Raw genomic sequence first — 57671 nt, 5'->3', positions numbered from 1 at the left:
GGTTAAGTTTTGCGGAATCTCTAAACCGCTCTATCTTTTTATTTTAAGCAATTCCGGACGCAAAACCGCTCCGCATTTTCCTGGAATTGCTTTAGATGGCGGAGCGCCTTGCCTGCGGTTCCGCCGTCGCGCGAAACAAATCACAATCTTCAGTTGCGCCTGTAGCCCCTCACCCCAACCCTCTCCCCGCTTGCGGGGAGAGGGAGTTCGCCAACGCGACACAACAAAAAAGCCCCGCCGCGAACGGCAGGGCTTAATTTCAGTCCGCAAGAAAATCGATTATTCGGCGCTGTCTTCAGCAGCCTTCTTCTTCGGAGCGGCCTTCTTCTTCGGAGCAGCAGCTTCTTCGCCTTCGGCGGCAGCTTCGGTTGCTTCAGCCTTGGCAGCAGCCTTCTTCTTCGGAGCAGCCTTCTTGGCAGTCGGCTTACCTTCTTCTTCCTCGTCGTCAGCCAGCAGCGCTTCCTTGGAAACGGTCTTGTCCGTGACGTCGACTTCGGTCAGCAGGTGATCGATGACCTTTTCTTCGAAGATCGGGGCACGCAGGTTAGCGGAAGCGCCCGGCGTCTTGCGGAAGAACTCCAGGATTTCCTTTTCCTGGCCAGGGAACTGCTGGAGCTGTGCGTAGAGCGCGCGCTGCAGTTCGTCTTCGCTGACTTCGACGCCGGCCTTTTCGCCGATTTCGGAGAGGACGAGGCCGAGGCGAACGCGACGCTCGGCAAGCTTGCGGTATTCTTCGCGAGCCTTCTCTTCGGTGGTGTCTTCGTCTTCGAAGGTCTTGCCCGATTCGCTGAGGTCGGCTTCGATCTGACGCCAGATGCTGGCGAATTCAGCTTCGACAAGCTTCTGCGGGGTGTCGAACTGGTACATTTCGTCGAGCTGGTCCAGGATCTGGCGCTTGACCTTCTGACGGGTAACCGAGCCGTACTGGCTTTCGATCTGGCCGCGAACGATTTCCTTCAGGCGATCGGCCGACTCGAGGCCGAGCTTGGAAGCGAGTTCGTCGTTGATTTCGATTTCGCCGGGAGCTGCAACTTCCTTGACGTTGATGTCGAAGGTGGCTTCCTTGCCGGCGAGGTTCTTGGCCGGATAGTCAGCCGGGAAGGTTACGGTGATGACCTTCTCGTCGCCAGCCTTAACGCCGACGAGCTGTTCTTCGAAGCCCGGGATGAAGCGGTTGGAGCCGAGAACGAGCTGCGAGTCTTCGTCCTTGCCGCCGTCGAAGGCAACGCCGTCGACCTTGCCGAGATAATCGATGGTGACGCGGTCGCCGTCGGCAGCCTTGCCCTTCTTGGTCTCGTAGCTACGAGCGCTTTCAGCGATCTTGAGGATCTGCTCGGTGACTTCTTCTTCGGCGATTTCGGCGACTTCGCGCGTGACCTTGATGCCCTTGACGGACTTCAGTTCGATCGCCGGGATCACTTCGTAGGACAGCGTGAATTCGAAATCGGCTTCCGCGGCAAGGATCTTCTCTGCCTCTGCCTGATCTTCGGTCATGGCGATTTCCGGCTGGGTTGCCGACTTTTCGCCGCGCTCGGTCAGGATCGCCGGCGGCTGGTCGCGCACGATCTCATTGACGAGATCGGCCATGATCGACTTGCCGTAGACCTTCTTCAGGTGCGAGACCGGAACCTTGCCAGGACGGAAGCCGTTGATGCGGACCTTGTCCTTGACCTCGGCCAGGCGCTCGTTCATGCGCACTTCCATGTCCTTGGCCGGGATGACCACCTTGATTTCGCGCTTCAGCCCTTCAGCGAGCGTTTCGATAACCTGCATTGTCCTACCTTCATTCATGGCGGCCGTGCCCAGCCTGCCGTTCGTTTCGATGAGCACGACGCCGGAAAATCCCGAGCGTGGCTTGGATGCAATTCTCTTACACCTTGCAAGAGCGCCGCGCCTTCGAATGAACGCGCAAAAGGCAGCTCTATCCCGTCACGAGCCAAAACATCTTATCCCCTTCCTCAGCGAAAGCGGGATGCTTTGGGCAAGATGGCGCGCCCTGCGGCATATGGAAGACAGGCTAGAGCCTCCCCCCGTCCACAAGACAGTGTTGGTGCGGGTAGAGAGACTTGAACTCCCACGCCTTGCGGCACCAGAACCTAAATCTGGCGTGTCTACCAATTTCACCATACCCGCGTTCCCAAAACCGCATGGCGATGCCTGCCCATGGGGCCTTCCGGAGCGCGGCGTCTCTATATCACCCGTTTCAAACCACGCAAAGGAAAAATGACGGTTCCGCGACGATGCCTGGAGCATATCGGGCGTCTCCGGGCAGATATCGTCAGTAGAGCGGCTCCTCGTAGACGGATTTGCCGTCGAGAAGCAGACTTTTGATATGGGCGGCGCCATCCGGGGAGACGCGAGCGGCGATCGAGACGCGCTTATCGTTGCGTGCGCTCTCGATATCGCGCCCCTGCCCTTCAGGCACATAGAAACGCTCTATACCGTAGTTTACGAACATGGTCGCCGCAGCGTCGGCTTGGTCGCCATAGAAAACATAGTCGAACGGGAGGCTTTTTAAAATGACCGTATCAGGCTGGGGATCGAGCGTTCCGAGGGACGATTCGGCGATGCCCCAATAGCCATCGTCCTGCTTCTTCAAACGCACCGACAGAATCTTGTTGCTGAGACTTTCCTTCGGCGGTCCGCCGACCAGCGTCGAGACCGGCACCCGGGAAATATCATAGTTCAAAGTGACGTAATCGCCGCGCAGGAGGTCACGCGGGTCGACAGGCGCCGTCTTCAGGATGACTTCCACGCCGCTTCGCAGCCCCCATGCCCGTTCGCCAACCATATAGCCGAGAACGGCGGTTTGCAGGACTGCGACGATGACGGCGGCGCTCCAAAGGCGACGGGCGCCGACAATCGATCTCCTCTCGGCTATATCGCTCATGCCTGCGTCTCCTGCCCGCTTTTGCTAGAAAATCGCCGTTCCAGCTGGATGACGAGCCACGCGGCAATGGCAACGAGCACGCCGGCGACGAGGAAGAAACCGGCCGTGCCGATGATCGAGCCGATCGTCTCGCTGGCGAGGTAAAGAATCTCGCAGGCAAAGACGAAATAAGCGAGATAGCGCACCGCGCCGTTGTCGCGACCGCTGAGGGCGATGCCGATCACCGAGCCGGCCAGCGTCGCCGCGGCCACGATGACAAGCGGCACCTTGTTTTCGACCCAGACATTGTTCTCAAAGGAGCCGTTGCTGATCTCGGCATGGACCAGAAAGAAACCGATCGATGCGATCAGAAACGCATAAAAAGCCGGCGCGGCACCGGCCGTTCGCGCAAGGGGCATGAGTGGCGAGGCGGGTATGCTGACGACCAGAAAAGCCACCATCCCGAGGGCTGCAAACAGGACCGCCGTGTACAGTCCCTCGTGTCGGCCAAAAAGCCAGGTCAGCCAGCCGACGAGCATGAGGTAAGCCAAATGCCTGGCGATGGGCGCATCGGCATAGCGAACAAGCACGATCAGAGCGACGGCCATCAGCGGCGGCATCCATGGCATGATTCCGTACCACTGATCGAAATGTCCCCAGAGATAGACGCCGCAGAATCCCCAGGCCAGAAAGCCGGCGAGGCCGACCTGGGCTGCGGAACGAAAGAGCGCCGCCACGATGCAGGCCGCCACGAACCAGACAAGCATCATCCTGAGTTCATCACCGGACAGATTGTACATCTGGCCGACCAGCGCCATGGCGCCGCCGAAACTCAAAGTGCCGAGGATCAACAGCCCGGACGCGAGGATGGAACGCCCCTGCGCCAGCAAATATGCGGATGCGAGATAGAAGGCCCATATCATCGCCACCAGTCCGGTGAGGCGAACAATCCGCGGAAGAGCCTCCCAGTTCGCAGAAATGAACAGCAATATGGCCAGACCGAGAAGCACCGCCGCTATGATGGTCAATACCCGGCCCGCGCTGAAACTCGTCTCGCGGCCGTCATATTCGCGCAGCATGGCCTTTGCCGTCGAAGCATCGACGAAACCTTTGTCGACCCAGATCTTCAGGTCCCGCTCCAGCCTGCCCCTATACATCCCGGCCCCCTTTGCTGCGACTCTCCGCGTAAAGAAGAGTTATCACAAATCGCCATTCAATCGACGCAGGCCTGCGCACATTCCCGATCGAGGCGCTGCAAGTGAGTACGCTCTTCGTTAATACGACATTAATCGATTGATTGGTATTATAGGCATCGGTATCGCGATACCGATAAAAGATATGCGCAGACGACATACCTCTCATGAATTTATTGCGCTGCACAAAATCAAAAAATCATACTATTGATAATGCAACAACATACGACGGTGGCGCGTCGGGCCGGCATAAGTCGAAAGAGCCTGAGGATTGATATCCTGACCATAGAATTCGGAGCCGCACACTCCTCCTCCCAGTGCGCTCCGATGGATTGACGATACTCCTCCTCCCAATCGTCAATCACCACAAATGACGCCCACCGCATCCTCCTCCCGCGGTGGGCGTTATTTTTTGCCCTTCAAACCGTTTTAAGCTCGTCACTGGCCGACATTAGGCACTGGAATTGACAGAGCGGAAATCGGCAAGATGACGGCAGCCATTGAGAGCCCGACCTACTTCAAAATAGCAAGGCTGACGAAAACATGGCTCAATGGAGGCAAGCGCAAGAATGCCCTTGAGACGCTGCGTTTTGGCCGAGATGGCGCTCGTCGTTCGGCCGCGATATGCACACAAAGCAGCCACCTTCTTAGGCAAAGCGCGCAGAAGACGTGCACTTGATGCATAGGTGACATGATGCTTTGGCGCTTTTAGTTCTTGCACCGCAGCATATATAAAGAGGCATCGGATCAACGACGGAACCAATCACGGGGCCGCGAGACTCCAAATCCTCGAAAGGGACTGAAAATGAACCTGACCCGCTCTTTCAACAACTGGCGCAAGTATCGTCAGACCGTAAACGAACTCGGCCGCATGAGCGCTCGTGAACTGCACGACCTCGGCATCGACCGCGCCGACATTCATCGCGTTGCCCGCGAAGCCACCGGCCGCTAATCGCCGGATAGGCTTCGCCCCATAGCGATAGCCTTCTCAACGCCCGTTGCGGACCTCCGCGACGGGCGTTCTTTTTTGTCCATTGTGCGCCGCAATGCGACACGATCCGCGCTCGAGCCATTCCTGAGCTGCAAGGCGTATAAATTCTAAGCATTGATGGCTTTTTGGGCGTCATATTGCACAAATGCATAGCAGACGCCTCCTATTTGCACTGCACAAAAGGCACGCCATCGCCTATATAGAATGCAAGCGCTGAGGCGGTAATCGTTCCGCCCGCAACCAAGCTACTGAGGACAAGATCATGAACCCGATTCGCATTGCAAAGAACTGGATCAGCTACCGCCGCACTCTGAATGAACTCGGCAACCTCTCCAGCCAGACCCTGTCGGACATCGGCGTCAGCCGTTACGAGATCCGCAACATCGCTGCCCGTTCCTTCCGTTAATCGTCGGGAATTGCAGACTGCCTCAAGACGGCGCCTTTTGGCGCCGTTTTTGATTCCGGCGACTAAGGTGCGTCGCGATCTTTCAGATTCGCTCTCTGCGCCTCAAGCTCCCGATCTTGCGCAGGTCGTTGCCGCAAAACCGCGGTACACTTTTGCGCGATACGCCCTGGCAAAGCGATTGGATCGCCGCCTCGGTCGTGATAATGACGCGCGCATGACACAGACCAGTTCTCATTCCCCCATCCACGTCATCGGCGGCGGCCTTGCCGGCTCTGAAGCCGCATGGCAGGTCGCCAATGCCGGCGTGCCCGTTATCCTGCATGAGATGCGCGGCGTGCGTGGCACGGAAGCGCATAAGACCGACGACCTCGCTGAGCTTGTATGTTCCAATTCGTTCCGTTCCGACGATGCGACCAGCAACGCGGTCGGCGTCATCCATGCCGAGATGCGCATGGCCGGCTCGCTGATCATGGCATGCGCAGACAAGCATCAGGTGCCTGCCGGCGGCGCTCTTGCGGTCGACCGCGATGGCTTTTCGGCCGCGGTGACGCAGGCGATCGCAAGCCATCCGCTTATTACGGTCGTCCGTGAGGAAATCCAGGGTCTGCCACCGACGGAATGGGATCAGGCGATCATCGCTACCGGCCCGCTGACCGCGCCGGGGCTTGCCAGCGCCATCCAGGCTGAAACCGGCGCCGATGCGCTTGCCTTCTTCGATGCCATCGCGCCGATCGTCTATCGCGACAGTATCGATATGGATATCTGCTGGTACCAGTCGCGCTACGACAAGGTCGGGCCGGGCGGCACTGGCAAAGACTACATCAACTGCCCGATGGACGAAGCTCAATATAACGCCTTCGTCGATGCACTGATCGCCGGCGATGCCGTTGGCTTCAAGGAATGGGAAGGCACACCCTATTTCGATGGCTGCCTGCCGATCGAGGTCATGGCCGAGCGCGGCCGCGAGACGTTGCGTCATGGACCGATGAAGCCGATGGGCCTGACCAATGCCCATAACCCCACAGTCAAGGCCTATGCCGTCGTGCAGCTGCGCCAGGACAATGCGCTCGGCACGCTTTACAACATGGTCGGCTTCCAGACGAAGCTGAAGTACGGAGCGCAGGCGGAGATCTTCCGGCTGATTCCGGGTCTCGAGAATGCGGAGTTTGCGCGCCTCGGCGGCTTGCACCGCAATACCTATATCAATTCACCCACCCTGCTCGACCGCTCCCTGGTACTGAAGTCGCGGCCGGGCCTGCGCTTTGCCGGCCAGATCACCGGCTGCGAAGGCTATGTCGAAAGCGCCAGCATCGGCCTGCTCGCCGGCCGCTTTGCCGCAGCGGAGCGCAAGGGCGAAGCACCGTTACTGCCGCCGGATACGACGGCGCTCGGTTCGCTGCTGAACCACATTACCGGCGGACACATCGTCTCCGATGAAGAGCCGGGCAAGCGTTCCTTCCAGCCGATGAATATCAATTTCGGGCTTTTCCCGGAGCTGGAACCGGGCTCCATCGTCAAGCCGGAGGGCGTCAAGCGCTTCCGCGGCAAGGACAAGACCATCATGAAGCGTCAGCTCATCGCCAAGCGCGCACTTGCCGATTGCGCCAAGTGGCTTGGCGTGCCGGCACCAACGCTTGCGGAAAGCGCCTGAAATCTGGGTTAAGCCTTTGCCGGCGGTGCGTGATGTTCGAGCCTCATGTCATCGCCGACGACATAATTGCCAAGCAGCCAGAGTGAGACCTCTGCGGCTTCGGCCGGTGTCTTGAACTCGAATGTGCCGTTGTGATGCGGCACATCCAGAAAATCGACCGTCAGGCCACGGCCGGTTGCCGAGATCTTGGCACGAGCCCGGCCGGGCTCGATCAGGTGGACGCTGAAATGATTGCGCACATTGCGCATGAAACCGGCCTTGTCGTCATGCAGTCGCACGAAGACCGCCTGCCCATCGGCCGTCGTCTGCAGCTGCCTGATCGCTTCCTTCGGAAAGGCCCGTCCGAATTCCAGAATGGCAAGGCCGGTATCGTGCAGGCCGTCTTCCTTGTTCTGCGATGCCATGCGCGTCGCGAAATAGGCAAAGAAGACGACGATCGCAAACAGTATGCACCAGACGATAATACCCATGGCAGCTCCCCCTGAAACGCATATCAAGTGCCATCCATCTCCATAAACGGCGAGACTTGTGCGAGCGTGTCGTATTTTAGATTTTCTTTGTGATTGACGCTATCGCCATGCGCATCTGCCGCCGCCATTGCGGCAATGCCGGCGACTGATCGAAAAGACCGGCGCCGAGCTTCTGTGCCTTCTTCAAAACGGGCTCTGCCAAGGTCGCGGGCAGAAAGGCTGGGAATACCGCCTGCGGAATGGCGCCTGCCGCCGTCGCCCTGGCCAGATGCTCGCGGCCAAGACCTGCAAATGCCTCGATCGCCACGGAAATGCGGGCCTTGTCCTTGCCGGCGAGGAAGGAATCGCGATCGAGACCCGTCGCGGTGAGGATTTCGAGCGGCAGATAAAGCTGACCGCGATGACGATGGAGCGGCATCAGCAGCAGCAGCCCGGCAATCGCCTGCGCGACGCCGGCATGCCCTGCCGCATCGGCAGAACGCTTGGCTTCATCCGCAGACAGCACCAGGCTGGCAAGCTGGATCAGGGCCGAAGCCGTCTCGCCCGCATAACCTTCCAAATTGCCGCGCGTCTCCATCGGATCGTCATAGAGATCGAAGATGCGCGCATCGATCATGTCGATCAGCGTCTGACGCGGCAAACGATATTGCTCGATGGCGGTCAAAAGCTCGGCTGCGATCGGGTTGGCTTCGCTCGAGCCATGAGCCTGCCCTTCGAGAAGGTCGCGCCAGTAATGCATGCGCACTTCACCGGGCAGTGGTTCATGCACCAGATCGCGGATGCGCGCCAATTCGGCGTTGAAGGTATAAAGCGCCACAAGCGCAGGGCGCTTCTCCTCCGGCGCCAGCAGGCAAGCGAGATAGCGATCGCGGTCGGTATCGCGAAGTGTGGCGAGGCAGATGTCCCGATTGCCCCGGGGCGCGGCTGTTGTCGTCATGCTCGAGGATCCGGCGTCAAACGGCTATCAATGCGGCGGCCACGGCACGCGATTCGGACAGCATGATATTGAAGGTGCGCACGGCCGCCCCCGTATTCATCGGGTCCGACGAAATCTGTCTGGCGCGCAAAGCCGCCTTCAGCTCTGCCGGCAGCGGACGCAGCTCCGCACCCGTGCCGACGAGCAGGACCTCGATCTGCGCGGCTTCATCGAGCACCTTCTGGAAGTGCTCCGTTGTCAGCGCATCGCCTTCCACCAAGTCCCAGCCGTAGATGCCCGAAGGCAGGCAGAGCAGAGAGCCGCGATGCGACATGTCGGCAAAACGGAAACCGCCATTGCCATAAGTATCGATCGGTGCGCGCCCGGGAAAATGCGCCTTACGGATTTCTATGCCTTTTGCCAATGTATCACACCGCTGGTTTGCCTGACTGGATGTCGCCGGCAGCGGGCCCGTTGCTTTCGCCGCCGGTCTGGAACTTGTCCGGACGCAGCTTGAACAGGATCAGCACGGGCGCCGCAATATAAATCGACGAGAAAGTGCCGACCGCGACGCCGAAAAGCAGCACGAAAGTGAACGAACGTATCACCTGGCCGCCGAAGATGTAGAGAGCGAGCAGCGCCACAAGCGTCGTCGCCGACGTCAGAATGGTACGCGATAGCGTCTGATTGATGGAAGCATCGATCAGGATCGGCAACGGCATCTTCGAATAGCGCCTGAGATTCTCGCGCATGCGATCGTAGACAACCACGGTATCGTTCAATGAATAGCCGACGATGGTCAGGATCGCGGCGATGCTGGTCATGTTGAATTCCATCCCGGTCAGGACGAAGAGGCCGAGCGTCAGGATGACGTCGTGCAGCGTCGCGATGATCGCACCGACTGCGAACTGCCACTCGAAACGCAGCCATATGTAGACGAGGATCGCAATCAGCGCCGCAAGAACGGCGAACGACGCCGTTCTAGTGATCTCGCCGGATACGGCAGGTCCGACCACCTCGACGCGGGAAAAGTCGTAGTCCTTGCCCAGCTCTTCGCGAACGAGGGTGACCGCAGACTGCTCCGCATTTTCCCCGCCTTCCTGTGCGTGCACGCGGATGACGGCACCCAGACGATCGGGGAGCCGATCGACCTGTACGTTGCCTGGAATGATATCCTGAAGCCGCGATTGGATATTTGCCGGATCGGCTACGCCCTGCCTGGCGCGAACCTCGATGATGGAGCCGCCGGCAAAATCGATACCGAGATGCATACCGATCGTCGCGACGGCAACAAGCGTCGCGACCGACAGGGCCGCAGATACGGTGAAGGTGTAGCGGCGGATGCCCATGAAGCGAATATTGGCATTGTCGAAAATGCCGCTGCGAACGCCAACCAGCAACGTGCGCGGCTTGCGGTGCGATATCCACATATCCACGAGCGAACGCGTGACGAAGCAGGAGGTGAAGAAGGTGGTGAAGACGCCGACGATCAGGGTCGCAGCGAAGCCACGCACCGAGCCGCTGCTCGCATAGAAGAGAATGGCAGCGACGATAAGGACCGTCAGATTGGCATCGGCCACGGTCGCCGCAGCCCTGTTGAAGCCGTGGCGCAGCGCATCGACGAGGAGATGCGTCTTTTTTTCCTCCTCACGCACGCGCTCGTAGATCAGCACCAGGGCATCCAGCCCGATACCGATGATCAGAACAATGGCGGCGACCCCGGGTAACGTCAGCGCTATGCCGAGTACCCCCATGATCGCCATCACCATGATGATGTTGATGATCAGCGATATGGTCGCGGCAACACCAAGCAGGCGATAGAATCCGATCATCAACGCGGTCACGAAACCTGCGGCTGCGATGCAGGCTATGATGCCGTAGCGCGCGGCATCGCTGCCAAGACCAGGTTGGATAGTTCGCTCCTCAGCCGTGGTCAAGGTTGCAGGCAGCGGCCCGCTCTTCAGCATGACGGCCAGATCCTGGGCGCCTTTGGCCGTGAAGTCTCCTGGAATATCGACCTCGCCCGTTGCGATCACCGTTTTCAGCGCAGCACTCGAGATCACTTGATCGTCGAGCACCACGACGATGATTCTGCCGAGATTGCTGGCCGTCGACTGGGCGAAACGGTGGCCCGCTTCCTGCGTCAGCTTGACGGAAACCGTACCGCCGCTGTTCTGGCCATTCACCACGGCAACAGCGTCGGCAAAATCCACGTTCGAGAGGATCGGCTGCCTTTGTACGAGATAGCCAACCGGCGGGTCATCCTCGGAAAACATGATATCGGCGCCGGCCGGCGGATGGCCATCCATAGCAGCCTGAACCGACATCGATTGATCGACGAAGCGGAAACTGAGCTTGGCGGGCTGGCCAAGAAGGTTCTTCAGCCGCTGCGGATCGGCAAGGTCGGGCACCTGCACGATAATGCGATCGCTTCCCTGGCGGCGGATCAGGGGCTCGCCTACGCCCAGCTGCGCGATGCGGTCATGAATGACCTTGATCGAGCGAGCGATTGCCGAGGACACATGGCTGTCGATATCGACGTCGGTAATATCGAGCGTCATCGCACCATTCTCGCCCTGAGAAAGCTTGACAGCCGGCTTATCGGACCCGGCAGTGAGCGGCTGCAATGCCGTCATGGCAGCTTGAACCTGTGCGGGGTCGTTGACGCGAAGCTGAATCTTGCGGCCGGTTCCGGTCAGACCGGAATAGGCGATGTTGACGGTGCGTAACCGCGTCGCGATATCGCCGACGATAGATTCGAGGCGATCCTTCTCGACGTCGTCGCGTTCGATCTTCAACAGGAGATGCGAACCGCCGCGTAGATCGAGCCCGAGCTCGATCTTTCTATGCGCCCACCAGGAAGGAAGAGAGGAAAGGGTGCGTTCGCCAAGCAGATTGGGAACGGCAAGGAGCACGCTCAGGAGAACGGCGAACCAGATCAGGGTGGTCTTCCACCAGGAGACGTGCAGCATCGCTCTCTCGAATTTGTGCTTCTCTACTGCGCCCTTCCTTCACTCAGGATTGCGAAGGGCGCAGTAACACCTTGAATTTGTGCACAGTCTCTCAAGAAAGTCGATTCCGATTTTCGAGGACATGCACTGTCAGGCGAGCTGCCTGCGCGTGAGAAGCTTACGCGGCGTCGGCCTTGACGGGTTCACCCTTGACGCGAACTTCCGAAATGGCGCTGCGGACGACGCGGATGCGGACGCCTTCGGCGATTTCGACTTCGAGTTCCTTTTCGTCGACGACCTTAGTGACCTTGCCGACGATACCGCTGGTGACGATCTGATCGCCACGGCGAATATTCTTCAGGATCTCGTCACGCTTCTTCGCCTGCGCGCGCTGCGGACGGATGAGAAGGAAATACCAAACGACCATCAGCGGCACAAACAGGATGATCATTTCAAAGCCGGACCCGCCAAAAACGCTCGCGGCCGAATCTGTCGCGCTCTGCGCATATGCGTTGGTGATAAACATCGAGAACTCCCTTGAACTCCTAGCGGGAACGGGCCCCGCGTCAGGTGGCCGGAATATAGTTACGCGCATGGCGATTGCAACAAAAACAGCCGCCAACCGTACCGTTTTCCCGGTCTCTTAGCCTTTCAGCTCCGGAAGGAGCATGATACCCGGCAAGACAGCGCGCATTTTACGACTTTCTTGTTCAACATTCAGGAGGAAAACGGTGACTGAAGACCAAAACGCCCTGATCCTTGCCGAAGTCCGCCGTCTCGCCGATGCGCTCGAACGACTGGCCGGACCGGCTCCGGCCGTCAATGACTGGAACGCCGCCGACTGCTTCGTCTGGACCCCTGCCCGGCTTCATCTGCAGCCCGTGCCGCGGCCGAACCGCGTGGCACTCACCCTCATTCGCGGCGTCGATCACGTACGCGACATTCTCCACGAGAACACATTGCGCTTTGCGGACGGCTTTGCCGCCAACAACGTGCTGCTCTGGGGCGCACGCGGCATGGGCAAGTCTTCGCTCGTCAAGGCGGTGCATGAGGATGTGCGCCGCTCGACGGGCATCTCCCTCAAGCTGATCGAGGTGCATCGCGAGGACATTTCGTCCCTGCCGGTGCTGCTGGACATTCTGAAGGCGACGCCACACCGCATCATCATCTTCTGCGACGACCTCTCTTTCGACCACGACGACACCGCCTACAAGTCGCTGAAGGCAGCGCTGGACGGCGGCGTCGAGGGACGGCCTGATAATGTGCTGTTCTATGCCACGTCGAACCGCCGCCATCTGCTGCCACGGCATATGATGGAAAACGAGCAGTCGACTGCGATCAATCCATCCGAAGCCGTGGAAGAGAAGGTTTCGCTTTCCGACCGCTTCGGCCTCTGGCTCGGCTTCCACAAGTGCAGCCAGGAGGACTATCTGCAGATGATCGACGCCTATGCCGATCACTTCAAGTTCGATCTCGATCGCGCCCAGATGCATCACGAGGCGCTCGAATGGGCGACGACGCGCGGCGCCCGTTCCGGCCGCGTTGCCTGGCAATATATCCAGGATCTTGCCGGGCGGCTGCGCATCGCGCTCAATCGGGACTGATCTTCAAATCGGGGCCGCAAACGACAAAAAGCCCGGCTTTGACCGGGCTTTTTGCAGAGTCCTTGAGACGCACAACCTATTCAAGGAACGTCATTGGGTTGACCGGAGCCGAATTCTTGCGGACTTCGAAGTGCAGCTGCGGCTGGCTGACGTTGCCGCTCATGCCCGACGTAGCAAGGGTCTGGCCGCGCTGGACCTTCTGCCCCCGGGCGACGCTGAGAGCATCCGCATGGCCGTAGACCGTGACCGTACCGTCGTCATGGCGAACGAGAACCGTGTTGCCGAGTTCCTTCAGGCCGTTGCCGGCATAGATGACGACGCCGTTCTCGGCAGCCTTGATCGGCGTACCCTCGGGAACCGAGATGTCGATACCGTCGTTGCGGCTGCCATTGACGTTGGAGCCATAGCCGGCGACGACGGCGCCGCGGACCGGCCAGCGATATTTGCCGATGCCGGTCGCCTCGGGCGCATCCGCCTGCGTATCGGACTTGGCGGCATCGTTGATCGACTGGCTCGGAGAAGCGGAGGCAACCTCCTTCGGCTTTGCGGCATCGGTCGACGTGTCCGCACGAGCAGCAACTTTCGGCGCTTGCTTTGCAACGGGTTCCGCCACCGGCGCCACGCCCGGCTTGACCGAGACCTTCTGCGGTTCGATGGAAGCCGTCTTGACGGGATCGGCGGCAGCGACCGCGCCATGCGGCAAGGTCAGCGCCTGGCCGATGCGAATGCCGTCGCCGGCCTGCATGCCGTTCGCCCGCTTAAGCTCGGCAACCGTCACGCCGCTTTCCTTGGCAATTCTTGCCAGCGAATCGCCTGGCTTGACGACATAGCTGCCTGCACCCTTCGGGCCTGGACCCTTGCCGTTGCCGGCGGCGAGCTTGTTCGGATCGGCAAGGCCAGCTTGCGATTTGCCGCGCATCTGATTGCCGGAAGGGAGCGCGAGAGTGTCCTGCTGCTGCGGCGCCTTTGCCGGCCCGGGCATCTTGCCGCCCTTGGAAAGATCGGTCGCTTCCGAGGCCATCTTGGCGGGGCTTGCGGCACCTGCGCCATTCATGGTCGGAATGATGATCTGCTGACCGGGCTGGGCACCAGCGCCATTGCGCAGGCCGTTGGCGCGGAGGATTTCCTTTTCCGGAACACCGTAGCGGCGCGACAGCAACGCGATGTTCTCACCCTGATGCAGCGTCACGCTCGGAGCATTGACCGTGGTCCAGCCCGGAGACATCTGCGGCGTCGCAGCGGCTGCCTTGATCGTGCCCGTCGACAAGGTATCGGGGGCGAGAGCCGGAGCATTGCGCGAACCATTATTGTTGCGCGATGCGGGGAACGGCTGTGCCAGAGCTTCATTTTCCGCCCTGGAGACGGCCCGCGGACGAGCAGCCTGGGCAGATGCGCCGGGGGGCGCAAGTTCGGAGCGCTGGATCGCGACAGGTGCCGCGGATGCCCGAGCGCTGGAATAGGACGGATTATAGCGAGCCGGCGAGTTCGGGTAGGGTTGCGCTACCGGTGCGCTCTGCTGCGAATAATCCTGCTGGCCGTAAGCGCCTGCCTGGGCAACGTCGGCGCGCGGCACCGGATCTCCATTCGGACCATTAAGACTGCGCCGGTTGATCGAACCGGTCGTCACATTGTCCGTTTTGCTGAAGAGCCCGCTGAAACGGGTCGTGTCTGAACTACAAGCTGTTGCAGTGCTCGCCAGGAGAACTGCCACCACGACTTTCCCTGCCGATTTACCGAAGTTTGAAGAAAGACTGAAACCCATGACTCGACCCACTTAGACGCAACCGATTATGGGTCTATTAAAGCGCGTTAATCTTACCATGCGGTTAAAGCACTGGTGAGGCATGTGTTTTTTTGAGGAATTGCTAACCATAGAAAAGCGAAACGGCCGTCAGCCCGGCCGTTTCAGCGACAGAAATCTGAATTGGGCCTCAGAGGTAAGAGGCGAGCATCGGCACGATCGGCTGATAAGGAACGTCGAAAAGTTCCTCGCGCTCGAAGCGGCTTCCGGTCTTCGTCAGCCGTACCAGGCGGCAGACATCATCAGAGATTATCAGGGGCGCGATCATGGATCCGCCCGAAACCAGTTGCTCGGCATAGAAGCGCGGCATGGCCGAAAAGGCCGCAGTCACGAGGATGCGATCAAATGTGCCCTCGCCCTGCAGTCCGGCGCTGCCGTCGGCCTGGCGGATGATGACATTGCGCAGGCCGAGCGTATCCATGCGCTGCTGCGCCGATGTCGTCAGCATCTTGTAGCGATCGACGGTGAGCACGCGCTCGACGATTCGCCCCATGACGGCAGCAGTGAAGCCGCTGCCGGTTCCGATTTCGAGAACACGGTGGCCAGGCTTGACCTTGAGGCTGTGAAGAATCCGCACCACCAGATCGATGCCTTCCATGAAGGCACCGCACTCGATGGGAATGGTCCGACTGGAATAGGCATCATCGGCAAACTGCGGCGGCACGAAAGGCAGGCGCGGCGTCTGCTCGACCGCCGTCATCAGATCGATGTCCAATATGCCCTCTGCCCGCAGCCGCAGAACAACGGCCGCAAAGCCTTCCTTTTCCACCAAACGAGGTGTCAACCCGTTACTCCATACCAAGCGCCCGCGCCACGCGGTCCTGCGCCGAATAATCCGTCAGATCCAGTTTCAAAGGCGTTACCGAAATGCGATTTTGCTTCAGCGCCTGAATATCGGTTCCCGGACGGAAGATACCACTGCGTTCGCCGAAACGCAGCCAATAATACGGGAAGCCGCGGCCGTCGGCGCGCTCTTCGATCTGAACGTTGAAAGCGAGATTGCCCTGCGCGGTCACCTCCGTCCCGGCGACCTCGTCGGGCCGGCAATTCGGGAAGTTGAGATTCAGGAAGGTGCCGTCGGGCAGATCGACATCCAGCAGCTTGCCGAGCAAGGCCGCCGCATGCGTCTCGACCACCTCCCAAGGAACGATGCGGGCGCCATTCTCATAAATATAGGCTTGGCTCAGCGCGAAGGAGCGCACGCCCTGCAGCGTGCCTTCGATCGCGCCGGCGATGGTTCCGGAATAGGTCACGTCGTCGGCGACGTTCGAGCCGGAGTTGACGCCGGAAAGGATGATATCGGGCTTTTTGTCCAGAACCTGCCGAAGCGCCATGATGACACAGTCGGTCGGCGTGCCCCGCAATGCATAGTGCTTGTCCGAGACCTTGCGCATGCGCAACGGCTCGGACAGGCTCAGCGAATGTGCAAGGCCGCTCTGATCCGTCTCGGGCGCGACGACCCAGACATCGTCAGACAAAGTGCGGGCGATACGCTCCAGCGCAGCCAGTCCTTCGGCATGAATGCCGTCATCATTGGTCAGAAGAATACGCATCGCCCCACCGTTCGATTATGCTGCTTTCTCGATCTTCTTCAGACCACCCATATATGGCAGGAGTGCGTCTGGGATAGTGACGGAACCGTCAGCATTGAGATAATTCTCAAGGACCGCGATCAGGCAGCGGCCGACGGCCGTACCGGAGCCGTTCAGCGTATGAACGAACTTCGTGTTCTTGTCGTCCTTGCCGCGATAGCGGGCATTCATGCGCCGGGCCTGGAAATCGCCGCAGACCGAGCAGGAAGAAATTTCGCGATAGGTATCCTGTCCCGGCAGCCAGACTTCGAGGTCGTAGGTCTTGCGCGCGCCGAAGCCCATATCGCCCGTCGAAAGCGTCATGACGCGGTAATGCAGACCGAGGCGCTTCAGCACTTCTTCGGCGCAGGCCGTCATCCGCTCATGTTCGGCAACGGAGCTCTCGGCATCGGTGATCGACACCAGCTCGCACTTCCAGAACTGATGCTGGCGCAGCATGCCGCGCGTATCGCGGCCAGCGGAGCCGGCTTCCGAACGGAAGGACGGCGTCAGCGCCGTAAATCGCAACGGCAGCTTCTCGTGATCGAGGATCTCGCCGGAAACGAGGTTGGTCAGCGTCACTTCCGCCGTCGGGATCAGCCAGCGGCCGTCCGTGGTCTTGAACAGATCCTCAGCAAATTTCGGCAGCTGACCGGTTCCGAACATCGCCTCGTCACGCACCATCAGCGGCGAGCTGACTTCGGTATAGCCGTGCTCGCTGGTGTGCAGATCGAGCATGAACTGGCCAAGCGCCCGTTCCAGGCGTGCGAGCTGTGAGGTCAGCACGGTGAAGCGCGAGCCGGACAGTTTCGCCGCGCGCTCGAAGTCCATGTAGCCGAGCTCTTCGCCGATTTCGAAGTGCTCCTTTGGCTGGTGGTTCCAGGTCGGCTTGGAACCCCAAGCGTGCTTGACGACGTTGTCGAGCTCATCCTTGCCGACGGGCACATCCTCGAGCGGGATGTTGGGAATACGCGACAGCGCATCGTTAAGCTCGGCCGTCAGCGTGCGCTCTTCCTCTTCCGCAGCCGGAAGCGAGACCTTGATATCGGCAACCTCCGCCTTCAGCTTTTCGGCAAGTTCGCTGTTCTTCTGCGCCATCGCCGCACCAATCTCCTTGGAGGCGGCGTTGCGGCGGGACTGCATATCCTGGACGGACTGAATGACGGAGCGGCGCTTTTCGTCGAGCGCGATGAGGCTTTGCGACAGAGGCTCCGCGCCACGCTTGGCAAGCGCGGCATCGAAAGCCTCGGCATTCTCACGAATCCATCTGATATCAAGCATCTTCGTTCCAGGTCGTTTGACATGAGTACAGCTCCGACCGAGGCTTCGGTCGGAGGTCGAAACGGCAAATACCTGAGAAACGAGGCGGAGACCTCACCCACCCAGACGTCAATCCGTCTTGGCGACCTCGGAAGTCCCGCCACTCTCTTCAAGCGCTTGCCGGGTACGCTGGCGTTCCACGAGTCGCGCCGCGTAGATGGAAATCTCGTAGAGAAGGATCGTCGGCAGTGCAAGACCGATCTGGGACATCGGATCCGGAGGCGTCAGCACGGCAGCAACGATGAAGGCGAAAACGATCGCGAACTTGCGCTTTTCCGCCAGCCACGTCGACGTCAGCAGACCGACACGCGCCAGCAGCGTGGTAATCACAGGCAGCTGGAAGACGAGGCCAAACGAAAAGACCAGCGTCATGATCAAGCTTAGATATTCAGAGACCTTCGGCATCAGCGCGATCCCGACCTGGCCGTCGCCGGGTGTCTGCTGCATCTTCAGGAAGAACCACATTACCATGGGGGTGAAGAAGAAATAGACGAGCGCAGCACCCATCAGAAACAGGATGGGCGATGCGATCAAGAACGGCAGGAAAGCGTTGCGCTCGTTCTTATAGAGGCCGGGCGCTACGAACTTGTAGATCTGTGCGGCGATGATCGGAAAAGAGATCACGAGGGCGCCGAACATGGCGACCTTCACCTGGGTAAAGAAGAATTCCTGCGGCGCCGTATAGATCAGCTCGGACTTGGCGAGATCGAGATGAGCCCATTCGACCGCCCACTTATACGGATAGACCAGATAGTTGAAGAGATGCTTGGCCACGGCGAAACATCCGACGAAGGCGACGAAGAACGCCACCAACGACCAGATGAGCCGCGTACGCAATTCCATGAGGTGTTCGATAAGTGGCTGCGGCTTATCGTCGATATCACCCGTCATGCCTGGTCCTTCTTCTTGGGCGTCTTAGGCGTCGCCTTGCTGGCCGTGGAACGCGCCCTGGGAGCTGCGGGCACTTTCTCTGCAGCAGCGACCGCGATCTTGCGCGGGACACGCCTTGGTTTTTCCGCAGCGGCGGGCGTCTTGACGGCAGCGACGCTCTTGACGGCAACAGCTGGCTTCGCGCGAGGTTTGCGAGCGGCCTTCGGCTGATCGACAGCTTCGCTTACGACAGCGGCAGGCTGCGAAGCCGCAGCCGCGACCGGCGGCGCACTGATTGGAGCCGGCGTAGTCGCAAGCGCTTCCTCCAAGCCACTGGACACACCGGGCACCGGCTCGGAGGGTAATGAGGTCGCGGCGGGAGTTGCCTTGTCCGGCGTTGCGGAGCGCTGCAGATCGGCCTTGATCTCGTTGCCCATCTCCCGCAGCGGGTTCATGGCTTCGCGCAGCGAGTTGACCGGATTGAGCTTCTGGGCATCGGCGATCGTCTGGCGTACATCGCCCAGCTCCGCCTCGCGCATGGCCTCATCGAACTGCGCGCGAAAATCGCCAGCGACCTTCCTGGCTCTGGCTGTCATCTTGCCGATTGTCCGCAAGGTCGCCGGCAATTCCTTGGGGCCGATAACCACCAAGGCCACGACGCCAATAACCACGAGCTCGGACCAGCCAATATCGAACATGCAAAGGCTCCTGGGCCAACGGCACGCCTTAAAGCATCCGCCTGCCCGACATGATTACTTGGTTTCGTCAGCCTTGTGCTCGACAGTGCGGGACGTCGACGTCGTCTGCGCCGAAGCTTCGTCCTCGTCGCTCATGCCCTTCTTGAAGCTCTTGATACCCTTGGCGACGTCACCCATCAGCTCCGGGATCTTTCCACGGCCGAACAACAACAGCGCGATGGCGAGGACGATGAGCCAGTGCCATATGCTTAGAGAACCCATTGCGATAACTCCCGATTTCGATGTCCCCCCGATGTAAGACGTTTGCGGATGTTTTTCAAACAACAAAATTGAGTGCATCCACGCATATCGGAATGACAAACGCCCGTAGCGGCGGCCAAACGTCTTCAGGTCGAGAAGATGACCTTCATGTTCGCATCACCTGATGGCAAAACCGAGACCTGCCGCCGGCTTTTGAAAGAAAATGCTAATATTCTTTCAAGGTTGCTGCGAGGGGGCTCAGTCGTCCGAGGGCGCCCCGGTGGGCGGCAGCAGGCCCAGCTCCTCCAGATCCATCTGCGTGATCGGATCCTCATCTTCCGTCAGTTCGTCGCTCATCAACGGCGACGGAATATTGAAATTGGCAGGAATGCGGCCGGAGAGCAGCCCTGCCCCCTTCAATTCTTCGAGACCGGGCAGATCGCGCAGCTCTTCCAGACCGAAATGATCGAGGAAATCCCGGGTGGTGCCGAGCGTGACCGGGCGACCTGGCGTACGACGACGACCGCGGAACCGGACCCAGCCGGATTCCATCAATACATCGAGCGTGCCTTTCGATGTCTGCACGCCCCTGATATCTTCAATCTCGGCACGCGTCACCGGCTGGTGATAGGCAATGATGGCCAGAACCTCCAGTGCGGCGCGGGAGAGCTTGCGCACCTCGCTCTCGTCACGCCTGATCACAAATGAGAGATCGGCGGCCGTGCGAAACGCCCAAGCGCCGTCTATCTGCACGAGATTGACGCCGCGCAAGGCATAATCGGCCTTGAGCTTGCGCATCACGGCGGCGACATCGACGCCTTTCGCAACGCGTTCGGCAATGAAGGGCTCGGAGACTGGTTGGGCAGAAGCGAAAACCAGCGCCTCGGCAATGCGCTCAGCCTCGCCGGAACCGTGCTCGACGGTTTCTGGCGCAGTTGCCTCATGCTCGGTGCTCTGTTGTTCGTCGTGCGGCTCGGTCACGCTCGTACCCTGCCCTATTCCGCTGCTTCCAGCGAGGAATGCTTCGGTCCGCGCCGCATGTAAAGCGGCTGGAACGCGCCGTCCTGGCGTATTTCCATCTGTCCTTCGCGCACCAGTTCAAGCGACGCGGCAAAGGCGCTGGCAATGGCCGTCACACGATCGCCGGTGCTTGTCATATAGCGCAGCAAATAGTGTTCCAGCGCCGTCCAATCGGTGATTTCGCCAATCATCCTGTCCAGGATAGTCCGCGCATCGGCGAGCGACCAGACGCGGCGTTTCTCGATCGTCACCTGCGTGACGGCCTGGCGCTGGCGCAGGCCGGCATAAGCGGTCAGGAGGTCGTAGAGGCTGGCATCGAAGGCGGATTGACGTCGATCCGGAATATGCTCCGGCGCCCCGCGGGCAAAGATATCGCGGCCGAGACGATTGCGGTTCACCAGATTCGTTGCCGCATCGCGCATTGCTTCAAGGCGCTTCAGGCGGAAGGCGAGCGTTGCCGCCATCTCCTCGCCGGTCGGACCGTCTTCCTTGCTCTGCTGCGGGATAAGCAATTTCGATTTGAGATAGGCGAGCCAAGCCGCCATAACGAGATAGTCGGCGGCAAGTTCGATGCGAATGCGCCGAGCCCGATCGATGAACGAAAGATATTGCTCAGCAAGCGCCAGCACGGAAATGCGGGAAAGATCGACCTTCTGGGTTCGGGCGAGATGCAGCAGCAGATCGAGCGGCCCTTCGAAGCCGGCGATATCGACGACCAAAGCCGGCTCGTGCGAGCCGCGCTGCGTCTCGCCCTCCTGCCAGAGCTTGTCCATCGGCGTTGCCGCCTGCTGAAGCTTTTCCGTGCCGCTCACCTTGTCACCTATCAGTTCCTCGGAGCCTTGCTCTACGCCACCGCAAACATCGCATTGAACTCGGCGCGAATAGAGGCTTCGTCGGCACCATCATTCTTGCCGAATGCCGCTTCGACCGCCTTGGCTCTTGCCAGCGACGCACCCGCCAGGGCGGGAACATTGCGAACCACCTGCTGCATCTCGTCCATGACGCCATTGCAATGCAGCACGATATCGCATCCGCCGGCAATAATATTCGACGCACGCTCGCCAATCGTGCCCTTCAAGGCATTCATCGAAGTGTCGTCCGACAGCAGCAGCCCCTGGAAACCGATATGACCGCGGATGATCTCCTCGATCACCTTGCGCGAGGTCGTCGCCGGATTCTCCGGATCGATGTCGGTGAAGACGACATGGCAGGTCATCGCCATCAGCTCGTCCTTCAACGCCACGAACGGGGCGAAATCATGCGCCTCGAGTTCTGCCCGCGGCACGGAGACGACAGGCAGTTCGTGATGCGAATCGGCAAAGCCGCGGCCATGGCCGGGCATGTGCTTCATGACGGGCAGCATGCCGCCGGCCTTCAAGCCCTCTGCCGCTGCGCGCCCCATCTCCGTCACCGTCACCGGATCGGCGCCATAGGCGCGATTGCCGATAACGTTGCTCGAGCCCTCGACCGGAACGTCCAGAACGGGCAGGCAATCGACATTGATGCCGAACTTCAGCAAATCGAAGGCATGAAGTCGCGACATCAGCCAGGCGGCGCGCAGACCACGCTCGCGGTCCTGGCGATAGATGTCACCCAAAGCCTGACCCGACGGATAATGCTGCAGGATCGGCGGGCGGATGCGCTGCACCCTGCCGCCTTCCTGATCGATGAAGACCGGTGCGTCGCGGCCAACGCTGTCGCGCAGGGACGCAACGAGGTCGGCAATCTGCGCCGGCTCCGAAATATTGCGGCCAAACAGGATGAAGCCCCATGGCTGCTCTCCCTGATAGAAGGAGCGCTCTTCGGGGGTGACGGTATGGCCGCTACAGCCAAGGATCATGGATTTCGATTCGGTCATATCCGAATCATAGAGACTGACGTCGCGAAACGCGAGTGACGTCAAGGCGAGATGCACAAGAACAGCGCAGATCGACGGAAACGACGGCCTCGGAAGCTCGGATCCGGTCGTCAAATGCCCGGATGGGAAGCCGTTAAACGCAAACCCGCCCGCAGGTTCGTCTCTGCGGGCGGATTGTTTCAACTTAGGTCGAGCTACGCTCGGCAGCCCGGACTGATTACTTTGAAATCAGGCAGGTGCCGCCGGCGGCGCGATAGCGCTCGCAAATGGCTGCGGCTTCATCCTTCGTGCCGGCGACGACGCGGACGCGATAGTAGGTGCCCTTGCCGGCGATATCGGCCTTGCGGATCTCAAGCGGGTGATTGCCGATGATGCTGGCGAACTTGACCTTGAGGTTCGCCTGCGACTTCTGCGCGTCTGCCTCGGTCGGCAGAGATGCGATCTGCACGCCATAAGCACCGCCGCTTGCAGCAGAGGTGGCAGCCGGAGGAGCTGCCGAGGCCACCTGCTTCGGCTGCGGCTTGGGCTGAGCCTCCTGCGCCGGAGCCGGAGTGGCTGCCTTGGCAGGCTCGGGACGAGTGGTCGGGACCGGATTGGTCTTGACGACGCGGATCGGTGTGCTTTCGGCACTTGCGGCATCGCCATTGTCGGGCTGAGCTGCGGTCTGGGTATTGGCTGGCGCCGGCCGGGCATTCGCCGAAGCGACCTGATTGTTCGCAGCGGGCTTGGCTGCAGCAACCGGCGGCTTGTCGGCAGCCGCCGGAGCCGTATCGTCCCGCGCGACCAGCGAACCGTCTGGCTTTACGATCATCGTACGAACCTTGCGCGGCGATACAGCAGGCACCTGATCGTCACCATTGGCTGCAACATTCGCGTTGCCGCCGTTCTGATTCGGCAGCAGGCGCGGGTCCTGGGTCTCTCCGACCGCCGTCGGGGCCACCTGATCGCCGCTGCCATCATCCGGAGAGATGGATTCGGGGATCAGCGTCTTCTGGACGACATCGACCGGCTGTTCGTTGGAGGAGACCAGCTCCTTCTGCTTCGGCGCCGCCGTGCTGTCGCCAGCCACGCGGTCATAAACAGCCTTGTCCTGATTCGGTACAACGGTGCCGCCCGGATTTTCAGGAGCCACTTTCACCGGATCGGCATCGGCGGTGATGACGCGCGGCTCGCCGGAGAAGGTGGAGATCGGCGCGCCGTGACGGACCCAGCTATAGGCACCATAGGCACCGGCACCGAGCACGGCGACGACTGCGGCTGCCGTCACCATGCCGCGCACGGAGCGAACGGGACGACGGCTACCCGCTGCCGGGTTCAGCGTCATCCTGGCAACGTTCTCAATCGGGCTGGATGCCTCGCGATAGCTGCGGCGGAAATCCTCTTCCAGCGCACGCTCGAACTCATCGAACTCTTCGATCGGCTGCTTTGCAGCGGCAGCAGCCGGCTGCGCAGCGGCGTTCTTCGACCAGGAAGAAGCGGCGGCGGTGGCAGCAACACCCAGCGCGGCAGCGGCTGCCGGCTTGATCGGCTCCGGTGCCGCTTCCTTCGCCGGCGTACCCAAGAGGCTCGCCATTTCGGAATCGATGTCGAAATCATATTCCTGCGGAACGGCGATCGGTTCCTCTGGCTCGATTACAGGCAGATGCGGAACGTGCGACCCTTCGAAGGTTTCGACGCGCTCCTCCGTGTCGGAGATTTCCGTCGGGTCGAAGGGCAGCAGCTGATCGGCATCGAACATCGGGGCAGCGCTGCGGGCGGCAGACATGTCGACGGGCGCGGCCGGTATCGGTTGCGGCGCTACCGCGGCGACAGGAGCAGGGGCGACAGGCGCCGACGCAACCGGCGTCGCGCGGGAAACGACCGGCTCTACAAACGAAGCAGAAGGAGCCGGTTGACGGACTGGGGCGGACTTTTCAGCTTCGGCGAAATCGAGTTCGGCAAGTTCCATCTCGATATCGGCAAGATCGAACTCGAAGTCCTGGCCCGCGAACGGATCCTCGGCACCAAAGGTGATCGGATTCGGCTCTTCCTGATGCTGCGGAGCAGCGACAGGTTCAGCCGGATACTCGGCAACGGCAGGACCGAAATCCCCGAAAATGGGCTCGGCCTTCTCTGGCGGGGCATTCCCTCTCGACGGAACGGGATAACGATCCACATCCGCCAGCAAAGCGTCAATCTCTGCAGAAAGAGCAGCCGCATCGACATTCGGAGATTTCGCCGGCTCGGGCACCCTGGCGACCGCTGGAGCTGGTTGCGCCGCTGCGACCGGCTGCGGCTCATAGGCTGGCTTCGCGACTTCGACAGGTGCGAAATCGACCGCCATGTCTTCGAACATTGCCTCGACAGACGCGGGATTCGGCGCATGAGGAGCAACGGGCGATACTACGGCCGGAGCGGGCTGCTCGCGCGAGGCAGATGCCAGCGTAAAATTGGCAAGCGGTAGCCGAACGGTGGCTGCAGCCGATTGCGGCGTCTTGACGACCGGAGGTGCGACCGGCGGCTCCACCACAGCGGCCTGCGGAGCAGGCTGAACAACCGGCTGCAAAGCCGGAGCAATCGACATTTCCAGCTCATCGATCAGATCGCGAGCACCCATGATCGGCTTGGCCGGAGCCACAGGCTGCGGCGGCGCTTCGAATACGGGCTCAGCTCGCACCGGCTCGGCGGGGCGCGGAGCCTGCTCGACGGCGGGCGCCTGCGCCGCAGGAGCGGAAACGTCATTTGCCGGACTCATACGAGGCGTATCGTAACGCTCGAATTCGCGAAGAAGCTCGTCCTCGAGATTGAAGGCGGGCTCCTGCCGATGCGCGGCGGGAGCCGGCTGAGCAGCAGGGCGCGGCTCGAAACCTACGATGCGGGCGAGTTCGGCAAGCGGATCATCCTCCGCAAAGAACCCGTCGTTTCCGCTTGCGCGATACGCCAACTGTTTTTCTGCCATCACCGTTCCACTCGCAAACACTACAGTTAATGCCAGCGCAATGTGGGTAAATGGTGACGTTTATCGCATTTCATCCGGCGCTGCGGTCCCGGTGATACCAAGACCCGACTTCAAAACCGACGCGACAGCGTACACCAGCCCAAGTCTGGCAATGCTCAATTCTCGGTTCTTATCGTTAACAAATCGTAATTCAGGTAAATCTTTACCTTTATTCCAGTGTCCATGGAAGGAACTTGCTAGATCATATAGGTAAAAAGCGATGCGATGCGGCTCCTGCGACTGTGCCGCAGCTTCGATGATTCGCGGGAATTCCGCAATCTTGGCGACCAGCTGCAACTCGGCGGGATCGGAGATCGTGTCGATGACGGCCTTTGACAGGTCGAGCTTGGCGATATCGAGATCCGGGAAGGCCTCCTTGGCCTGGCGGAACACCGACATGCAGCGGGCATGCGCGTATTGCACGTAAAAGACCGGATTGTCCTTGGACTGTTCCGTCACCTTGGCAAAATCGAAGTCCAACGGCTCGGAGTTTTTCCGATAGAGCATCATGAAGCGGACCGAATCGCGCCCGACTTCGTCGACGACTTCGCGGAGCGTGACGAAATCGCCCGAGCGCTTAGACATCTTCACCGGCTCTCCGTCGCGGAACAGCTTGACGAGCTGGCAGAGAAGGACGGTCAGCTTGGCCTTCCCCTCCGACACGCCACGCGCCACGGCCTCGAGGCGCTTGACGTAGCCGCCATGGTCCGCGCCGAGAATATAGATCATCTCGTTGAAGCCGCGGTCGAACTTGTTCTTGAAATAAGCAACGTCGGCGGCGAAATAGGTATAGGAGCCATCCGACTTGATCAGCGGGCGATCGATATCGTCGCCGACTTCCGTCGAGCGGAAGAGCGTCTGTTCGCGATCTTCCCAATCTTCCGGCAGTTGCCCCTTCGGCGGCGGCAACGCACCCTTGTAGACGTGGCCCTTGAAGGTCAGGTCGTTGATTGCGGTCCGGATCAGAGCCGCGCCATTGGCGTGCAGCGTGCGCTCGGAAAAGAATACGTCGTGATGAACGTTCAGCGCCTGCAGATCCTCGCGGATCATCGTCATCATCGCGTCGATGGCACGATCCTTGACGATGGGCAGCCATTGATCTTCCGGCATGCCGCGCAGCTTGGTGCCGAATTCCTTGGCCAGCGCCTCGCCGACCGGAACCAGGTAATCGCCGGGGTAGAGGCCGGCCGGAATTTCGCCGACCTGCTCGCCGAGCGCTTCGCGGTAGCGAATGAAGACGGAGCGTGCGAGAACGTCGATCTGCGAGCCGGCGTCGTTGATGTAGTATTCCTTGGTGACGGCATAGCCGGCAAAGGCAAGCAGGTTCGCCAGCGCATCGCCGACAACGGCGCCGCGGCAATGGCCGACATGCATCGGCCCAGTCGGATTGGCCGAGACATACTCGACGTTGACCTTCTGCCCTTCGCCGAGCCTGGAGCGGCCGAATTTCTCACCTTCGGAGATCATCGTCGACAGGAGGCGCTGCCAGTAGCCGACGGAAAGGCGGATATTGATGAAGCCGGGGCCGGCCACCGAAACCTCGGCGACGTCGGCATCTTCCTTCAACTTCGCAACGATAATTTCGGCAAGCGCCCGTGGATTCATGCCCAGCGGCTTGGACAGAACCATCGCCGCATTGGTCGCGACGTCACCGTGGCTGACATCTCGCGGCGGCTCCACTCCGACACGCCCGAAGTCAAGTTCGGATCGCTTTTCTCGCACGATATCAATTTGTTCGAGAGCGTTCTTAATTCTAACTTCGAAATCGGTGAAAAGGTTCATGATCTGGTCCACGCAATAGCTTCGGCGGGCCGTTATCGGCCCGACGCCGCCGCTGCCTACCGCAAATCGGGAGTCTGGTCAAACAGCCGCTTGTGGGCGCTGATGGCATAGGTGTCGGTCATGCCGGCCAGATAGTCGCCGACGTGCCTTGCCTTGGCGGCGACGGCGAGCCCGGCGATATGATCGACCCAATAGTGGCTCTGCATTTCCTTCGGATTGTCCATATAGGCGCGGAAGAGATCCGTGACGATCTGCGCCGCACCGGCGCGGATGCGCATGATATCCGGATGGCGGTAGATGCGCTTGAACAGCATCTGTTTGATCTGCTTATCGGTTTCGGCCATTTCGGGCGAGAAGGTCGCGGTGACGCGACCGGCGGCGCGGATGTCGGCAACGCTCTGCGGCTTGATTTCGGCAAGCGCCTGCTGCGAAACGGCGATGACATCCTCGACCATGCGGGTGATCTGGCGGCGCATGATCTCATGCGTGAAGCGGCTCGGCTCCAGATGCGGATAGCGTGCCCTCACCTCGGCCATCAGTCCGGCGAGGAACGGCACCTCCTCCAGCATCTCGAATGTCAGATAGCCGGAACGCAGACCATCGTCGATGTCGTGGGTATTATAAGCGATATCATCGGCAATCGCGGCAACCTGCGCCTCCAGGCTGGCATACGAGGCGATTTCGAGATCGTGGATCTCGCAATAATCGAGGATCGGCTGCGGCACGGGGCCTCGGATGCCCTTGCCGTCCGGCGTCATCAGCGGGCCATTATGCTTGACCAGGCCTTCGAGCGTTTCCCAGGTGAGATTGAGACCATCGAAATCGGCGTAGCGGCGCTCGAGCTTCGTCACGATGCGCAGGGACTGGGCGTTATGATCGAAACCGCCATAGGGCAGCAGCACCTCATGCAGCGCGTCCTCGCCGGTATGACCGAACGGCGTATGGCCGAAATCGTGAACCAGCGCCACGCCCTCGGCCAGATCCTCATCCAGCTTCAGGGCGCGTGCCAGGGCGCGGGCGATCTGCGCCACCTCGATCGTATGCGTCAGCCGGGTACGATAGTGATCGCCATCCTGGGCAATGAAGACCTGGGTCTTGTGCTTCAGCCGGCGGAAAGCGGTGGTATGGACGATCCTGTCGCGATCGCGCTGGAACTCGGAGCGTGTCGGGCTGCCGCCCTCCTCGTAGAGCCTTCCTCGCGACGCCCAGGGATCTGTCGCATAGACTGCCTTTTCCCCGTACCCGAAACCCAATGCATGCGTATCAATTGTCATTATCAATCCATTCCGGCATTTGGCTCCCGCACCGCCATGGGCGCGATCGTCGTTTCTCTGCTGTCGGTTCCCGGCATTCGGACATTCCATCCGGCTTTCGAATACCCTGGCCCATTGACGCCGCTTTGCGGCCTTCATACCTATAGACAAGAAAACAGCAAAAAGGCGTGGGGCTCAACCATGAAACCATTGCTGTCACCGGCCTGACTTTCATGATAAAGGCTATGGATATCAGCCGTTTGAAAGTTTGACGGCCGAATGGCTCTCTCCGGATCTTGACCCCGGCAGGAGGAAGATATGACTGAGACAAGTGTTACCCTATCGGACGCCGCGGCAAAGCGAATCGCTGATATCGTCGGCGCGGAGGCCGGAAAACGCGCGCTTCGCGTTGCGGTCGAAGGCGGCGGCTGTTCCGGCTTTTCCTATAAGTTCGACCTCGTCGACGGCCCGGAAGACGATGACGTGGTCGTCGAAAAGGGTGACGCGACCGTTCTGATCGATCAGCTCTCCTTGGTCTATATGGCCGGTTCCGAGATCGATTTCGTCGATAATCTCCTCGGTCAATCCTTTCAGATCAAGAATCCGAATGCGGTCGCAAGCTGCGGCTGCGGCACGAGTTTCGCGATCTGATCCCTAGCCTTTTTCCACAGCTTGATCGCCGGCCGGGAGCACTTGCTCCGGGCCGGTTCTCATATGAGCTGTAGTCAAGTCGATCCACTGCAGATAAAACGGGGCGAAGCAACGGAATGAGCCGCCCATGAAAATCGCCACCTGGAACATCAACGGCGTCAAAGCGCGTATCGAGAACCTCTGTCAGTGGCTGAAGGATTCGAGCCCGGACATCGTTTGCCTGCAGGAGATCAAGACCGTCGACGAAGGCTTTCCACGGCTGGAGATCGAGGCGCTCGGCTATCATGTCGAGACGCATGGACAAAAGGGCTTCAACGGCGTTGCTATCCTCTCGAAGACCAAGCCGGACGAAGTGACGCGCGGCCTGCCGGGCGACAACGGCGACGAGCAAGCCCGCTTCATCGAGGCGGTGTTCTCGGTCGAGAGGCATGGTGCTTTGCGCGTCTGCTGCCTCTATCTGCCGAACGGCAATCCGGTCGACACGGAAAAATATCCCTACAAGCTCGCCTGGATGGAGCGCCTGCGCAAGTTCGCCTCGGATCGCCTCGCGCTCGAGGAGCCTCTCGTTCTTGCCGGCGACTACAACGTCATCCCGGAGCCGCATGATTGCTTCGATCCGAAGGTCTGGGAAACCGATGCATTGTTTCTGCCGCAGACGCGCCAAGCCTTCCGTGAGCTCGAACATCTCGGCTTCACCGACGCCGTGCGTGCAACCACGGATGCGGTCAAGCTTTACTCATTCTGGGATTATCAGGCCGGCGCATGGCCGAAAAACAACGGCATCCGCATCGATCATCTGATGCTGTCGCCGGAAGCTGCCGATCGCCTCACCGCGACCGCGATTGAGAAGCATGTACGCGCCTGGGAAAAACCCTCGGATCATGTGCCTGTGATCGCGCACCTTGATTTCGGCAACTAGGCTCCAAATCTGAGCGATCCAGGTCGATTGCGGCTGTTTGCGCCCGAGGCGTCGGCCGATCAGTCGGAGCCGGCAACGTCGAGCTGATGTGCCATCGAGACTGCGACACGGCGGTCATTCTCGTTGGCAACCGAGAAGGCCTGCTCCTGTATGTCTTCCATCCAGCCGCAGTCCTTCGGCTTGCACTTGTCCAGTGCGGCCGTCATGAAAGCCAGTCCGCGAATGGATTGTCCTTCCTGGAAGAGAAGATTGCCAAACACGGCCATGGCGCCGGGATGGCCGCTCTTGCGCGCCTGGTTCAGCCATTTCTTGGCCTGCTGCACATTGGCGGCACCGCCCTCGCCGGACAGCATCATCTGCGCAAGCTGGAACTGCGCCTCGGGAACACCGAAGGTTGATGCAACCTGGAAATAGAGCTGGCGAGCCTGACCGAGATCAACCCTGACCGGGCTGTTGGCAATGCCCTTCTTGTAATAGCCCGCAAGAGCCAGGAGCGCGTTAATGAAGAAACCTGTGTCTTCAGAGCCCGGCTCCACGCCCTGCTGGGCGATCTCGCTATAGATCTTGAAGGCTTCGAAATCGTTCTGCGTGACGCCATCGCCATCGGCGTACATGTTGGCAAGAGCCCATCGCGATCCCGTGTGGCCCTTCTCCGCCGCATAACGATAGGCTTCGACCGCCTCTTCCTTCTGTCCGTTCTTGTAGGCCTTGAAGCCGAATTTGAAGAGATCGAACGGACCTGATTCTTTGGTGACGCCGGCAGTGATATCAAATGCCCGGGCTTGGCCTGCCACCACCATCGCCGTGGCCAGGGACAGGCTGAGCATCATGACTCTCGCTGATATGAACTCGGACTTAAACATAACAGTCGATTTCTTTCGCTCCATTCGGACCTGTCACGGCGTTTGTACACGCGCTGCCAGATTCGCGAATGTTTTCCCTCATGGCGTACGAGACTGGATCATCCTTCGAAAGGACGGTTCCAGTGGCAGTCAACCGAGGCCGCTTGCCACAATTGCGAGCATAGCTTGCAATTATGTCCAAACCAGCATTTGCGCGGCCGTTATCGCATCTCATCGTCGAACCGGCGTTCTCATTCGTATTCCAATGAGTGAGATCAAGCATCGTCAGGTCGACGACTTCCCTTGGCAGACAAAGACTTTCCCCCCGCATCGGAAGCATGACTGCTCCGATCCCGGATTGTTGCTTATGCCAAAGTGGAAGTTCACCCATCGACCGCTTACGCACTTTCTACAAGGCTTGCCCCTGTGCCCACGTAATCGCTGCTCCCCATTTGTGGCGGGAAATGGACAAATTGCGATCTGATCACGGGCCTGCAGTCTCTTGAAATTGAGTGTTGCTAATTCGTCACAAAAATTTTACCGACGCTGAGATTTCCTTAACCATGAATCGTATACACAGGCTTTTTCGCGGTCTGGCGAACGATTATCCGGCAAGGAAACGCCGCGAGGCTCGATCGAGCTCGCAGCGCTGAAAGCGACTTGAAGTGATAGGTGATAAACCTATTCCATCCAACAGTTTATCGTCAGAAGCTGACCTTCATCGAAGTCTGAAGAGCGGCCACCAAGTCATTACCGAAGCTATAGGTGGCATCATTGCCATAGACGACGCCGCCGCGGGTGACCGGTCCGGATTTGCCTGATGTCATCAGACCAAGCGCGCCACCGAAATTGAACTGAACATGCTCCGTCGGCTTATAGGCAACACCGGCACCGAGCGTCCACGTATCGCTGTTCATGCCATAGCCGTCGCTCGTGCCCCGATCCCAGGTCAGGCTGACCGCACCGCTCCACTGATCATTGAACTTGTGTCCGATACCGCCGGTTATGGTCCAGCCGTCCTGGTAGAGCAGATCAAGCGACGTCAGCTCGGTCCGGCCATTCGCCTTGCAGGCCATGCCGCGAGTCGAGCTCGGGCAGAGTGCGATGCTCTGCAGAATGCTCCAGTTCGTCCACTTGACCGAGCCGAACGCGAGCCAGTCCGGCGCGATGCCGGTCTGAACCTTCCATTCCAGCGAGTCGGGCGCGTCGGCCGATCCGAAGACGGACGTCACCTTGCCACCGAAGCCGCCTGGAACAACTGGCGGCGGCACTTGGGTCAAATCGACGCTGCCCTTGAGGTTATCGTAGCTGACCCGGCTGTTGTAAACGAGGCTGGTGCGGAAGGCATATTCCGGAATCTCATAGGCCAGACCGGCACGCCAGCCCCAGCCGTGACCGTCGATGTCAAGCGAGCCAACGCCATTATAAACTGCCGAGATCGGCGCCGGAGTGGCGTAGACCAGCCGTGACTTGAAGCCGCTGACTTCCTGATAGAAGCCGCCGCCGATGACACGCAGCTGCCCCGGGCCGACATCGAACTTGTACGAGCAGGTCGCCCCATAATTGTTCGTGCGGACCTTGACCGCGATTTCATTGTTGGCGCCAGCCCAGTTCAGGCCTTCGCTGAGATGCCCACCGAACGGCTGCGAATAGTCGGCCATGCAATCGAGGTCTTCGGTGATGCCGATCTTGAAGGCGGCATAGGGTATTGCATAATTGGACGACGCGTCGGTCGAATGGCTGCGATTGTTAAGATTGCCGTCGGCCGGGTTGATGTCCTTGGCGTTCTTCAGTTTGCGATCGGGCATGACATAGGTAACGCCCGACTCGAAAACATAACGCCCCTTGTCGAAGAGCAGGTCGATGTCGTAACCGCCACGATCCAGCCCGCCGGCGAAAGCGGCGCTCGCGAAAGACGAGCCGATGACGAGTGCGACTGCGCCCCTCAACGCAATTGAAAATGCCATTGTGTCTCCCCCACTGGTGCATTCATCTATTTGATTGTTGCGACGATCGAGTGAATTGGCAATGCGGCCAGGAAGGGCGATAAGCACCTGAGTTAGCAATTGGTTTACGTAAGAAAGTGAACTCCGCATCCCAGAGCCGGTAAAATTAGTTGGATTTTGCTTTTTTAGTATCATTTTTTTCCCCGTGTAGATTCCCATTCTTCACTGCAACATTTCTGTTACAATCTGACAACAGTTCCGCTTTTCGAAAATGCCCACTAATTTTAAGGATAATATATTTCGCCTGCGCGAAGCTAGCGGTGAGGAATTTCATCTCCCGATAGGCCGGCCCCGAATCGACTGGACAAAAAACGGGGCGCGCAACCTTCGTTGCACGCCCCTCTAACTGTTTCAATTGATTGGATCTTTGTCCTCAGCCAGCCTCGCTGACCCGGGCCAGCGCCACCTTGAGGCTGGCCTGCTGCCCTTCGAGTTCGCCGAGACGCTCGCGTTCGGCGGCAACGACCTCCGGATTCGCGTTGGCGACGAACTTCTCGTTGGAAAGCTTGCCGACAATGCGGGCGATCTCCTGCTCGTTCTTCGCTATCGCCTTTTCGAGACGTGCCTTTTCGGCCGACAGATCGATGAGGCTGCCGAGCGGCAGGCAGACGGTCGCTTCGCCGATCACGATCTGGGCGGCACCCTTCGGTGCCGTGTCGGCCAGCGAAATCGCCTCGACACGCGCGAGCCGCTTGATGGCCGCGTCATGGCGGAACAGGCGCTCGCGGGTCAGGCCGTTCGCATCGACGACGACCAGCGGCGCCGTAGCGGCCGGCGGCACGTTCATTTCCGAACGAACCGAGCGAATGCCGGAGACGAGGTCGATCAGCCAGTTGATCTCGTCGGCTGCGACGTCGTCGGCATAAGAGGGAGCCGGCCAGTCGGCATGGCAAATGAGGCCATCACGCTCCTTACCCTCACCTGCCGTGTGCGCCCAAAGCTCTTCGGTCATGAACGGCATGAAAGGATGCAGCAGCTTGTAGGTCTCTTCGAGGACATAGGCCGCGCAGGACTGAGCCTCCGCCTTGGCGCTCTCGTCCACGCCGCTGAAGATCGGCTTGAGCAGTTCGAGATACCAGTCGCAGAACTGATTCCAGATGAAGCGATAGAGCGCGCCTGCAGCATCGTTGAAGCGGAAACTTACCAGCGCCTCGGTGACGTCGCGTTCTGCACGCGCCAGCTCCGTCAGGATCCAGCGATTGACGGTAAGCTCGGCGGCTTCCGGCACGAAATGCGGATCGCTCTTGGCGCCGTTCATTTCGGCAAAGCGCGTCGCATTCCAGAGCTTGGTGCCGAAGTTGCGATAGCCGGCGATACGGGCCGGATCGAGCTTCACGTCGCGGCCCTGTGCGGCCATGATCGCCAGCGTGAAACGCAGCGAATCGGCGCCGTACTGGTCGATCAGTTCGAGCGGGTCGATGACGTTGCCCTTGGACTTCGACATCTTCTGCCCGTTCTTGTCGCGCACGAGGGCGTGGACATAGACGGTGCTGAACGGTTCGACGGGCTCGCCGTTCTCATCCTTCATGAAATGGAGGCCCATCATCATCATGCGGGCGACCCAGAAGAAGATGATGTCGAAGCCGGTGACGAGGACGTTCGTCGGATAGTAGCGCGCCAGTTCCGGCGTCTCATCCGGCCAGCCAAGCGTCGAGAACGGCCAGAGTGCCGACGAGAACCAAGTGTCGAGCACGTCTTCGTCGCGCGTCAGGATTTCGCCCGGCTTGAAGTTCTCCAGCAGGTCTTCAACATAGGCCTTCATCGGCCCTTCATGCGAGAGATAGTGCTGGATCGCAGCCTGCAACGCTTCTTCTTCGGTCTTTTCGACGAAAACCTGGCCATCCGGCCCATACCAGGCGGGAATCTGGTGGCCCCACCAGAGCTGACGGGAAACGCACCATGGCTGAATGTTTTCCATCCAGTCGTAATAGGTCTTGTCCCAACTCTTCGGAACGAGCTTGGTCCGGCCTTCGCGGACAGAGGCGATCGCCGGTTCGGCGAGCGTCTTGGCATCGACATACCATTGTTCGGTCAGGCGCGGCTCGATCGGCACGCCGCCACGGTCGCCATGCGGAACCATGTGCTTGTGCGGCTCGATCTTGTCGAGCAGTTCGGATTCTTCGAAAATGCGGACGATGATCTTGCGCGCTTCGAAACGGTCCTTGCCCTCCAGCTCATCCCAAGCGCCGTGCAGCGCGGCGGGATGATCGAGACCTTCGAGGAAATCCTCGTTGTCCTTGATGGTGATGGTGGCTTCCGGGGTGAGAATGTTGACAACGCGCAGACCGCGGCGCTTGCCGACGTCGAAGTCGTTGAAATCATGCGCTGGCGTCATCTTGACTACGCCCGTTCCAGCCGTCGGATCCGGATATTCGTCGGCGACGATCGGGATGCGGCGGCCGACGATCGGCAGGATGACATGCTTGCCGACGAGCGACTTGTAACGTTCGTCGTCCGGATTGACCGCAACGCCCGTATCGCCGAGCATGGTCTCGGGACGGGTGGTAGCAACGACAAGATAATCGCGCGTTTCCCATTCGGTCGGCTTTCCCTCGTCATCAAAGGCAACCGGATGCTGATAAGTTACACCCGGCTCCAGCGGATAGCGCAGGTACCAGAGATTGCCGTTGACCTCGTGCTGCTCGACCTCGATGTCCGAAATCGCGGTCAGCATCTTCGGATCCCAGTTGACCAGCCGCTTGTCGCGATAGATCAGGCCTTCCTTGTAGAGCGTGACGAAGACTTCGAGAACGGCCTTCGACAGGCCTTCGTCCATTGTGAAGCGTTCGCGCGACCAGTCGCAGGAGGCGCCGAGACGCTTGAGCTGGTTGAAGATGAGGCCGCCGGACTCTTCCTTCCATTCCCAGACCTTTTCGATGAAAGCCTCGCGGCCGATCTTGTGGCGATCCGGCTGTTGTCTTTCTGCAAGGCGGCGCTCGACGACCATCTGCGTTGCGATGCCGGCATGGTCCATGCCGGGCTGCCAGAGAACGTCCTTGCCGCGCATGCGCTCGAACCGCACCATGATGTCCTGCAGCGTGTTGTTCAGCGCATGACCCATGTGCAGCGAACCGGTCACGTTCGGCGGCGGAATGACGATGGTGAAGGTTTCGGCGCCCGGCTTGGCGTTTGCGCCGGCGCGAAAAGCGTTGGCCTCATCCCATTTTTGGGCGACCTTCGGTTCGACGGCGGCGGAATCATAGGTTTTGTCGAGCATTTTCTGACCGGATCTAGAGGACTGGGTGATGCGGGTTGTAAATAGGATGGCTGGGGGCGAGTCAATAAAAAAGCCGCCCCGGAGCCTGGAGCGGCGGATCGTCTACCCGAAGCTCTGGGCTATCAGCGGCGCGTGCCGCGTGCCACTCGTTCGATCTCCTCGCGCACGAGACGCTCGACCAGGGTCGGCAGATTGTCGTCGAGCCACTCCTGCAGCATGGGACGCAGCATCTCCTGGGCCAGTTCATCGAGAGAGCGGCGCGGGCCGCCATCGACGATAGCGGCGAGCTCCTCAAACGAGCGGGCGACTTGCGCACCAGTGTCTTCGGACATCAGCGGCGACGATGCCGGCACAGGTTGAGCGGGCGTCATAGCGGCTTCGGCTTCCAATGCAGCCGGCCGCGGCACGTCTGGAGCGTGGAAGACCGGCGTCTCTACCGGCAGAGAGTCCACCTGCTGAGCTGCGACAATCTCCGGCAGCTTGACCTCTTCCGTCTCCGGTTCCAACTCGGTTGCAGGCGGCGCCACGGCCACAGGCGGCGCAACTTCGGTGATCGTGTGTCGCAACGGATAGTCGATAACCGGCTCGACGCGGGCTTCGGCAAGGCGCGCAGCCATGGCCGGCGGCAATTCGCGCTGCTGCGGCAGCTCGCGCCCGGCGCTCAACAATGCGGCATTGCGTTCGGAAGCGGCTCGGACGCGCGCGGCGACATCGGCAAGCGACAGGCCGCGATTAGCATTTTCCGGCTCGGAAAGAGGCACCTGCGAGTTCGCGGCGACAAAACGCGGATCCTGGGCCACGGCACGGGCTCGATCGGCGGCTGCGAACTCCTCATCGACGGTCAGCTGAATATCGTCTTCACGCTCGCTGGTTGCGGCAAAATGTGTCGTCGGCATCGGCTTGGCGCCGCCGGGCTCGTTGCTTTCGATGATCCGGCGGATAGACGCCAGGATCTCTTCCATGGACGGTTCACGCACTACATTTGGCTGAGCCATATTCATCCCCGTTTTCCCATATTCAGCGACCGGAAACTCACCAAAGGGGCGCCCGAATCAGAGCCACCCTAGATGACTGTCCTCGGGAAAAAAATCACCTGGAAAGCACTAAACCCGGTGATGCACAGTTTTGTAACGATGACGGCGAATCGCACCGCTACAGCCGATTCTGCCATATGCGCGCACAATAAAAAACAGGCGCCCGTAGGCGCCCGCTGGATGCATTCCCGATCTTCAAATATCAGAATACGAATTCCTTGGCCTTGGCAAAGCCAGGCAGCGGCTTGATCGATGCATTGAAGAAGACATTTTCCGAGAAAGCGCCACGCTCACGCATGAAGACGGTGGCGCGCGCGGCATGGCCATAACCAAGCACGGCGATCAGGCGGCCGTCCTCGCCGAGCTGCTCCAGCAACGCCTGCGGCAGTTGCTCGATCGAGCCATTCAGGAAGATGACATCGTAGGGTGCGCTGCCGGCATGGCCCTTTTCAAGGTCGCCGGCGACGACCGTGACGTTTTCATAGCCGTGTGCCGCAAGATTGGTCTTGGCCTGCGCTGCGAGATCCTCATCGGATTCGAGAGCAATGACCTTGTCGGCGACCTGCGATAGGACGGCAGACACGTAACCGGTGCCGCAACCGACGTCGAGAACCTTGTCTTCCTTGGTGATGACACCGAGTTGCAGCAGCTTGGCGAGCGGCGAGGCTTCCATCAGGAAGCGGGCGGGCTTGCCTGCGGCTGCCGGGGCAATCTCGATATCGCAATCGATATAGGCCAGGAGCTTCGACTTCTCCGGCACGAAATCTTCGCGCGGCACCGTGAAAAATGCACTCAACACGGAATGGGAGGTGACATCCGTCGTACGGATCTGGTTCTCGACCATCTTCACGCGTGCTGCTTCGAAATCCATCATATCCTCTTGCGCCTTTATCAGGCCGACTTTGCTTGGTGCTATACGCGTGTCTTAATCGCCTCAAGCTACGCTTTCAAGGCGTCGCGGCTGCAGGTGCCGAGATTCATGCCGATACGTCGCCGACGGACAACAACCAAAGTGCTCGAATGCGAGCTGCGCCGCCTTGATGCACCTATCCTCACCTCGCATTCTCGGGCGAACGCAACCCCTTCGAAGAACGAGCGAGCTGCACTTCGCCAGTGCTCATAAAATTGGAGGGAGCGTCAAAGCGGCGCGCCCATTAATAAAATGTTAACTTCCCGGGACCACGTTTGATGGTATTGGACCGCCTGAACGTGGTGACCGATCGACCTTCCGGCCCGAGCTCTTCGGGCTAAGATTAAATTTGAATAGAAGGTGGCTGGATGCCTGTCTCTCTCGTGCTTTTCGTGGCAACTTCCCTGCCGCTAGTGGTTTTTCTGGCTGCCAGTCTTTCCTCCATGATGTAGGTCGTCGAATGAGGCTTTCGCTCTCTGTCGCAGCGTTCCTTCTCCTCATACCTCAGATCGCGCTCTGCGAAGAAAGCTCGGAAAAAGCAGCACCGGTCATCGGAAATGTCGTCACCGGCAAACAGCTCGATGAATGGTGCGAGGAAGAACAGGCGCTTGCCTCAGTTTATGTCCAGGGAATCCTCGACGAAGCGCAGCGCACGAAGAATCTGACGATCCGCGCCACGAAGCAGACACCGAAGAACTCATCCCGCTACGAACGCTATCTTCAGCAATTCGTCGGCGCCTTCTGCCTCCCGCCCGATCTCAGCAACACAAGAGCGACTACGGTCGCCTGCAAATGGATGTCTGAGCATTCCTGGCAGCTCGACCGGCCCGCCAGCTCGCTGATTGCCCGCTCCTTCAAATTCGCCTTTCCCTGCCTGGAGGAATAGGCGCCTTTCCGGCTCCCGCCGCTTGCGGGCACGCCGCCATCGGGGGATTGGCGGAGGCCCGATCAAAGCAAGAACGGGTTGCAGCGCTTGGCTTCTGGGGCTGCGGGACGTTCAAATCCAATTCGCCAGAACTGAAGTTTCCGCCGAAATTCGGCAGGTTATATGAGCATTTGGAGAAAGGTGGAGGCCTCGTCCGGAATCGAACCGGAATACAAGGATTTGCAGTCCTCTGCGTAACCACTCCGCCACGAGGCCATCCGAAAGCAATTTGCGTTGTGGTGGCGCGGATTTAGAATGATCCAAAGAAAACCGCAAGAGGGAATTTCTGAAAAATGTCCTCTGCGATTTCTGAAATGATGTTTATCCACCGTTCCGCTGAAGAACACGAAGGCGGCTGATAGAGAGAGTCGCGTGGGTGGGCTATGAGAAGCGCAGCGGCCACGCCTGTGTTCCGTGGACAAAGCGCGACAAAGCCCGCAAGGCCCCATATCCGCAAGATCAAGCAGGCGAGCCTTCGCCTCCTCCTTGAGAGCTTTCGAACGGTGAAGAATGTCGTGACGGTCGATGTCAACGCGCAGAATCCGGAAGCGATCGGCTTTTACGAGGGGCTGGGATTCAAGGTGACGAGCCGTTCGGAGCTGAACGACCAGGGCCGCCCCTACCCGATCCTTCGTTTGCATTGGGAGAGATCCACGTCGAAGTGAGCCTTCGTCCCGATCGATTCAGTTGCCCGGCGAAGGTCGGCATGCGCCCGCGAGCACGCTTGGTCTCGTATACGATGCCCCACCGGTAAGATCGGGAATCGGCGGCATTTCAAGCCCTTCTCGACCACCGCTTATTGCCGTGTACCGAATTCGTGGCAGGGCATCAGCCGCTGCCAGCCCATTCAGGTAGGTTATAGAAACCTAAGGTAGATGCTAGGTTATTTGCTACCGGTTTAGATGCCACCCCTGAACCGGACAGTGCCGCGTCCGACGAGACTGCGCCCCCAGTAGTGTCGTCGGACGCACCTAGGCCGCCACCGTTCGCCGCATGGGCACAGACAGAGGGCGCAGCAAGCTTTATCTTCATCATCTCCAGTGCCAATAGAACCGCTTTCCTTGTCGCTATTCGCTGCGAATCTCTCCAGATTCTGGCGTCGAAAACTCTCAGGCCGCGTTAGATGCAACGGTACATGTTTGTCTTAGCACTCTGAGTTGAATGCGAATCTCGGCCTATCGTCGGCCGCCGATGATTTGCGTCATTTTTGCAACAAACCCCGTTTTCTAATAGCACACATATAGTTCGCCTCTCTTATCATCTTGCCAAATCAGCGAAGCGGGTCCAGGAATTGGTTCGTGAAGCTTATTACTTCGCACCTACTGATAGGGAACATGAGCGGGATGGGGTTGGGCACGTCGTTTTTCGGCGCGATATCTCACGCCCAATCAAGAGAGATTGGAGTTACCATGAATATCAAGAGCCTTCTTCTCGGCTCCGCTGCTGCGCTGGCAGCAGTATCCGGCGCCCAGGCAGCCGACGCTATCGTCGCTGCTCAGCCGGAGCCGCTGGAATACGTTCGCATCTGCGACGCATACGGTGCTGGCTACTTCTTCATTCCGGGCACGGAAACCTGCCTCAAGATCGGCGGCAAAGTTCGTACGGAAGGTGAATGGTACGACGCCTACAACCGCAACAGCCACAATGGCACGCTGTGGCACACCCGTGCTGAGCTGAACGTCAGCACCGCGACCGACACCGAATACGGCCCGCTCAAGACCGAAACTATCGTTCGTTGGGACTGGCACGACGGCAATTCCACCAGCACTAACCTGCTGTGGTCCTACATCAGCCTCGGCGGCTTCACAGTCGGTAAGAAAGACTCGCAGTACAACTCCTACATCGGCTACGCCGGCGACGTCATCAACGACGACGTGATCTATGACGGCCCGTACGAACTCAACCAGATCACCTATGAATATGACGCCGGCAACGGCTTCTCGGCCGTGGTCTCTGTTGAAGACAGCAACTCCAGCGGCTCCGGTGCTTCCTACGGCGCAAGCTGGTGGACCGACGACAAGGCCAACCATTACGCTCCTGACGTTGTTGCCGGTGCCGGCTTCAAGTCTGGCGCATGGGGCTTCAAGGTTGTCGGCGGTTACGACTCGATCGTCGAAGAAGGCGCCATCAAGGCTCGCGTCGATGCCGATTTTGGCGCGTTCACGGCCTTCTTGATGGGCGGCTGGAACACCGACGGCGACAAGCTGAACAAGTATGCCGGCACCAACCAGGACGTCTCCGCCTGCACGGCGCCGAACGGCACCGTCAACGCATCCAAGTGCGGCTGGGGTGACTGGGCAGTTTGGGGTGGCGTTGGCGTTCCGGTCAACGACAAGCTGAAGTGGAACGTCCAGCTCGCTTACACCGACTCCAAGATCTTCGAAGCAACCACGAACATCAAGTGGAACCCGGTCAAGAACCTGCTCATCGAGCCGGAACTGACTTACGTTCACTATGATTATGCCAACGACGATACGGTTTCGGGCATCCTGCGCTTCGAACGCAACTTCTGACCTGATCAGATTTGACCTCCGATCAGAGAAGGAAGGGGTCCGGCTTTCCCTGCCGGCCCCCTTTTTTCTTGTCGGCAAGCTCCTGAAACGGAAGCGTTGCTTCTACCAATGCATGTCTCTACATCATCGAAAATCAATCAAAGAGGGACCGCGCCGCTGCCGTCGTGTCTGCCGGTGAAAGGGACGCGGCCGGACAGGGGAATGCCCCCCTTTGAAATATCTTGCTTCGTGCAGAAGATCGCGCGCACAAGGATGATCGGAACCGGCATTTTGTCTGGCCTGTCGAAGAACCCGTCGCTTCCACCTCCGCTTGGCCGATGAGGGTGCAAGCAGATCGACAGCTGCCACCGGCCGCCAATGCCAAAACATGATGGTGCTGAAATCCGGTTCGAGCATCGCCCCTTTGCGAGGGTTCGCATTCTCAACCATTCCGTCGTCCGCCACTATGTCTATCAACGAGGATAAGGCGCCCATCGCGTCGGAACGACGCCGGCCGAAGTCGCGCGTGCAATAAAATTGCAAAACACCACTGATATGGTTCGCTGTCGGCTTACGCCGATCAGATACCATATCGATATGGTGACTTTTCCGAACATGTAATGAAGAAGAGTGGCTCCCCGGGCCGGATTCGAACCGGCGACCTGTCGATTAACAGTCGAATGCTCTACCGCTGAGCTACCAGGGAATGCGCTTGGCGCGGTGTGAGTGGGCTTCTACAAACGCTTTCCCGATTTGCCAAGCGGTTTTTTCAAAAAAATGTATTTCTCTTGCATTATTTTGTCGCCTCACCATCTCCTGTGGATGACCGATCAAAGCGGAACGACAGCAAATGCCGATCGAAATGCCCGGAAAACAAGGCGTTTCGGCATCGATCCCTCCACTCGCGAGCTTGTTTTTGGCTCGGTTAGAATCCCCCTGCCCCGGTCGCGCCTTGCACGCCTCGGCCTGGGGATAGCGCTCGTCTTCGGTGGCCTGCTTGGCTTTCTGCCGATCCTCGGCTTCTGGATGCTGCCACTGGGCCTCATCGTGCTATCGCACGATATGCCTGCAGTACGCCGCTGGCGCCGTCGCTTCGCCGTGTGGTGGGCAAGGCGGCGCCGTCCGGCGAACTAGCTCCCTTTATCTTGCGCCAACCGGCCGGGCAGGGTTGCCGACGACGGTTGCGCCTGGAGCGACATCCTTCGTCACGACCGCACCCGCTCCAACGATCGCGCCGTCGCCGATCGTCACGCCGCCGACAAGGATAGCCCCGCCGCCGATCCACGCGCTCGCGCCGATCGTAACCGGCCGCGCGATTTCCATCCCCGCTCCTCGCAACTCCGGATCCTTATGGTGCTCAGCACAATATACGTGGACGCCCGGCCCCAGCATGCTGCCATCACCGATGCGCACGCCGGCGCTATCGAGAATGGTGCAGCCGGCATTCATATAGACCCGGCGGCCGAGCGAAATGTTGATGCCGTAGGAGCAGTGAAACGGCGCTTCGATAAAAGCGCCCTCGCCGATGTCGGCAAGGAGCGCGGATAAAGCCGGAGCGAGATTGCCACGCTGCGAGGGCGGCATTGTATTATGTGCATGCACGGCCTCGCGCGCCCGCCAGCGCAAGGCGTCGAGTTCGGGATCGAAGCAGCAATACCAATCTCCCGCCGCCATTTTTTGCCGCTCGCTTAGACCCATATTCTCATTCCTTCCACTGCCTTCGGGATTCGCTGACGGTCATCTTGCAACAGCATTCGACGCGTCAGCAATAAAGACGATCGCACGCCTCCCGCCAGCCAACAGGCTCTGGGCGAGGCAAGGCACCTTGCCGGCATTGATTAGCAAAATATCAAATGCACGATCCTGCGAAGAGCGATTATTCGCAAACCTCTTCCCTGAGTGAAAAAGCCCGCCAATGCGGGGATTCCCGCCCTCAACAAACTGTCACACAGCTTGTCTATAACGCCGCTACCGCGGACTTGCGCAAGACCACCGGTTCCGAGCTTTCAAAAAGGAAATAGGGATTATGTCTAAACTTAAAAATTGCATTTCGGCTGCTGCAGCCGGCGTCATGAGCGTAGCGCTGGCTCTGCCTGCAGCTGCTGCTCCGACCAAGTTCGATTTCTGGTTCGGCCTGTCGGGCGATCTGGAGCGTGTCGTTCAGACGCTTTGCAAGAACTTCAACGATTCCCAGAAGGATTATGAAGTTTCTTGCGTCAGCCAGGGCAATTACGACGCCGCCCTGCAGAACACGATTGCCGCCTTCCGCGCCGGCAAGCAGCCGGCGATCGTTCAGGTCTATGACGTCGGCACCGCGACGATGATGCTTTCGGGCGCCTACTATCCGGTCGGCAAGCTGATGTCTGAAAACGGCTACAAGGTCGATTGGAACGACTACTTCCCCGGCATCGCCCGCTACTACGCAACGTCCAAGGGCGAGCTGCTTTCCTTCCCGTTCAACTCTTCGACCGCCCTGCTCTACTGGAACAAGGACGCGTTCTCCAAGATCGGCAAGACCGCCGCTCCGAAGACCTGGGAAGAAGCCGCCGAAGCCATGAAGGCGCTGAAGGGCGCCGGCTATGATTGCCCGATGGCGATCAACATCTCCGGCAACGAAAGCTGGCAGCTGATGGAGCAGTTCTCTGCCATCCACGACCAGCCGGTTGCCACGAAGAACAATGGCTATGACGGCATCGACGCCCGCCTGACGGTTAACAAGACCAAGTTCGTCAAGTACGTAACCGACCTCAAGAGCTGGTACGACCAGGGCCTCATCAAGATCAAGTCCAAGGATCTCGGCCAGGACATGGTTCAGGCCTTTGCATCGGGCGATTGCCAGATGATCATGACCTCGGTCGGCGACCATGGTTCGGTCACCAAGACCCAGAAGGCTGGCATGACCTGGGATGTGGCCGAACTTCCGGTCTACGCCGGCACCGAGCGCAAGAACTCGCTCGTCGGCGGCGCTTCGCTCTGGGTTCTCTCCGGCAAGTCGGCTGGCGAATACAAGGGTGCTGCAGCATTCCTCGACTTCATCGGCAAGCCTGAAACCGCCCTCTTCTGGTCGACCAACACCGGCTACATCCCGGTGAAGAAGTCCGGCTTCGACTTCATGAAGTCCAGCGGTTTCTACGACAAGGCTCCCTATAAGGGCCGCGAAGTCGCGATCGCCAGCTTGACCGCTTCCGAGCCGACCCCGATCACCCGCGGCGTTCGCCTCGGCAACTTCACGCAGATCCGCGCTGAATTCGGCAACCAGATGCAGGCCATCTTCGCCAACAAGGTCAGCGTTCAGGAAGGCATCGACAACCTCGTCAAGAACGGCGACGCCGTCCTCGACCGTTTCGAAGCCACCTACAAGGGCAAGCAGCTGCCGTAATCGGCAGAACTCGTGACGCGCAGCGTCCGCCGGGGCTTCCCGGCGGACGTTCGTTATGAGCGCAAGAGTGCCATCGGGATTCCAAGCCGGAAGAGACAATGGAAAAGCGTATAACTTTCAATAAATGGAGCGTCGGCATTCTGTTCGCGGTGCCGCAGCTGCTCCTCATCTTCACCTTTTTCTATTGGCCGGCCGGTCAGGCGGTTTTCTGGTCGCTGACGCTGCAGCAGCCCTGGGGCGGCGGCAATATCTGGGTTGGCCTCGATAACTTCAAATCCATTCTTGCCAACACGGACTATTGGAACTCAGTCACCATCAGCATCAGTTTCGCGGCGATCAGCACCGGCATTTCCATGGTGGCCGCGCTGGCACTCGCAGCCTTGACCGACCGGCAGCTGCGCGGCTCGAAAATCTACCGCGTCGTGCTCATTTGGCCCTACGGCATCGCAGCTCCCGCGGCGGCGATGGCTTTCCGCTTCATCCTGGCGCCGGAAGCCGGCCTCGTTGCCGTGGTCAATCAGTGGTGGCCAGGAATCTGGGACCCGGGCCTCGACGGAAACGCCGCGATGGCCTGCGTCATCGCCGCCTTCTCGTGGAAATATATCGGCTACAGCTTCATCTTCTTCTTGGCCGCTTTCCAGGCAATTCCTCGCTCGTTGATCGAAGCGGCTGCCATGGACGGTTCGAGCGTGCTCCGTCGCTTCTGGGACGTCCAGTTCCCGTTGATCACGCCGACCATCTTCTTCCTGCTGGTCATCAACATCACCGAGAGCTTCCAGGATTCTTTCGGCATCGTCGACATCATGACATCAGGTGGCCCGCACAACTCGACCAACCTCATGGTCTACAAGATCTATTCCGACGGCTTCAAAGGCCTCGATTTTTCCGGTGCGGCGGCGCAGAGCATCATTCTGATGCTGCTGATCGTCGTGCTCACCATCTTCCAGTTCCGCTTCATCGAGCGGCGCGTGCATTACCGTTGAGGCTGACATGGTCGAGCGCACACCTATTCTCAACTTCTTTACCCATCTGATCCTATTTATCGGCTTCGTGGTAGCCGTGGGACCGATCGCCATCGTCGCCATCGCCGCATCCCACAATATGACCGACGTCAACCACGTCCCGATGTCGCTCATTCCCGGCACGGAATTCTGGGCCAACATGAAGACGGCCTGGACGACCGCCAACCTCGGACCCAAGCTGCTGAACAGCCTGATCTTCGCCACCGGCGTGGCGATAGGCAAGGTGCTCATTTCGGCGATCACCGCCTTCTCGCTGGTCTATTTTCGCTATCCCGGTCGTCACTTCATCTTCTGGCTGATCTTCATAACACTGATGCTGCCGCTCGAAGTGCGTATCGTGCCGACCTATGCGGTCGCAGCGAACGTCCTGTCGCCGTTCCAGGGGATTCTCGACATTACCGGCATCACCTGGCTCATCGCAAAGCTTACAGGGGTTGAGGTCTCGCTGAACCTCGGGCTACTTAACTCCTCGATCGGCCTGATCCTTCCACTGGTCGCGACGGCGACAGGCACCTTCCTTTATCGTCAGTTCTTCCTGACCATACCGGATGAGTTGACCGAGGCCGCCCGCATGGACGGCGCCGGAGCCTTGCGTTTCTTCATCGACATCCTGCTGCCGCTGTCGCGCACCAATATGGCGGCACTCGGCACCATCATGTTCCTCTGGGCCTGGAACCAGTATCTGTGGCCGCTGCTTGTCACCACCGATCCTGCGCATATGACGGCCGTAACGGAGCTCAAGCAGCTCATCCCGAACATCGGCGGCCTTCCCGAGTGGCACATCGCCATGGCCGGCACGCTGATCGTCATGCTGCCGCCGCTTGCCGTCGTCGTTCTCATGCAGCGCTGGTTCGTTCGCGGTCTGATCGCTACCGAAAAGTGATCAAGCTGCCTGCCGCTCTTCTCTAAGGGGCGGCAGGCATTTTATGCTGATGCCTCCACACGCGCAGACTATCCATTATGGATCAGGTGCCCTCTCCAAGGGATAGCGGCACAGAAAACGCGCCGATCAAGCACCCGCCCAAAAAGCGGTCGGCTCCCTGCCAAAACCTCATTTCAAACTGATAACGGTCAAGAGCGGCGCGACGCCGATAGTCTGAGCGACGCTCATCATCCTGCGCAGAAACTTAGGGCCTTCAGCGCTGCCCCTTCCCACGTGCAAAACAAAAAACCCGGAAATCGGTGAGGATTTCCGGGCGCACGTACTGAAAATTGATGTTTGAAACTTTAGTGTGCCAACACCTTGAGCGGCGCGACGGAGGCAACGGCATCAAGCCGTAGGCCGGTATCCTGGGCAAAGAGATGCGTGTGCTGCTGCGGCAGCTCCAGCCCGACGGACTGGCCGGTCTGACCTGTGGTGTGATCCGATACGGCGACCGCAAAGCTCGATCCGTTGATATCGCAATGGATGACGCGTCCGGCGCCGAGTTCCTCGACGAAATCCACCGTTGCCGGGATAGCGTCCGGCGTGCCTGCCGGAACGAGACGAACATGTTCCGGACGGATGCCGAGAGCAACCGGGTTGCCGGCATGACGCTTGCCGATATTGGCATCGATGTCGATCGGCAGGCTATCGAAGATGAACTGTTCGCCGTTGGCCGAGAAGGTTCCTTCGAGGAAGTTCATCGCCGGTGAGCCGATGAAAGAGCCGACGAAGCGGGTGCGCGGCGTATTGTAGATTTCCAGAGGAGTGCCGACCTGCTCGACATTGCCTTTGTACATGACCACCAGCTTGTCGGCGAGCGTCATGGCCTCGACCTGATCGTGGGTCACGAAGACCGACGTGGCCGACAGGCGCTTGTGCAGGCGACGGATCTCGACGCGCATCTGCACGCGCAGCTTGGCATCGAGGTTGGAAAGCGGCTCGTCGAAGAGGAAGACCTTCGGTTCGCGGATGATAGCGCGGCCCATGGCGACGCGCTGGCGCTGGCCGCCGGAAAGTTCGGCCGGCTTGCGGGCGAGGAAATCTTCAAGACCGACGATCTTGGCGGTTTCCCTGATGCGTCGGTCACGCTCCTCGCGTGGCACGCCGGCAACCTTCAAGGCATAGCCCATATTGGCGGCAACATTCATGTGCGGGTAAAGCGCGTAGTTCTGGAACACCATGGCGCAGCCACGCTCGCGCGGCTCGAGCTGGTTGACCACCTTGCCGTCGATGACGATCTCGCCCGACGAAATATCCTCAAGGCCGGCGATCATGCGCAGCAGCGTGGACTTGCCGCAGCCCGATGGGCCGAGAATGACGACAAACTCTCCTGAGCGGAAGTTCAGGTCGACGCCATGGACAACCTGATTGCGTCCATACGCCTTGCGAACTTGTTCGATCCGAATTTCCGCCATTTCAATCTTCCCCGCCTGTCAAATCTGGGCATGTCAATCGGGTGGACTGCTAACGAATTTGCATTACAGAACAGTGACAAGGACCCCTTATATCACAAGCGACATCCAGATTTCCTCACGAGAGTTGCGTGTAGAATTCACTTATGAAACGCGCGGTAGCGGAACTATTTGAAGACGCACACCGTGTGCTGGTTCCGATGGCGAAAAAGCATAGGAACAAGCAAGAGCAGGCGATCGGCCAACACCATGACGACATCCAGGAAAGAACCCTTTCCTGTCCTGCTATGGTTCCGCAAGGATCTTCGCCTCGACGACAATCATGCCTTCCATGACGCGGCAGCGTGCGCTCGCCGCGCACGCATCGCTTAAACACGATGGATAGTGCTATTCTGCCGGATGCGCAGTTATGCGAGGCCCGACCGACCGGCGTTTTCGGCCGCTCCCGAGAAAATACCTGAGGGCCCGGAAATAGAGGCTGTAGGGCAAGAGCTTCAGCAGCTTCGCCCGATAGACCAAACCCTTCGGAAAGCTGATCTCGAAGGCTGGCGTTTTCAATCCGGCGGCGATCGCATCGGCCGCCTGCTGTGCCGACACGATGTCAGGCATCTCGAATTTGTTCTGCGCCGTCAGCGGCGTATCGACATAGCCGGGGGTGATGAGCTGGATGTGAATGCCCATGCGGTCGAGCTCGAAATTCAGGCTTTCGGCCATGTTGATCAGTGCGGCCTTGCTTGCTCCGTAAGCAGCACCGCCGGGAAGCCCGCCATAACCGGCAACCGACGACACCAGGGCAACCTGGCCGTATCCCCGAGCTCGCATATGCCGGACCGCCGGAACGAGACAGTTGACGACGCCGCGCAGATTGACGGCAAAACTTCGCTCGAACACCTCATGATTGAGATCCTCGCCCCGCGCCGGGAGATAGATGCCGGCGTTCAGGACCGCCAGGGCAACCGGGCCGTGCTGATATTCGATTGCGGCGACGGTGTGCTCCATATCCGCTACATCGGTCACATCGCCGTCGAGCACGACGATGCTGCCGGCAAGCCCGCTTGCCTCTGCCTGCAGTGCCAGAAGCTTCTCGTGGCTGCGGGCCGTAACGGCCACTTTGTACCCTTCCTCCGCCAGCCTCAGCGCGAGCGCGCGGCCGATACCGGAACTGGCTCCGGTAATCCAGACGACACCGTGTTCAGGACGTGCGATGAACGGGCTCATGGCTCTTCTCCTTGGCTGACGGCCGCCTTCATCCAACGCTTAAACCGCGACCGTCCTTGGCATTTTAGAAATAGCGTATCATTGTGGCCGCTTTCGGCCAGCTTGACGGCCCGATGCGGAAATCAATGTCACCGACTGGAGACCAATCAACGCCGTGAGCGGCTTCGGCAAATGATTGCTGCCAAGTCGAATTTTGCGGCACGAACAAATAGCGAGGAACAGAATTTCTTGCCTATGTAGCCTTGTGAAGGGAAAAGACCGTTCTTACAGTAGTTGCGAACAGAAGGCAGATTCCAATGACCGTCCATCCGTCCGTCCTAGAAGCAATTGGCAATACGCCGTTGATCAAGCTCAAGGGCGCCTCCGAGGCGACGGGCTCGACCATTCTTGGCAAGGCCGAGTTTTTGAATCCCGGCCAGTCGGTCAAGGACCGAGCCGCGCTCTACATCATCCGAGATGCGGAGAAAAAGGGACTGCTGCGGCCCGGCGGCGTCATCGTCGAGGGAACCGCCGGCAATACCGGCATCGGCCTGACGGTCGTCGCCAAGGCGCTCGGCTATCGCACCGTCATCGTCATCCCGGAAACGCAGAGCCAGGAAAAGAAGGACGCGCTGAAGCTGCTCGGCGCTGAACTGGTCGAGGTTCCGGCCGTCCCCTACAGAAATCCGAACAACTATGTGAAGGTCTCGGGCCGGCTTGCCGAACAGCTGGCAAAGACAGAGCCGAATGGCGCGATCTGGGCGAACCAGTTCGACAACGTCGCCAATCGTCAGGCGCATGTCGAGACGACTGCCAAGGAAATCTGGGCCGATACCGATGGCAAGATCGACGGCTTCATCTGCTCGGTCGGCTCCGGCGGTACGCTGGCGGGTGTCGCCATGGGTCTGCATGCCTTCAACAAGGACATCAAGATCGGTATTGCCGATCCGGAAGGTGCCGCCCTTTATGAATTCTACAAGAACGGCGAGCTGAAATCCTCCGGCTCCTCGATCACCGAGGGCATCGGCCAGGGCCGCATCACGGCAAACCTGGAAAGCTTCACGCCCGACTTCGCCTATCAGATCACCGATGCCGAAGCGCTGCCCTACGTCTTCGATCTCGTTGAGCACGAGGGCCTCTGCCTCGGCGGCTCGACGGCCATCAATATCGCCGGCGCGGTCCGTCTCGCTAAGGATCTCGGTCCCGGACATACGATCGTGACCATTCTGTGCGATTACGGCAATCGCTATCAGTCGAAGCTCTTCAATCCGGACTTCCTGAAGTCGAAGGGCCTGCCGCTGCCGGCCTATCTCGAAAAGCGGGCGGAAATTAGCGTTCCATACGAAGCGACAGCGTGATCATATGACCGTCAGTGCCCTCTATCGTGATGATTTCTATCTCTCGACCGCCGAAGCAGTGGTAACGGCAATTCACGAAGACGGGGGCATCGAACTCGATCAGACCTGCTTTTACGCCACGTCGGGCGGTCAGCCGGGCGATACGGGTTTCCTGGAGCGCGGCGACGGCTCCAGAATCACGCTCGGCCAGACGAAGCATGGTCCGATCAAGGACATCATCATCCACGTTCCGGTCGAGGGCGAACCGCGGCCCATCGTCGGCGAGAAGCTGGTGCTGCACATCGACTGGGCGCGCCGCTACAAGCTGATGCGCATGCACACCGCCTGCCATCTGCTCTCGGTTGTCTGCCCTTACCCGATCACGGGTGCGGCGGTCGGCGAGGAAGAAAGCCGGGTCGATTTCGACATGAGCGAAACGATCGACAAGGACGAAGTGACGGCGAGAATGATGGAGCTCGTCAACGAGAACCATCCCGTATTCCTCCGCTGGATCACGGATGAGGAACTGGTCGCCAATCCCGGTATCGTCAAGTCCAAGAATGTGCGCCCGCCGATAGGCCTCGGCCGCGTCAGCCTCGTCTGCATCGGCGAGGATTCGGCCGTCGACAGCCAGCCCTGCGGCGGCACGCATGTGTCCGAGACGCAGGAGGTCGGAGCAATCCACATCGCCAAGATCGAGAAGAAGGGCAAGGAAAACCGCCGCTTCCGCATTCGTTTCGGCACGCCGACCGACGAGAATTGACCGGGCAAGCGCCCGGATCCCGATATCAAGACCAAGAAATCATAGCAGGGAGAGATCATCATGGCAGCGGACAAGAGCCGTTTCGTCGTATCCGCCGACTGGCTGCAAGGCGAGCTGGGCGCCAAGGACCTGCGCATTCTCGACGCATCCTTCTATCTGCCGGCACAGAAGCGCAATGCCGACGCCGAATATGCCAGCGGCCATATTCCGGGCGCAATCCGCTTCGATCAGGACAAGATATCGGATCATTCGACCAACCTGCCGCATATGGTTCCTTCGCCCGAATTCTTTGCCGCGGAAGTCGGCAAGCTCGGCATCAGCGAGACAGACCGCATCGTCATCTATGATGGCCCCGGTGTCTTTGCGTCGCCGCGCGTCTGGTGGCTGTTCCACATCGTCATGGGTGCGCCGAACGTCTTCGTGCTCGATGGCGGCGTGGATGGCTGGAAGGCTGAAGGGCGGCCGCTCGAAACGGCGCTGCCCGCCTTCGAAGCCGCGACCTTCAAGCCCAAGTTCAACGGCAGTCGCGTCGTCGCGCTCGATGAGATGCGTGGCATTGTCGACTCCAGCTCTTCGCAGATCGCCGATGCCCGCAGCGCCGGGCGCTTTGCGGCGACTGAGCCCGAGCCGCGCGAAGGCATGCGCTCGGGCCACATGCCGGGCGCAAGAAGCCTGCCGTCCGGCGTGTTCGCCACGAACGGCAAGTTCAAGTCGCTGCCGGAGCTACGCGAAACGATCGAAAAGTCCGGTATCGATCTCGACAAGCCCGTGGTGACGACCTGCGGCTCCGGCATTACCGCCGCTATCATCACGTTGGCGCTCGAATCCCTCGGCCATGGCCGCAACAGGCTCTATGACGGCTCCTGGTCGGAATGGGGCAGCCGGGCGGATACACCCGTTGTCACCGGTCAAGATTGAGCAGCATCGTGGTGAAAACGCCCTCGTCCATCAAGGTTCATATCACTCGTCTGGAAATGGCCGCGCCGCCCAAGACCAGCCTGGCGGTGCCGGTCAACATTCAGACGGCGATCATGCGTGCGCCTGATATTCCGCTGCCCTTCTATCGCTATCTCTACCGCCAGGTGGGCGCTCGCTGGCATTGGGTGGATCGGATTCGCCTCTCCGACGAAAACCTGGCGACCGCGCTTCACGACCAGCGCAACAATATCAGCGTGCTCTACGTCAATGGGGCGCCTGCCGGATTCTTCGAGTATTTCCGCCAGGATGAAGAAACGATCGAGCTCAGCCATTTCGGCCTCATGGAGCACGCTCTCGGCCTTGGCATCGGCAAATGGTTCCTGCTGCAGGCGCTTTACGCGATATGGACCCTCAATCCGCAGCGGATCGTGACCACGACGAACAATCTCGATCATCCGCGGGCGCTGCAGCTCTACCAGATGTTCGGCTTCTCGCCGATCTCGACCGGCGAAGGTATCGTCAGGCCGCTGAGCGACAAGGAACTGCTCGAACTCGCCAAGAAGGGCTAGGGCCGCCTTAACCCACGTAAACGCTCGGCATCTGGTGGCAAGAGTCAATGAGGTGTAACGGCGGGAATCGGGTGGCTTCCCATCTCGCTTCGGCGCATCACATGGCAAATCTCGAAAGGAGCTTTGCCATGTTCTCCATCGCTTTTGCAGCCATGCCTACATCCGACGCCGAAGTTCTGTGGAGTGGCGGCGCGGATGCCTATGGTCACCAGCCGGAGACCATAATTTCCGATGGTCCGGGCCATCCCTGCCGCCACTGCCTGCGCAACATCGATGCCGGCGAGGAGTTGTTCGTCTTCGCCTATCGCCCCTTCCCGGACCTGCAGCCCTATGCGGAGACCGGCCCGATCTTCCTGCATAAGGCGCCATGCCAGCGCTACGGCGCGGAAGAAATCCTACCGCCAGTGCTAGCGAGCAGCCGGGATTTCATCGTGCGCGGCTACGGCAAGAACGATCGCATCGTCTACGGAACAGGCGCTGTCACTCCGACGGGCGATATCACAGCTTATGCGGCCTCACTGCTCGAACGCCCCGACATCGCCTATGTCCACGTCCGCTCGGCGCGCAACAATTGCTATCAATGCCGGATCGACAAAATAGGAGCGCCGGCATACGTGGATGCCGGCGCCTCCATCTGACCGTACGCGCGATGGGCTTTACGCGACGTTCAGAATGCTTTCGGGCGCAACGGCCTCGTAACCGAGCGCCTCGGCCACCGGCCGGTTAGTGACGCGGCCCTTATGAACATTGAGGCCATTGCGGAGGTGCTTGTCTTCCGCGATGGCGCGCAGGCCACGGTCGGCGAGGGTAAGGCCATGATAAATCGTGGCGTTGTTCAGAGCATGCGCCGAGGTGACGGGAACCGCACCTGGCATGTTGGCGACACAGTAGTGCACGACGTCTTCGACCACGTAGGTCGGATCGGAATGCGTCGTCGCATGCGAAGTCTCGAAACAGCCACCCTGGTCGATGGCCACATCGACGATGACCGAGCCTTTCTTCATGCCTGATAGCATTTCGCGCGTGACCAGCTTCGGCGCTGCGGCACCGGGGATCAAGACGGCGCCGATCACCAGATCGGCGGAGAAGACCTCTTCTTCCAGCGCCTGAATGCTGGAGTAACGCGTGTGGACACGGCCGTTGAAGATATCGTCGAGCTGGCGCAGGCGTGGCAGGGAACGATCGAGGATGCTGACGTCGGCGCCAAGGCCGGCGGCCATTTTGGCCGCATGCAGGCCAACGACACCACCGCCGATGATCGTCACCTTGGCTGGCAGAACGCCCGGTACGCCGCCGAGCAGAATGCCGAGGCCGCCATTGGCCTTCTGCAGAGCCGTCGCACCCGCCTGGATCGACAGGCGGCCGGCGACTTCGGACATCGGCGCCAAAAGCGGCAGGCCGCCGCGCTCGTCGGTCACGGTCTCGTAGGCGATGGCGGTCACGCCGGAGGCAAGCAGGCCCTTGGTCTGTTCCGGATCGGGCGCAAGATGCAGATAGGTGTAGAGGAGCTGGCCCTCGCGAAGCTGCGCCCATTCCGAAGGCTGCGGCTCCTTGACCTTCACGATCATGTCGCACTTCTCGAAAATATCCTTGGCGCTTGCGGCGATCTTGGCGCCGGCAGCAACATAGGCATGGTCATCGGCACCGATACCGGCGCCTGCCTTCGTTTCGACCCAGACCTCATGGCCATGGGCGACATACTCACGAACGGATGCCGGCGTCAGACCGACGCGGTATTCGTGGTTCTTGATTTCCTTGGGGCAACCAACGCGCATTTCACTCCTCCTCGAATGCTTTTGCGTCTGCATTTTTTTCCGACTGAAATCAGACCACCACAGCCCCGCAATGTCCTTGCAAAGACGATTTGCGCTGCGGTCATTTTTCGTGATTTATTGCGTGAACAAGTGTTTTTTCGAAAGATCTTCGAATGTCCGACCTCGACGCTATCGATCATTCGATTCTGCGGATGCTGCAGCAGAATGCGCGCATCACCAATGCGGAACTCGCCGAGAAGGTCGGCCTGTCGCCATCAGCCTGCTCCCGCCGGCTCGATATTCTGGAAAAGAACGGCGTCATCGACGGCTACCACGCGCATCTGTCGCACAAGGCGCTGGATTACAAGATGATCGCCTTCGTGCACATATCTCTCTCCGGCCAGTTCGCCAAGACGCTGTCGGAATTTGAAACGGCGGTGAAACGCTGTCCGAACGTGCTCGGCTGTCACCTCATGTCGGGCGAGTACGACTACATTTTACGCGTCGCCGCGCGGGACCTAGAGGACTATGAGCGCATCCATCGAGACTGGCTCTCGGCCCTGCCCCATGTGGTGAAGATCAATTCCAGCTTCGCGCTTCGCGAGATCATCGACCGACCGAATGTCGGCCTCTGATCTGCATCAGCGCAAGTCCAGCAGCAAGGCGCGATGATCCGAGACTTCGGGCTCAGCGACAGGATCGAAGCTGACAACCTCGACATTCGAAGTGACCAGCATGTAGTCGGCAAAGCGCGGCTGCTTTTTGTAGTGGGATGTGCGCGTGTCGTCATGTCCCCGCGAGGTGACGAGATCGATCAGACCCAGGCTCCCGAGAATTTCAAAGGTCTCGCCATCCGGCAGCACGTTGAAATCGCCGCAAACGACCAGCCGGTCGCCATCCTGTTTCACCTGTCGGATAAGTTCGACAAAAGCATTGGCCTGATGGCGGCGCGCAGGCGTGTCACCCTTGCCTTCCAGGTCACGCAGGCCATGCATATGTGCAATGGTGACGGGGTAGCCGCGCTCATAGTCGAAAAGACGGACGCAATGGGCGTTGCGCGAGCGCGGATGCGTCCCGTAGCCGTCACTCGAGAATTCGCCATGGACGAAGGCGGCGGCCTGGGCGATGACCGGATGGGTTCTGCGCACGAAGGTCGCCAATCCGAATTCGGAGAAATGCTGCCGGTCGCCATCGAAGAGATCGCCCCGCGCAACGGGAAGGAAGACGGCATCGTAAGCCGGCAAAGCAGCCTTCAGCTCCTCGAAGAGATTGGCACGCTGCGGAAGCTCGACGCCGTGATCGCGATAGACCAGCCATCCGTTGCCCGCGCCCTGCGTGCGAACCACTTCCTGCAGGCACAGGACATCCGCATCGACATCGACGAGATAGGGTATCAGCGGCTCATGCAGCCGGCCGCCCCAGGCATTCAGCGAAACGATACGCATGATCTGTACCTCTCAATAGCCACATCGCCAGTCGCGATCATGCACCTCGGTCCGGTGCCGATTCGGGACGGCCATCTACAATTTTAACGATTATGCTAAGCATCCCTCAATGCACGCCTGCTATCCAGGAGGGGAAAAAGATGTATGAGCCGGGATAACATCATGCAGTTCTCTTCGAAATCTCTCGTCCAAGGCAACCTGAAAATCAAGACACGAGGTTCGCCGCGCCATCATGCCCGACTGACGGGGCAGGTTCGATATTTCACCAAGCTCGTCGCCGGTCGTGTCGTCGATGTTTCCACCAGCGGCATCGCGCTCGATCTGCAGGCTCCGCTCTATGCCGCGGCGGGCAGCAAGGTTCGCGTCGAATGCGACGATATCGGCCTGCTCGACGGTTTCGTGCGATGGGCCCACAATGGCCGCATCGGCATCGAGTTCGATCGCTCATCCAATGCAGCGGCAAAGGTCGCTTCCTATTTTCGCTTTTTCCACAAGGACATAAAGCCGGTTCTGAAACGCTGAACAAATGTTGGCACTCACTGGCATATAACCACAATAAGCCTGTCACATTCCTGGTGCACACCTTCGAAAATAGTCCTAGTCTCCCCTCACCCGAGAGATGATCGACGGACAATAGCCCTATCGTTGAAGGAGTGTTTCATGTCTTCCATTCTGGATTTGCCCAGCATGTCGCGCCGTTCACTGCTGCAAGGCCTCAGCGCCACGGCGGCGCTGATCGTGTTGCATCCTTTCGCCGCGCGCGCCGCCGGCAACCAGGCGCATCTGCGCCTCATGGAAACGACCGACATCCACGTCAACGTCTTCCCCTACGACTACTACGCCGACAAGCCGAACGACACGATGGGCCTGGCGCGCACCGCAACGATCATCGACAATATCCGCGCCGAAGCCACCAACTCGCTCCTCATCGACAATGGCGACGTGCTGCAGGGCAACCCGATGGGCGATTACATGGCCTATCAGCACGGCATGAAGGACGGCGACGTCCATCCGGTCATCAAAGCGATGAACACGCTCGGCTACTCGGTGGGAACGCTCGGCAACCACGAATTCAACTATGGCCTCGACTTCATGTTCAAGGTGCTGGCCGGTGCGAACTTCCCCTTCGTCTGCGCCAACCTGACCAAGGGTCAGCTTGCCTCCGATCCGACGAAGGACGACCTGTTCTTCAAGCCCTATCTGATCCTCGAAAAGAAGATCAAGGACGGCGCCGGCAATGAAAGCCCGGTCAAGATCGGCTTCATCGGCTTCGTGCCGCCGCAGATCATGCTCTGGGACATCAAGAATCTCGAAGGCAAGGCGCAAACCCGCGATATCGTCCAGGCCGCCAAGGCCTGGGTTCCGGTGATGAAGGCCGAGGGCGCCGATATCGTCATCGCTCTCTCGCATTCCGGCATCGACGGCAGCGGCCCGAGCGAGAAGATGGAAAACGCCTCGCTCTACGTCGCCGCGGTCGACGGCATCGATGCCGTCTTCACCGGTCACCAGCATC

The 57671-nt window shown here is 59.7% G+C and carries 52 protein-coding genes and 3 tRNA genes (1 of these 55 running past the window's edge); 21 read left to right on the top strand and 34 right to left on the bottom strand.

Features of this window, described 5'->3' with window-relative positions:
- Nucleotides 1-279: 279 nt before the first annotated feature.
- The 4 genes from tig to RHSP_RS15140 all read right to left on the bottom strand — a co-directional run bounded on the left by tig (nucleotide 280) and on the right by RHSP_RS15140 (nucleotide 4026).
- Nucleotides 280-1773: a trigger factor gene (tig, locus tag RHSP_RS15155; protein WP_037152345.1), complete on the bottom strand. Its 1494-nt coding sequence runs from the start codon at nucleotides 1771-1773 to the stop codon at nucleotides 280-282.
- A gap of 275 nt (nucleotides 1774-2048) precedes the next feature.
- Nucleotides 2049-2133 (bottom strand) — tRNA-Leu (locus RHSP_RS15150).
- 145 nt (nucleotides 2134-2278) lie between these two features.
- A complete protein-coding gene (locus tag RHSP_RS15145) occupies nucleotides 2279-2890 on the bottom strand; it encodes a GDYXXLXY domain-containing protein (protein WP_004118633.1) in 612 nt (203 codons plus the stop codon).
- A complete protein-coding gene (locus tag RHSP_RS15140) occupies nucleotides 2887-4026 on the bottom strand; it encodes a DUF2157 domain-containing protein (protein WP_004118631.1) in 1140 nt (379 codons plus the stop codon). The genes RHSP_RS15145 and RHSP_RS15140 overlap by 4 nt, the downstream gene beginning before the upstream one ends.
- A gap of 841 nt (nucleotides 4027-4867) precedes the next feature.
- On the opposite strand from RHSP_RS15140, the gene RHSP_RS33635 reads away from it, so the two are divergent.
- From RHSP_RS33635 to trmFO, 3 genes are all read left to right on the top strand, one after another.
- Nucleotides 4868-5014, top strand: coding sequence for a DUF1127 domain-containing protein (locus RHSP_RS33635; RefSeq protein ID WP_081615319.1), 147 nt, complete (start codon nucleotides 4868-4870; stop codon nucleotides 5012-5014).
- A 301-nt stretch (nucleotides 5015-5315) separates the two neighbouring features.
- Entirely contained in the window at nucleotides 5316-5459 is a 144-nt protein-coding gene (locus RHSP_RS33630) for a DUF1127 domain-containing protein (RefSeq protein ID WP_069611985.1), read from the top strand.
- 214 nt (nucleotides 5460-5673) lie between these two features.
- Complete coding sequence (gene trmFO, locus RHSP_RS15125) at nucleotides 5674-7110, top strand: methylenetetrahydrofolate--tRNA-(uracil(54)-C(5))-methyltransferase (FADH(2)-oxidizing) TrmFO (RefSeq protein WP_037152342.1); 1437 nt, start codon at nucleotides 5674-5676, stop codon at nucleotides 7108-7110.
- A gap of 8 nt (nucleotides 7111-7118) precedes the next feature.
- Here trmFO and RHSP_RS15120 read toward each other — a convergent pair whose 3' ends face one another.
- From RHSP_RS15120 to yajC, 5 genes are all read right to left on the bottom strand, one after another.
- Nucleotides 7119-7580: a hypothetical protein gene (locus RHSP_RS15120; protein WP_004118627.1), complete on the bottom strand. Its 462-nt coding sequence runs from the start codon at nucleotides 7578-7580 to the stop codon at nucleotides 7119-7121.
- Between the two features lie 76 nt (nucleotides 7581-7656).
- Nucleotides 7657-8517, bottom strand: a complete 861-nt coding sequence (locus RHSP_RS15115) for a phytoene/squalene synthase family protein (protein WP_004118626.1) — start codon at nucleotides 8515-8517, stop codon at nucleotides 7657-7659.
- 16 nt (nucleotides 8518-8533) lie between these two features.
- Nucleotides 8534-8920, bottom strand: coding sequence for an Mth938-like domain-containing protein (locus RHSP_RS15110; RefSeq protein ID WP_004118624.1), 387 nt, complete (start codon nucleotides 8918-8920; stop codon nucleotides 8534-8536).
- A 4-nt stretch (nucleotides 8921-8924) separates the two neighbouring features.
- Nucleotides 8925-11468, bottom strand: a complete 2544-nt coding sequence (secDF, locus tag RHSP_RS15105) for a protein translocase subunit SecDF (protein WP_004118623.1) — start codon at nucleotides 11466-11468, stop codon at nucleotides 8925-8927.
- A 157-nt stretch (nucleotides 11469-11625) separates the two neighbouring features.
- Nucleotides 11626-11973 carry a preprotein translocase subunit YajC gene (gene yajC / locus RHSP_RS15100; protein ID WP_004118621.1) on the bottom strand — a complete coding sequence of 116 codons (348 nt, stop codon included), beginning with the start codon at nucleotides 11971-11973 and terminating at the stop codon, nucleotides 11626-11628.
- Between the two features lie 205 nt (nucleotides 11974-12178).
- Here yajC and RHSP_RS15095 point away from each other — a divergent pair, with 205 nt between their 5' ends.
- Nucleotides 12179-13051, top strand: a complete 873-nt coding sequence (locus RHSP_RS15095) for an ATP-binding protein (RefSeq protein WP_037152146.1) — start codon at nucleotides 12179-12181, stop codon at nucleotides 13049-13051.
- A gap of 76 nt (nucleotides 13052-13127) precedes the next feature.
- Here the strand turns inward: RHSP_RS15095 and RHSP_RS15090 are convergent, their stop codons facing one another.
- The 13 genes from RHSP_RS15090 to RHSP_RS15030 all read right to left on the bottom strand — a co-directional run bounded on the left by RHSP_RS15090 (nucleotide 13128) and on the right by RHSP_RS15030 (nucleotide 28462).
- The gene (locus RHSP_RS15090) at nucleotides 13128-14813 is read right to left on the bottom strand and encodes a peptidoglycan DD-metalloendopeptidase family protein (RefSeq protein WP_037152143.1); all 1686 of its coding nucleotides are present in this window, start codon (nucleotides 14811-14813) and stop codon (nucleotides 13128-13130) included.
- Between the two features lie 169 nt (nucleotides 14814-14982).
- Entirely contained in the window at nucleotides 14983-15636 is a 654-nt protein-coding gene (locus tag RHSP_RS15085) for a protein-L-isoaspartate(D-aspartate) O-methyltransferase (protein WP_004118616.1), read from the bottom strand.
- A gap of 4 nt (nucleotides 15637-15640) precedes the next feature.
- A complete protein-coding gene (gene surE, locus RHSP_RS15080; RefSeq protein WP_004118611.1) occupies nucleotides 15641-16405 on the bottom strand; it encodes a 5'/3'-nucleotidase SurE in 765 nt (254 codons plus the stop codon).
- 15 nt (nucleotides 16406-16420) lie between these two features.
- Nucleotides 16421-17704 carry a serine--tRNA ligase gene (gene serS / locus RHSP_RS15075; RefSeq protein WP_037152137.1) on the bottom strand — a complete coding sequence of 428 codons (1284 nt, stop codon included), beginning with the start codon at nucleotides 17702-17704 and terminating at the stop codon, nucleotides 16421-16423.
- A 108-nt stretch (nucleotides 17705-17812) separates the two neighbouring features.
- Nucleotides 17813-18634: a twin-arginine translocase subunit TatC gene (gene tatC, locus RHSP_RS15070; RefSeq protein WP_004118606.1), complete on the bottom strand. Its 822-nt coding sequence runs from the start codon at nucleotides 18632-18634 to the stop codon at nucleotides 17813-17815.
- Nucleotides 18631-19311, bottom strand: a complete 681-nt coding sequence (gene tatB, locus RHSP_RS15065; RefSeq protein WP_004118604.1) for a Sec-independent protein translocase protein TatB — start codon at nucleotides 19309-19311, stop codon at nucleotides 18631-18633. Before tatB ends, tatC begins: the two co-directional genes overlap by 4 nt.
- Nucleotides 19312-19365: 54 nt before the next feature.
- Nucleotides 19366-19572 (bottom strand): twin-arginine translocase TatA/TatE family subunit, encoded by a 207-nt coding sequence (locus RHSP_RS15060; RefSeq protein ID WP_004118603.1) that lies wholly within the window; start codon nucleotides 19570-19572, stop codon nucleotides 19366-19368.
- Between the two features lie 237 nt (nucleotides 19573-19809).
- On the bottom strand, nucleotides 19810-20442 hold the full coding sequence (gene scpB, locus RHSP_RS15055) for an SMC-Scp complex subunit ScpB (protein ID WP_157385354.1): 633 nt from the start codon (nucleotides 20440-20442) through the stop codon (nucleotides 19810-19812).
- 104 nt (nucleotides 20443-20546) lie between these two features.
- Nucleotides 20547-21344, bottom strand: coding sequence for a segregation and condensation protein A (locus RHSP_RS15050; protein WP_051074087.1), 798 nt, complete (start codon nucleotides 21342-21344; stop codon nucleotides 20547-20549).
- A gap of 71 nt (nucleotides 21345-21415) precedes the next feature.
- Nucleotides 21416-22429, bottom strand: a complete 1014-nt coding sequence (nagZ, locus tag RHSP_RS15045) for a beta-N-acetylhexosaminidase (RefSeq protein WP_037152340.1) — start codon at nucleotides 22427-22429, stop codon at nucleotides 21416-21418.
- A 217-nt stretch (nucleotides 22430-22646) separates the two neighbouring features.
- On the bottom strand, nucleotides 22647-25367 hold the full coding sequence (locus RHSP_RS15040) for an SPOR domain-containing protein (RefSeq protein ID WP_004118591.1): 2721 nt from the start codon (nucleotides 25365-25367) through the stop codon (nucleotides 22647-22649).
- 60 nt (nucleotides 25368-25427) lie between these two features.
- Nucleotides 25428-27188, bottom strand: a complete 1761-nt coding sequence (gene argS / locus RHSP_RS15035) for an arginine--tRNA ligase (protein WP_004118589.1) — start codon at nucleotides 27186-27188, stop codon at nucleotides 25428-25430.
- Nucleotides 27189-27244: 56 nt separating this feature from the next.
- Entirely contained in the window at nucleotides 27245-28462 is a 1218-nt protein-coding gene (locus RHSP_RS15030) for a deoxyguanosinetriphosphate triphosphohydrolase (RefSeq protein WP_004118587.1), read from the bottom strand.
- A gap of 297 nt (nucleotides 28463-28759) precedes the next feature.
- On the opposite strand from RHSP_RS15030, the gene erpA reads away from it, so the two are divergent.
- Nucleotides 28760-29092 carry an iron-sulfur cluster insertion protein ErpA gene (gene erpA, locus RHSP_RS15025; RefSeq protein WP_004118583.1) on the top strand — a complete coding sequence of 111 codons (333 nt, stop codon included), beginning with the start codon at nucleotides 28760-28762 and terminating at the stop codon, nucleotides 29090-29092.
- Nucleotides 29093-29219: 127 nt separating this feature from the next.
- Entirely contained in the window at nucleotides 29220-30011 is a 792-nt protein-coding gene (gene xth, locus RHSP_RS15020) for an exodeoxyribonuclease III (RefSeq protein WP_004118580.1), read from the top strand.
- A gap of 59 nt (nucleotides 30012-30070) precedes the next feature.
- On the opposite strand, the gene exoR is transcribed toward xth, so the two are convergent.
- The 5 genes from exoR to RHSP_RS14995 form a co-directional block, all read right to left on the bottom strand.
- The gene (gene exoR, locus RHSP_RS15015) at nucleotides 30071-30874 is read right to left on the bottom strand and encodes an exopolysaccharide production regulator ExoR (protein ID WP_037152133.1); all 804 of its coding nucleotides are present in this window, start codon (nucleotides 30872-30874) and stop codon (nucleotides 30071-30073) included.
- A 683-nt stretch (nucleotides 30875-31557) separates the two neighbouring features.
- Nucleotides 31558-32820, bottom strand: a complete 1263-nt coding sequence (locus tag RHSP_RS15010; RefSeq protein ID WP_004118576.1) for an OmpP1/FadL family transporter — start codon at nucleotides 32818-32820, stop codon at nucleotides 31558-31560.
- A 412-nt stretch (nucleotides 32821-33232) separates the two neighbouring features.
- Entirely contained in the window at nucleotides 33233-36076 is a 2844-nt protein-coding gene (locus tag RHSP_RS15005; protein WP_004118574.1) for a valine--tRNA ligase, read from the bottom strand.
- Nucleotides 36077-36198: 122 nt separating this feature from the next.
- Nucleotides 36199-37071, bottom strand: a complete 873-nt coding sequence (locus RHSP_RS15000) for a PopZ family protein (RefSeq protein ID WP_037152335.1) — start codon at nucleotides 37069-37071, stop codon at nucleotides 36199-36201.
- 241 nt (nucleotides 37072-37312) lie between these two features.
- On the bottom strand, nucleotides 37313-37984 hold the full coding sequence (locus RHSP_RS14995; RefSeq protein ID WP_004118570.1) for a protein-L-isoaspartate O-methyltransferase family protein: 672 nt from the start codon (nucleotides 37982-37984) through the stop codon (nucleotides 37313-37315).
- 496 nt (nucleotides 37985-38480) lie between these two features.
- On the opposite strand from RHSP_RS14995, the gene RHSP_RS14990 reads away from it, so the two are divergent.
- Nucleotides 38481-38906: a Rap1a/Tai family immunity protein gene (locus tag RHSP_RS14990; protein WP_004118567.1), complete on the top strand. Its 426-nt coding sequence runs from the start codon at nucleotides 38481-38483 to the stop codon at nucleotides 38904-38906.
- 181 nt (nucleotides 38907-39087) lie between these two features.
- On the opposite strand, the gene RHSP_RS14985 is transcribed toward RHSP_RS14990, so the two are convergent.
- A tRNA-Cys gene (locus RHSP_RS14985) sits at nucleotides 39088-39161 on the bottom strand.
- Nucleotides 39162-39328: 167 nt separating this feature from the next.
- Between RHSP_RS14985 and RHSP_RS14980 the strand changes: the two genes are divergently transcribed.
- On the top strand, nucleotides 39329-39610 hold the full coding sequence (locus tag RHSP_RS14980; RefSeq protein WP_037152126.1) for a GNAT family protein: 282 nt from the start codon (nucleotides 39329-39331) through the stop codon (nucleotides 39608-39610).
- Nucleotides 39611-40354: 744 nt separating this feature from the next.
- Nucleotides 40355-41458: a porin gene (locus RHSP_RS14975; protein ID WP_037152123.1), complete on the top strand. Its 1104-nt coding sequence runs from the start codon at nucleotides 40355-40357 to the stop codon at nucleotides 41456-41458.
- A gap of 610 nt (nucleotides 41459-42068) precedes the next feature.
- Here RHSP_RS14975 and RHSP_RS14970 read toward each other — a convergent pair.
- A tRNA-Asn gene (locus RHSP_RS14970) sits at nucleotides 42069-42143 on the bottom strand.
- Nucleotides 42144-42259: 116 nt separating this feature from the next.
- Here RHSP_RS14970 and RHSP_RS14965 point away from each other — a divergent pair.
- Nucleotides 42260-42571, top strand: a complete 312-nt coding sequence (locus tag RHSP_RS14965) for a hypothetical protein (RefSeq protein WP_004118561.1) — start codon at nucleotides 42260-42262, stop codon at nucleotides 42569-42571.
- A gap of 6 nt (nucleotides 42572-42577) precedes the next feature.
- On the opposite strand, the gene RHSP_RS14960 is transcribed toward RHSP_RS14965, so the two are convergent.
- The gene (locus RHSP_RS14960) at nucleotides 42578-43135 is read right to left on the bottom strand and encodes a sugar O-acetyltransferase (RefSeq protein WP_004118559.1); all 558 of its coding nucleotides are present in this window, start codon (nucleotides 43133-43135) and stop codon (nucleotides 42578-42580) included.
- A 328-nt stretch (nucleotides 43136-43463) separates the two neighbouring features.
- Here RHSP_RS14960 and RHSP_RS14955 point away from each other — a divergent pair, with 328 nt between their 5' ends.
- From RHSP_RS14955 to RHSP_RS14945, 3 genes are all read left to right on the top strand, one after another.
- The gene (locus RHSP_RS14955; protein ID WP_037152120.1) at nucleotides 43464-44816 is read left to right on the top strand and encodes an extracellular solute-binding protein; all 1353 of its coding nucleotides are present in this window, start codon (nucleotides 43464-43466) and stop codon (nucleotides 44814-44816) included.
- A gap of 98 nt (nucleotides 44817-44914) precedes the next feature.
- Entirely contained in the window at nucleotides 44915-45799 is an 885-nt protein-coding gene (locus RHSP_RS14950; RefSeq protein WP_004118555.1) for an ABC transporter permease subunit, read from the top strand.
- A gap of 7 nt (nucleotides 45800-45806) precedes the next feature.
- Nucleotides 45807-46721, top strand: coding sequence for an ABC transporter permease subunit (locus tag RHSP_RS14945; protein WP_004118553.1), 915 nt, complete (start codon nucleotides 45807-45809; stop codon nucleotides 46719-46721).
- A gap of 344 nt (nucleotides 46722-47065) precedes the next feature.
- Here RHSP_RS14945 and ugpC read toward each other — a convergent pair whose 3' ends face one another.
- On the bottom strand, nucleotides 47066-48178 hold the full coding sequence (ugpC, locus tag RHSP_RS14940) for a sn-glycerol-3-phosphate ABC transporter ATP-binding protein UgpC (RefSeq protein ID WP_004118552.1): 1113 nt from the start codon (nucleotides 48176-48178) through the stop codon (nucleotides 47066-47068).
- Nucleotides 48179-48562: 384 nt separating this feature from the next.
- Nucleotides 48563-49393, bottom strand: coding sequence for an SDR family NAD(P)-dependent oxidoreductase (locus RHSP_RS14935; protein ID WP_004118550.1), 831 nt, complete (start codon nucleotides 49391-49393; stop codon nucleotides 48563-48565).
- Between the two features lie 296 nt (nucleotides 49394-49689).
- Here RHSP_RS14935 and RHSP_RS14930 point away from each other — a divergent pair, with 296 nt between their 5' ends.
- From RHSP_RS14930 to RHSP_RS14910, 5 genes are all read left to right on the top strand, one after another.
- Nucleotides 49690-50730, top strand: coding sequence for a cysteine synthase A (locus tag RHSP_RS14930; RefSeq protein ID WP_004118544.1), 1041 nt, complete (start codon nucleotides 49690-49692; stop codon nucleotides 50728-50730).
- 4 nt (nucleotides 50731-50734) lie between these two features.
- Nucleotides 50735-51472, top strand: a complete 738-nt coding sequence (locus RHSP_RS14925; RefSeq protein ID WP_004118542.1) for an alanyl-tRNA editing protein — start codon at nucleotides 50735-50737, stop codon at nucleotides 51470-51472.
- 60 nt (nucleotides 51473-51532) lie between these two features.
- A complete protein-coding gene (sseA, locus tag RHSP_RS14920) occupies nucleotides 51533-52390 on the top strand; it encodes a 3-mercaptopyruvate sulfurtransferase (protein WP_004118539.1) in 858 nt (285 codons plus the stop codon).
- Between the two features lie 8 nt (nucleotides 52391-52398).
- Nucleotides 52399-52959, top strand: coding sequence for a GNAT family N-acetyltransferase (locus tag RHSP_RS14915; RefSeq protein WP_004118537.1), 561 nt, complete (start codon nucleotides 52399-52401; stop codon nucleotides 52957-52959).
- Nucleotides 52960-53087: 128 nt separating this feature from the next.
- Nucleotides 53088-53597, top strand: coding sequence for a DUF1203 domain-containing protein (locus RHSP_RS14910; protein ID WP_004118535.1), 510 nt, complete (start codon nucleotides 53088-53090; stop codon nucleotides 53595-53597).
- An 18-nt stretch (nucleotides 53598-53615) separates the two neighbouring features.
- Here the strand turns inward: RHSP_RS14910 and ald are convergent, their stop codons facing one another.
- Nucleotides 53616-54734: an alanine dehydrogenase gene (ald, locus tag RHSP_RS14905; protein ID WP_004118533.1), complete on the bottom strand. Its 1119-nt coding sequence runs from the start codon at nucleotides 54732-54734 to the stop codon at nucleotides 53616-53618.
- A gap of 152 nt (nucleotides 54735-54886) precedes the next feature.
- Between ald and RHSP_RS14900 the strand changes: the two genes are divergently transcribed.
- Entirely contained in the window at nucleotides 54887-55348 is a 462-nt protein-coding gene (locus RHSP_RS14900; RefSeq protein ID WP_004118527.1) for an Lrp/AsnC family transcriptional regulator, read from the top strand.
- A 6-nt stretch (nucleotides 55349-55354) separates the two neighbouring features.
- Here RHSP_RS14900 and RHSP_RS14895 read toward each other — a convergent pair whose 3' ends face one another.
- Nucleotides 55355-56158 (bottom strand): endonuclease/exonuclease/phosphatase family protein, encoded by an 804-nt coding sequence (locus RHSP_RS14895; protein ID WP_004118525.1) that lies wholly within the window; start codon nucleotides 56156-56158, stop codon nucleotides 55355-55357.
- Between the two features lie 144 nt (nucleotides 56159-56302).
- On the opposite strand from RHSP_RS14895, the gene RHSP_RS14890 reads away from it, so the two are divergent.
- Together RHSP_RS14890 and RHSP_RS14885 are read left to right on the top strand one after the other, a co-directional pair.
- Nucleotides 56303-56680, top strand: coding sequence for a PilZ domain-containing protein (locus RHSP_RS14890; protein ID WP_004118523.1), 378 nt, complete (start codon nucleotides 56303-56305; stop codon nucleotides 56678-56680).
- 138 nt (nucleotides 56681-56818) lie between these two features.
- On the top strand, nucleotides 56819-57671 hold the 5' portion of the coding sequence (locus tag RHSP_RS14885; RefSeq protein WP_004118522.1) for a bifunctional 2',3'-cyclic-nucleotide 2'-phosphodiesterase/3'-nucleotidase. 1136 nt of this gene lie beyond the right edge of the window; 853 of the gene's 1989 nt are visible here — the first part of the coding sequence; its start codon is at nucleotides 56819-56821; its stop codon lies off the right edge, out of view.

This window comes from Rhizobium freirei PRF 81, from assembly GCF_000359745.1.
In the GTDB taxonomy this organism is placed as follows: Bacteria; Pseudomonadota; Alphaproteobacteria; order Rhizobiales; family Rhizobiaceae; genus Rhizobium; species Rhizobium freirei.
Note: the sequence above shows the minus strand (reverse complement) of the source record. Positions and strands in the feature narration are given on the sequence as shown.

Coding starts and splice junctions, on each gene's coding strand:
- RHSP_RS15005 (WP_004118574.1), bottom strand. CDS start 36,076: ATGCTCGACAAAACCTATGATTCCGCCGCCGTCGAACCGAAGGTCGCC.
- surE (WP_004118611.1), bottom strand. CDS start 16,405: ATGCGTATTCTTCTGACCAATGATGACGGCATTCATGCCGAAGGACTG.
- RHSP_RS14980 (WP_037152126.1), top strand. CDS start 39,329: ATGAGAAGCGCAGCGGCCACGCCTGTGTTCCGTGGACAAAGCGCGACA.
- RHSP_RS14895 (WP_004118525.1), bottom strand. CDS start 56,158: ATGCGTATCGTTTCGCTGAATGCCTGGGGCGGCCGGCTGCATGAGCCG.
- RHSP_RS14955 (WP_037152120.1), top strand. CDS start 43,464: ATGTCTAAACTTAAAAATTGCATTTCGGCTGCTGCAGCCGGCGTCATG.
- RHSP_RS14925 (WP_004118542.1), top strand. CDS start 50,735: ATGACCGTCAGTGCCCTCTATCGTGATGATTTCTATCTCTCGACCGCC.
- RHSP_RS14995 (WP_004118570.1), bottom strand. CDS start 37,984: ATGATGGATTTCGAAGCAGCACGCGTGAAGATGGTCGAGAACCAGATC.
- xth (WP_004118580.1), top strand. CDS start 29,220: ATGAAAATCGCCACCTGGAACATCAACGGCGTCAAAGCGCGTATCGAG.
- serS (WP_037152137.1), bottom strand. CDS start 17,704: ATGCTTGATATCAGATGGATTCGTGAGAATGCCGAGGCTTTCGATGCC.
- RHSP_RS15030 (WP_004118587.1), bottom strand. CDS start 28,462: ATGACAATTGATACGCATGCATTGGGTTTCGGGTACGGGGAAAAGGCA.
- exoR (WP_037152133.1), bottom strand. CDS start 30,874: ATGTTTAAGTCCGAGTTCATATCAGCGAGAGTCATGATGCTCAGCCTG.
- RHSP_RS14975 (WP_037152123.1), top strand. CDS start 40,355: ATGAATATCAAGAGCCTTCTTCTCGGCTCCGCTGCTGCGCTGGCAGCA.
- RHSP_RS15010 (WP_004118576.1), bottom strand. CDS start 32,820: ATGGCATTTTCAATTGCGTTGAGGGGCGCAGTCGCACTCGTCATCGGC.
- RHSP_RS15090 (WP_037152143.1), bottom strand. CDS start 14,813: ATGGGTTTCAGTCTTTCTTCAAACTTCGGTAAATCGGCAGGGAAAGTC.
- tatB (WP_004118604.1), bottom strand. CDS start 19,311: ATGTTCGATATTGGCTGGTCCGAGCTCGTGGTTATTGGCGTCGTGGCC.
- RHSP_RS15000 (WP_037152335.1), bottom strand. CDS start 37,071: ATGGCTCAGCCAAATGTAGTGCGTGAACCGTCCATGGAAGAGATCCTG.
- trmFO (WP_037152342.1), top strand. CDS start 5,674: ATGACACAGACCAGTTCTCATTCCCCCATCCACGTCATCGGCGGCGGC.
- RHSP_RS14935 (WP_004118550.1), bottom strand. CDS start 49,393: ATGAGCCCGTTCATCGCACGTCCTGAACACGGTGTCGTCTGGATTACC.
- yajC (WP_004118621.1), bottom strand. CDS start 11,973: ATGTTTATCACCAACGCATATGCGCAGAGCGCGACAGATTCGGCCGCG.
- RHSP_RS15040 (WP_004118591.1), bottom strand. CDS start 25,367: ATGGCAGAAAAACAGTTGGCGTATCGCGCAAGCGGAAACGACGGGTTC.
- RHSP_RS33630 (WP_069611985.1), top strand. CDS start 5,316: ATGAACCCGATTCGCATTGCAAAGAACTGGATCAGCTACCGCCGCACT.
- nagZ (WP_037152340.1), bottom strand. CDS start 22,429: ATGACCGAATCGAAATCCATGATCCTTGGCTGTAGCGGCCATACCGTC.
- RHSP_RS15060 (WP_004118603.1), bottom strand. CDS start 19,572: ATGGGTTCTCTAAGCATATGGCACTGGCTCATCGTCCTCGCCATCGCG.
- secDF (WP_004118623.1), bottom strand. CDS start 11,468: ATGCTGCACGTCTCCTGGTGGAAGACCACCCTGATCTGGTTCGCCGTT.
- RHSP_RS15115 (WP_004118626.1), bottom strand. CDS start 8,517: ATGACGACAACAGCCGCGCCCCGGGGCAATCGGGACATCTGCCTCGCC.
- RHSP_RS15050 (WP_051074087.1), bottom strand. CDS start 21,344: ATGGACAAGCTCTGGCAGGAGGGCGAGACGCAGCGCGGCTCGCACGAG.
- RHSP_RS15140 (WP_004118631.1), bottom strand. CDS start 4,026: ATGTATAGGGGCAGGCTGGAGCGGGACCTGAAGATCTGGGTCGACAAA.
- RHSP_RS14890 (WP_004118523.1), top strand. CDS start 56,303: ATGAGCCGGGATAACATCATGCAGTTCTCTTCGAAATCTCTCGTCCAA.
- RHSP_RS33635 (WP_081615319.1), top strand. CDS start 4,868: ATGAACCTGACCCGCTCTTTCAACAACTGGCGCAAGTATCGTCAGACC.
- ugpC (WP_004118552.1), bottom strand. CDS start 48,178: ATGGCGGAAATTCGGATCGAACAAGTTCGCAAGGCGTATGGACGCAAT.
- RHSP_RS14960 (WP_004118559.1), bottom strand. CDS start 43,135: ATGGGTCTAAGCGAGCGGCAAAAAATGGCGGCGGGAGATTGGTATTGC.
- RHSP_RS14950 (WP_004118555.1), top strand. CDS start 44,915: ATGGAAAAGCGTATAACTTTCAATAAATGGAGCGTCGGCATTCTGTTC.
- erpA (WP_004118583.1), top strand. CDS start 28,760: ATGACTGAGACAAGTGTTACCCTATCGGACGCCGCGGCAAAGCGAATC.
- RHSP_RS14910 (WP_004118535.1), top strand. CDS start 53,088: ATGTTCTCCATCGCTTTTGCAGCCATGCCTACATCCGACGCCGAAGTT.
- tatC (WP_004118606.1), bottom strand. CDS start 18,634: ATGACGGGTGATATCGACGATAAGCCGCAGCCACTTATCGAACACCTC.
- RHSP_RS14945 (WP_004118553.1), top strand. CDS start 45,807: ATGGTCGAGCGCACACCTATTCTCAACTTCTTTACCCATCTGATCCTA.
- RHSP_RS14930 (WP_004118544.1), top strand. CDS start 49,690: ATGACCGTCCATCCGTCCGTCCTAGAAGCAATTGGCAATACGCCGTTG.
- RHSP_RS14900 (WP_004118527.1), top strand. CDS start 54,887: ATGTCCGACCTCGACGCTATCGATCATTCGATTCTGCGGATGCTGCAG.
- RHSP_RS14990 (WP_004118567.1), top strand. CDS start 38,481: ATGAGGCTTTCGCTCTCTGTCGCAGCGTTCCTTCTCCTCATACCTCAG.
- sseA (WP_004118539.1), top strand. CDS start 51,533: ATGGCAGCGGACAAGAGCCGTTTCGTCGTATCCGCCGACTGGCTGCAA.
- argS (WP_004118589.1), bottom strand. CDS start 27,188: ATGAACCTTTTCACCGATTTCGAAGTTAGAATTAAGAACGCTCTCGAA.
- RHSP_RS15120 (WP_004118627.1), bottom strand. CDS start 7,580: ATGGGTATTATCGTCTGGTGCATACTGTTTGCGATCGTCGTCTTCTTT.
- RHSP_RS14965 (WP_004118561.1), top strand. CDS start 42,260: ATGACCGATCAAAGCGGAACGACAGCAAATGCCGATCGAAATGCCCGG.
- RHSP_RS15145 (WP_004118633.1), bottom strand. CDS start 2,890: ATGAGCGATATAGCCGAGAGGAGATCGATTGTCGGCGCCCGTCGCCTT.
- ald (WP_004118533.1), bottom strand. CDS start 54,734: ATGCGCGTTGGTTGCCCCAAGGAAATCAAGAACCACGAATACCGCGTC.
- tig (WP_037152345.1), bottom strand. CDS start 1,773: ATGCAGGTTATCGAAACGCTCGCTGAAGGGCTGAAGCGCGAAATCAAG.